The following is a 53,924-nucleotide window of genomic DNA, read 5'->3' on the forward strand; positions in this document are numbered from 1 at the left end:
CCGAAACTTACTACCAGCAAGCCAGTCTGGTGCTAGACCCGGCCCGCACTGAAATCCGCTACAACAGCGAATGGTGCGAACCCCTGGGGGCCAGCGGCATGATCCAGCTCGCAGCCAAATACACCGTGGCCCGCATGATGGAGCGTGATGATTTTCATAAGCGGTTCCATAGCGGCCAATCCATCAGCGTGCATGAATTTTTGTATCCACTGATGCAAGGTTACGATTCGGTGGCCCTCCAGTCTGATTTGGAACTGGGTGGCACCGACCAAAAGTTCAATCTGCTGATGGGGCGCCATTTGCAAGTGGAATATGGACAAGAGCCGCAGTGCGTGCTGACCATGCCACTGTTGGTGGGCTTGGATGGCGTGGACAAAATGTCCAAGTCCAAGAACAACTATATTGGTATCACTGAAGATGCCAACAGCATGTTTGCCAAGGTGCTGTCTATCTCAGACACCCTGATGTGGGACTGGTACACCCTGCTGTCGTTCAAGAGTTTGGCCGAGATTGCGGCACTCAAGGCAGAAGTGGCCGGGGGCCGCAACCCCAAAGAGGCCAAGGTCATGCTGGCCAAAGAGATTACGGCACGCTTTCACAGCGTGGCGGCCGCTGATGCGGCGGAGCAAGACTTTATCAACCGCAGCAAGGGCGGGGTGCCCGATGACATCCCGGAGATCAGCCTCTCTGGAGCGCCTCTGGGGATAGGCGCACTGCTCAAGCAGGCCAATCTGGCCCCATCCACCAGCGAGGCCAACCGCCTGATCGATGGCGGGGGCGTGCGTGTCGATGGCAGCGTGGTCAGTGATCGGGGCTTGAAGCTGGCCGCTGGCACCTATGTAGTGCAGGTAGGCAAACGCAAGTTTGCCCGGATTGCACTGGTCTGAGGCCCGTAGCCCCGACCCGGTGCAAGCGGCTGGAGTGGCTCAGGCCATCGTCAGGTGCCGGGTCTGGGCTTGATGGGCACGAAAGAAGGGCAGGTAAGAACGGTCCACATGGCAAATATGGTGGATCAGCCATTCTTTCAAAAAGCCCAAGGCTTCAAAGGTCACTTCTTCACCCTCTTCAAAGCGCATCAGCAAATCCATCGCCTTGCCGGTAAAACCGTCATGCTCGGCCTTGTGCGCAGGGGTTTCTGGATAGTCGTGGTGCTGAAACATCACCTCTTCCACAATAAAGTGGTTGTGGGTGTAGTCCACCAGTCCTTCCAGTACCTCGCCTACGGCTTCACGCCGAGGCAGGGGCTGCGACAGCTCATTGTGCAATCGGTTGGTCAGGTGTACCAGCCATTGGTGCTGGCCATCGATCTCCTCAAAACCCAATTCCAGTTCGGGGGTCCACGGCATGAAGCTCATCGGTGTTTCTCCTGTAGGTGCTTGGCAGGCCCATCCAGCAAAAACCTTGCCTGCCTTATCGTTAAAACCTTGTAGAGGATGTTTTCCGGTTCTTGCTTGACTCAGATCAGAAACTCAAGGAGGCGTAGGGCACAGTACGGGTTTTTGCGGAGTGGGCTTGGTCGTTGAAAATACGCCGCAGCAGGCTTATGTGCAAAGTCTTTTGCATCCTATCGATCCAACCACGACACTTTCATGACACCACTGGACATTCTCATCATGGCGGCAGGCAAGGGCACCCGTATGAAAAGCCGCCGCCCCAAGGTGCTGCACCGCTTGGCAGGCCGTGCCCTTTTGCAGCATGTGCTAGACACAGCAGCACTGTTGCAACCCCGCAGCGCCATCGTGATTACCGGACATGGTGCCGATGCCGTAGAACTGGCGCTGGCCCCTGTGGCCCAAGACCCCGCACCAGCCTTTGCCCTGAAATTTGCCCGCCAAGAACCACAATTGGGCACCGGTCATGCTGTGCAGCAGGCCTTGCCCTTGCTGGCCGGCGATGGCACGGTGCTGGTGCTATCGGGGGATGTGCCACTGACCCAATTCCAAACACTGCACGGGCTGATTGCGGCCTCAGAGGCCGTGGCAGGCGGTGCCTTGGCTTTGCTCACCGTGACCCTGCCCGACCCTAGCGGCTATGGCCGTATTGTGCGAACAGCCGATGGGGCGGTGCAAGGCATTGTGGAGCACAAGGATGCCAGCGAGGTACAGCGCACCATCCGAGAGGTGTATAGCGGCATCATGGCCGTGCCCGCACAGCGGCTGGCGGGCTGGTTGGCCCGATTGAACAACCACAATGCCCAAGGTGAGTATTACTTGACCGACATTGTGGCGATGGCCGTGCAAGAGGGTGTGCCAGTGGTAGGCCACTGCATTGAAGATGCCTTCCAAGTGGCGGGCATCAACAGCCCACTGCAATTGGCTGAACTGGAGCGGGCCCACCAATGGCGTCAGGCTCGTGCACTCATGGAGCAAGGGGTGCGGCTGGCCGACCCTGCCCGCTTTGATTTGCGCGACGATGTGCGTTCTGGTGCCAAGGCCGCACTGGTGTGCGGCCCAGATGTAGAGATTGATGTCGGCTGCATTTTTACCGGCCAAGTAGAGTTGGGCGAGGGTGTGCAGGTGGGTGCCCACTGTTGCATTGCCAATGCACGCATTGCGGCTGGGGCCGTTATCCACCCCTATACCCACATTGATGGCGAGACATTGGGGGCCAGCGTGGGCGAGGGCGCCCTGATTGGCCCATTTGCCCGCTTGCGCCCAGGTGCCGAACTGGGCCAAGAGGTGCATATTGGCAACTTTGTCGAGGTCAAAAACAGCACGCTGGCCGCTGGTGCCAAAGCCAACCATCTGGCCTACTTGGGCGATGCCACCGTGGGCGAACGCGTCAACTATGGTGCAGGCAGCATCACCGCCAATTACGATGGGGCCAACAAGCACCGCACAGTGATTGAGGCCGATGTGCATATTGGCAGCAATTGCGTACTGGTGGCCCCTGTCACTGTGGGGGCTGGTGGCACGGTGGGCGCGGGCACCACCCTGACCAAAGATGCTCCGCCCGGCAGTTTGAGTGTGGCCCGTGGCAAGCCAATCAGCGTTGCCCAATGGCAGCGCCCCACCAAACAACCCAAAGGCTGAATCCAGATGACGCTGCCCACGCCCAGCATTGAACAAGAAGTGGCACAACTGCGTGCGCTGCTGGCGCAACGCGAACACCAACTGGCCGAGATGGGCCAAGCCTATGAGGATTTTCTGCGCGCTGTGTCGCACGATTTGCGCGCCCCACTGCGCCACGTCACCTCTTATGGCACCTTGCTGGCAGAGGTGCTGCCAGAGGCGGGTCTGCAAGGCCCAGCCTGGGAGGAGGCCGAGGAGTTTTTGGGCACCATGAACCAATCGGCCCGGCGCATGGGGCAGATGCTCGATGGCTTGTTGGCCTTGTCGCGTATTGTGCGTGCGCCGCTACAACGCCAATCAGTGGCTTTGGCGGCCTTGCTGGCCGAGGTGCAAACCGAACTGGCGGGGCGCACTGCACAGCGCAGCATTGAGTGGCAAGCCCAGTTGCAAATCACCCATGTCGAGGCCGATGCTGCCTTGTTGCGCCAATTGCTACGACAACTGCTAGACAATGCGCTCAAGTTTACGCAGTCGCGTGTCCCGGCGCGCATTGCCATTGCTTGTTGGCGCAGCACCGAGGGGCAAGTGACTTTGCGCGTGCAAGACAATGGCGTGGGTTTTAACCCAGCGCAAGCCACAGGACTGTTTGGCTTGTTTCAACGCTTGCACAGAGAAAATGAGTTTGAGGGTGTGGGCACTGGTTTGGCAGCGGTGCGCACCATTGCCCAGCGCCACAGTGGTGATGCCCAAGCCAGCGCCTTGCCCGGCGAGGGCTGCACCGTCACCGTGACTTGGCCGGGTTAAGAGCGGCCAACACAACCCATAAAAATCAGGTTTGCGGTCGAGCTGAGGCGTAAGTCAGTGAGTAGGCAGCGCGCCTGGTGCGGCAAGGTGCAGCAGGCCGTATCGATAGTTGTGTTAGTGGCTTTAATTGCACTGCCAGACAGACCGCTGACCTTGTTTTTACCTCTAGCGATGGCTCAATCGGTTTGAGTATTACTCGGCCTCGATACCTGCCGCCTTGATCACCTTGCCCCACTTTCGGGTTTCGGCGGCTTGGAACTTGGCGAGTTCATCAGGTGAGGTCGTCCAAGCCTCAGAGCCGGCGTTGTCAAAGAAGCTCTTGGCCGCAGCGCTTTGGGTTGCGGCGGCCAGCAGTTCATTGAGGCGTGCTACTACCGGAGCGGGTGTGCCAACGGGAACGTAGGCTGCAAACCAGTAGCCCATGTCGTAGCCTTTCACGCCAGCTTCGTCCAGTGTGGGTACGTCGGGCAATTGCGCACTGCGTTTTTGGGTGGAGTAGCCCAAGGCCCGCAGCTTGCCCGCCTTGACCTGTGGCACGCCGGTGGAGGTGTCGGTGATCATCAGGTCGATCTGCCCGCCCAGCAGATCGGTGATAGCCAGCGGGTTGCTCTTGTAGGGCACGTGCAGGATGTCCACACCAGCCAGCTGCTTGAGCATTTCACCCGCCATGCGGCTCGATGAGCTACCGCTGCCAAAGCTCAGCTTGCTGGGGTTCTTCTTGGCAAAGGCCAGCAGCTCGCCCACGTTCTTGTACGGTGCGCTGGCGTTGACCACCAGCACCTGTCCGCCCTTGCCTAGGCCGGTGACAGGGGCGAAGTCTTTCACTGGGTCGTATGAGAGTTTTTTGTACAGGTGCTCGTTGGCCGCATGCGTAGTGTTGGTGGTGATGAGTACACTGTAGCCATTAGCCGCAGCCTTGGCTACGGCGGACGCAGCGATCATGCCGCTGGCACCAGCTTTGTTGTCGATGACCACGGGCTGCTTGGTCTCGGTGGTGATGGATTGGCCCAGCGCGCGTGCCAGCTGATCTGTGGCGCTGCCTGCAGCAAAAGGAACCACAAACGTGATGGCCTTGGCCGGGTAAACAGGAGCTTGCGCCAGTGCAACAGTGCCGTGCAATGCGCCCAACGCCAGCAGGGCAGAGGCCGTGGCATGACGGCGGCCCAAGTTGATCAGCGATTTTTTTTGGCTCATGTTGTCTCCTTGTGTATAGGTATGAAAGGCGGAAAAGGAATGGGGAACTGAGAAAAGAAAGACTGGCTACGACCGTGGGCCGCCGAAGTGCTGTACCAGCGCGGCGGGCACCTGCACGGGCAGGTCTAGCAGCAGATAGCTCAGTGCCTTGCCGTGGCTGTCGAGATTGAGCGCATCGTTGACGCCACTGTCGAGCACGTCATCGAGCACGATGTTCATGGCCTGCAACTGGGGCAACAGATAGCGCGTAACCTGGCGCGGTTGGCGCAGAGCGAACTGCCGGGCCACGGCGGATTCGGTGACCTGATCGACCAGCGTATCCCACAACGCGGGGTGCCAGGCGATGATGCTGATGTTGGAGCGGTTGCCCTTGTCGCCCGTGCGGCTGTGGGCCAGACGGTAGAGTGGAACCGTGATCGTGGGAGCAGTTGCGCAAGTCATGGTGGGTATTTCCTCAATCAACCATCTCAAAGCGCACGGCGACGGCCTCGCGCGGAACGAGGCACGACACCGTGCCCAGGCGCGGGCGCATGGCGGTGCGCACGCCACCGCCGCCTGCCGGTCCGCAGGTGTAGAGCGTGGTCACCTCGCGCAGCAGGCGCTGGGCGCTGGCGTGTTCACGGTGCTGCAGGGCTACACGCAGGCGCACGTCGCGGGCATCGTTGCTATCGTTTGCGGGTACATTGAGCCAGCGGCTGGTGTCGTCACCCAATACGCTGGTCACGCCGATGAGGTCGATGCGCAGTGGGCCCAGACCATGTAAACGCTCACGCAGCACCTCGCCCGCCAGACGCGCGCGGCCCTCGGCGCGTGGGCCTGCATAGGAGATTTCTCCCTCGGCAAACCAGCCGGATTCAAAGCACACGTTGACTTTGAGCGTGGCAGGCTGGGCGTGGCCCCGCACGCCGTCCAGCCGCACGGCGTCGGTGCCCACGGCCTGCACACGGGCCTGGGTGATGTCGGCCACCACATCGGGCGTGATGTAGGCAGCAGGGTCGTGCAGCTCATACAGCAGCTGCTCTTTGACGGTGCGCTCATCGATGCGCCCGCCTGTGCTGGGCGGTTTCGTGATGGTGCAGTGGCCGTCGGAGTCGATCTCGGCAATGGGATAACCGAGCGTGGCCAGACCGGGAACGTCCTTGTAGCCCGGATCGGCAAAGTAGCCGCCTGTGACCTGTGCGCCGCATTCGAGAAGATGCCCTGCCATGGTGGCGCGGGCTAGCCGGTCCCAGTCGTCTGACGCCCAACCGTAGTGCGCTAGGGCTGGGCCCAGCACCAGCGAGGGGTCGGCCACGCGACCGCAGACGACGATGTCTGCCCCGTTGCGCAAGGCATCGGCAATGGCCTGCGCACCGATGTAGGCGTTTGCACTCACTATGGGGGCGGTGGGCATGGCATCACCCAGTGCGCTTTCCAGCAGTGCGCGGTGTTCAGGACCGCTCAGGTCGTCGCCCTGCAGCACGGCAATGCGCGGGCGCTGCAAGCCCAACTCGGCTGCCAACGCGTGGATGCGGCGGGCAGCGCCGTGTGGGTTGGCGGCGCCAAAGTTGCTGACGATACGCACACCGTGGGTCAAGCACTGCGCAAGCACGGGGTGCAGCAAATCGACCAGCAAGGGTTCGTAGCCCGCATCGGGGTCGGTACGGCGGGCAAGCTGGGCCAAGGCCAGTGTGCGCTCGGCCAGGGTTTCGAAAATCAGCACCGAGGGCTTGCCACTGGCAATGAGTGCCTGCACCATCGGTAAAGCGGCATCAGTGCGGTCGCCCGAAAAGCCAGCGGCGCAGCCGACCAGTAGATTGGTGTTGTTTGCCATGGGTTCTTTGTCTCCTAGAACCACTGTAGAGAGATTGCAGTATTCTGTGAAATCGATTGTTATGATGAATCCATCTGTATTTCAGATGAATTGCTTGGCAGCCGATTTCCGATCCACAGCACAAGACATGAGCACCACCCATCTCTCCAGCCGCCAACTCGACGCCTTCATCGCGCTGGCCGAGCAGCGCAGCTTCACGCGCGCAGCGGCGCTGTGCCACCTGTCGCAGCCCGCATTCAGCGCCCTCATCCGGGCGCTGGAAGATGACCTGGGCCTGCGCCTGTTCGATCGCAGCACGCGCCATGTGGACCTGACGCCTGAGGGTCGGAAATTTTTGGAGTCGGCCCGCCGCATCCGTATCGAGATAACCAACGCACTGTCTGCCGTGCGCGATGCAGCCACGCTGCAGCGCGGCCGCGTGGCAGTGGCGCTGCTGCCTTCGTTGGCTGCTGGCTGGCTGCCGGACGTTCTGGCGCAGTACAGCGCTGCGCACCCTGGCATCGAGATCGACATCGCTGATGTGCTTTCAGAGCCCTGCATCGACCGCGTGGCCAGCGGCCATGCCGACTTCGCGCTCGCCGCCATCCGTGCCGACACTCCGGCGCTACAGGCCGAACCCTTTTGTACGGACAACTTTTACCTAGTGTGCCCCGCCGAGCACCCACTGTCCCGCTTGTCTCAAGCCATCACTACACAGGACCTAGCAGCCTGGCCGTTCATCCACCTTGCACGCACCAGCAGCGTGCGCCAGTACTTGGATGCTGCGCTGCACCCGCAGGCCATGCACACGCTGATGGAAGTCGAACAGTTGGCCACCGTGATGGGCATGGTGCGCGCAGGACTGGGTATCAGCGTGGTGCCTGCACTCACACAGTTTCATTTTGAGCAACCGGGCCTGGTCACGCGGCCGCTGTCGTTGCCAAGCCTCACACGGCAAATCTATCTGGTGCGGCGGCGGGACGAAAGTCTGTCGGTGGCGGCGCAGGCGCTGTATGCGCTGGTCATGAAGAAGCGGCCGTGAGCATCACCCAGTGCGCGGGCATCCCTACCGTGTCTTCTGACTCTCAACCACCAAACGGTGTCAACGGGGGTATTTTGGGAAAATCGTACGTTAAGAGCGGCTAACACAACCCATAACAATCAGGTTTGTGGTCGAGCTGAGGCGTAAGTCAGTGAGTGGGCAGCGCGCCTGGTGCGGCAAGGTGCAGCAGGCCGTGTCGATAGTGGTGTTAGCGAAGGCTCTAAGCTCTGGGGGCTGTGACCAACGCTTCGCCTTGCACCAGCACCACCCCAAGGCGCTCTAACAAAGCACCAAACTCGGGCGAGGCCAGATAGGCATATTCCACAGCACGTTGGGCACCAATGGCATCGCCCAACACGGGAGTGCTGGCCGGGTGGCACATCAGCAAAGTGCCATCGGTGGCTTGTGCCAGCCACTGCGCCATGCGTGTGCCATAGGCGGCAGGTGTGGCCGCATCAAAGCCATAAACCCCAGCAAACGCCGTGTGGTGGCGTACGCCCCATTGCACCAGAGAGCGGCGCAGACTCCAGCCCCCCAGCACGGCCAACAGGGTGGCCTTGTTGAGCTCTGGCCGAGCCGGTAGGGTAGAACGAACCCACGGTACGTTGCGGCCATAGCGGGCGTGCAGCACCTGCAATAACGCGGTGCGCACCCCCGGCAGTTGGTGGACGTGCTGATGACCATCTACAAAATCGGGGGGCGTCCCTAGTTGCTGCTCAAACGCATCCAACTGGCGGTGCAAAATCGGCGCCATCTGTGCCGGGCGCAACTGCCCGGCATAAGCCCGTGCCAGCACTTGCACCAGACTGGGGGCGGCGGTGTGACCATGCCCCTCGGTCAAATTAAAGTGCAGTCCAACCTGCAAAGCCGGGCGCAGTGGCGGCAAAAGCTGGGCGGCTTCGGGCCAGCGCGGCGCTGTTGTCATACAACTGGTGGCACTCAGGCGGCCCGCTTGGGCCAGTGCCACCACAGCCGAATCTACCGCCGGGTGCAAGGCAAAATCGTCGGCACACAGGGTAATTTGCTTCATGGTGGTGGTTGGGCAAATGCCCAAAGTTTGCTACTGACAAAGGTGCCTACCGCTACCGCCAGCAACACCAGAAACAAGCTAATCAGGTAATGCCACGGCAGCCAGCGCAAAGCGGCAAAGTAGAGCACCTCATTGACTACAAAAGCCGCACAGGCCACCACAAAAAAGCGCGGTAACGCCTGCCGATGTGCCACACCTGCCTGGACAAACGTCAAAAGAGCATGCCCACCGTAACTGACCCAAAATGCCAGCAAAAAGGCCAACACATTGGCCGTCAACGGCAGCCATTGCAGCCCCTGCACCAACAACGCTACCACCAGCAAATGTGTGCTGGCGGCTGCGCCACCCACCAAAACAAAACGCAAAGGCTGGGGCCAGCTGCGCAGCCACATCAACAAGGCTTTCATGGGCGAGGGGGCGCCAGCGGGCTGTGGTCTTCGTCCTGCGCCAACAAATACACCGGGCGCTGCTTCACTTCTTCGTAAATGCGGCCAATGTATTCACCCAAAATACCAATCGACAGCAATTGCACCCCAGAAAACAGCATCACGCTGGCAGCCAGCGTGGGCCACCCCCCCACTGGGTTGCCAAACAACAGGGTGCTCACTGTGATCCACAAACCGTAAGCTATAGCCAATAGCGAAATACACCCCCCAGCCACGCTCCAAAAGCGCAGGGGCAGTGTAGTAAAAGAGGTCAGCCCCAACAGTGCCAGCGCCCCCAAACGCCGCAGGCTAAAGCTGGATTGGCCGCTAAACCGCTCGGCGGGCACAAAGGGCAATGCCACGGTCGTGAAGCCCACCCAGGCATACAGCCCCTTCATGAAGCGGTTGCGCTCTGGCAAGGCTTTGAGGGCATCCACCACCTTGCGATCCATCAACCGAAAATCCCCTGCATTGCGAGGCATCTGGACGCTAGAGCCCCAGTTCATCAAGCGATAAAACACATTGGTGCCTAGGCGCTTGAGGCCACTCTCGGCGGCCCGGTCGGCAATGACGCCATAGACCATATCGTAGCCATTGCGCCAAAGATCGACCATGCGTGGCACCAGTTCCAGCGGGTGCTGAAAATCGGCATCGATCAACAGCACAACATTGCCCCGTGCGTGGTCAACCCCTGCCGACAACGCAGCCTCTTTGCCAAAATTGCGCGAAAACTCCAAGTACCGCACCCCCAGCGCCTGCGCTTGGGCCAGTGCCACCTCGCGCGTGGCATCGCGGCTACCATCGTTGATGACCAGAATCTCAAAATCGTTGGTCAGCGCCGCAGCACAGGTGTGCAAAGCTTGTAAAAATTCAGCCAGATGACCGGCTTCGTTGTAGGCAGGCACCACACAGCTCAAGCGCAGTGGCGGACGCGGATGCAGGGGTGTCATGAGTGGTGCAAAGGGACTCATGGCAGGCGGTGTGCCGGTGCAGGCTGTGGCAAAACATCAAACACGGCATAAACAAAGGTCTGGGGATGCGGAAAGCGCCATCCTTGACGCTGCACGGCCAACAATATGGGCTGTGCATTTTGCCCACGCTGCAACAGCCACTGTTGCGCTTGCTGGTCGCACAGCGTAGGCAGGGGCTGGCTGCCATCGGGCCGCACAGGGCCACGCGGACACAGCAGCATACCGGCCTGTTGGCTCCAGTTGGGATAGGGGTTGAAATGTGCTGGATAGGTGTCGGGCAAACCTGGCAAGGTTCGGGCGGTGGGCAACGCATAGAACGAGAGCAGAGCGTTTTCTGCCCAAGCTCCACCCACCCATGTCAAGGCGACTCCTGGGTGGCGCTGCGCCCAATCTTGGGCAATGGCCTGTGCAGCCTCGGCACTGGGGCGGTAATAACCCACCTGCCCCGTGCGCGCACTGCCTGTAGCCAATACCAGTGCTGCCAAGACAATGGTAGCCAATACCGGCCACACAGCCCGGTGCAACACCCGCAAGGCCGCCGCAGTGGCATGGGGCACAGCCATCTGTAGATTGCGCAACCACAACAATGAAAAGGCAAATCCAATCGGGATGGCCCACGGTGTGGACAATTCTGCTACACCAGCGATGCCAAAGGCCAAGGTCAAGGCCCAGGGTGCCACAGCCAACCAGAACAAGGCATCAGACCACCCTGTGGGCATCCAACTGCGCACCGCCAAACGCCACCATAGCGGCCAAAACGCTTGGGGCTGCACCTGCGCCTGTTGGTAACTGCACACCGCCACACAAGCGAGCCAGCCAGGCAACCAGTATAGGAGCGGCGCCAAAGCAAAGCGCAGCACATAGCCCCATTGGGTGTCTCCACTGCCCTGATCCATTGCATAGCCCAATGTGATCCAGCCATGCCCAGCCACCCAAGCAATATGGGGTGCCAACACCAAGCCAAACACGGCCAGCGCCACATAGGGGCGCGGTGTCAACAGCCACTGGCGCCCACTGGCAGTTAACAAGATGGGTAGCAGAAACCCAGCCAGAAACACACCACTGTAATACTTGCTCAACATGCTGGCCCCCGCCAGCACACCCAGTGCAACACTGTAGGCCAGACCGCGCCAACCACGCTCTTGCCAGCTGGCTAACAATAAGGCCGCTGTCCAAGGCCACAGCGATAACAATTGGCTGTTGGCATTGAATTTGGCCGCCAGCGTGGTGTAGGGCAGGCACCACATCAGCAACAAGACCGCCACGGGCGCTATATTGCGCAAGCCCAAACGCACCCCCAAGTGCCATACCCCCCACAAACCCACGGCTACATTGGCATAAGACAACAAGTGGTAGAACAGGTCGGTTTGCGGAAAAATGGCGAACCACACCCCCACCACCCAGGCAAAGAAGGGGGGATGCTTGTGCGTGCCCCACTCCCAAGCTTGTGCCCAAGCGTAGTTCTCCAACATATCGTGGTAGCCGTCCAGGTTGCCTCTGGCCAGCCACTGTGCCAACGCCCACAGCAGGCAAGAGACACCCGCAGCCACCACGCCCGAGGCGCTAGACCAGGAAGGAGCTGCCACAGCAGCCGACACAGAAGGCGGGGAAGTTTTCAAGGACAGACAGACCCAAAAAGACGGCCCGGAATTGTAGGTGGCTGCCGCACAATGGTTAGCATGAGCAAAAACACTCCTCTATCCATCGCATTTGAACCCGAATTTATCGCGGGCCTGAAAGACATCTTTGAGCAGCGCATCGTCTTTAACCAGCTCTTGGGGCTCAAGATCGTGAGCGTACAGCCCGAGCGTGTTGTGACGCGCATCGACATGAAGCCCGAGTTGGTAGGCCACTTTGCCTACCACCGGGTGCATGGTGGTGTCATCAGTGCCGGACTAGACGCTACGGGCGCATTGGCCGTCATGGCAGCCACGGGTGCCAAACACATGGACGAGCCGCCAGCGCAGCGCCTGCAACGCTTTGGCAAACTCGGCACGATTGACCTGCGCGTAGACTACCTGCGCCCCGGTATTGGCACGCATTTTGAGCTGCACGCCCAGGTGTTGCGTCTGGGCTCGCGGGTGGCCAGCACCCGAATGGAGTTTTTGGGGCCAGAAGGACAGTTGATGTCGGCAGGTTCGGCAGCCTACATCGTCTCCTGACAACCGCCCACAACGCTCAAGCCGCTGGCGTTTGGCAAGGCAATGGCTGTGGTAGGGGGCGCGGGCGGCCTTCGTGGTCAATAGCCACATAGGTGAGGCGGGCCTCTGTGACTTTGACGTAGCGCCCCTGTTCGGTAAAGCACTCGGCAAACACATCTACCTGCACGGTGATGGAGGTTGTGCCAATGCGAATCACCTTGGAATAAAACGACAGCAAATCGCCCACCCGCACCGGCTGTTTGAAGATGAACTCATTCACCGCCACCGTAGCCATACGGCCCCGCGCATAGCGGTTGGGCAAAATGGAGCCAGCAATATCCACCTGAGCCATGACCCAACCACCAAAGATGTCACCGTTGACATTGCAGTCGGCAGGCATGGGCACCACTTTGAGTACCAGCTCCATATCGGTGGGGAGCTGCACATTCGGTGAACGGGTGGGTGCAACAGTACAGGTGGAAGTCATGGGCACAATCTCGGTAAGAATAACTTGAAGCATTGTCCTCCATGCGCCACCACGGCCACATCGCCCCCCCTGCTGCACCCGATGCGCCCCCCCCAACGCGCTCTGATTGGGCCACCCTCTCGCGCCTGTTGCCTTACCTCTGGCAATACAAATGGCGGGTGCTCGCTGCCATCGTCTTCATGCTGGCGGCCAAAGTGGCCAATGTGGGGGTGCCCGTACTGCTAAAAAACTTGGTGGATGCCATGTCCATCCAACCCGGCCAGCCCACCGCTTTGCTGGTAGTGCCTGTGGGGCTGCTATTGGCTTATGGTGGCCTGCGGCTGTCTACCTCGTTTTTTACAGAATTGCGCGAACTGGTGTTTTCTAAAGCCACGCAAGGTGCTGCGCGTGCCATTGCGCTGCAAACCTTTGAGCACCTCCATGCTTTGAGCCTGCGCTTTCATTTGGAGCGCCAAACGGGGGGCATGACGCGCGACATCGAGCGCGGTGTGCGCGGCATTGAATCACTGATCTCGTTCTCATTGTTCAACATTGGTGCCACGCTGATCGAAGTGCTGCTGGTGTTGTCAGTGTTGGGGGTCAAGTTTGATCTCTGGTTTGCGGGCATTACCTTGACAGCGTTGGTTTGCTACATCGCCTTTACCGTCTGGGTGACGGAGTGGCGTACACAATTTCGGCGCCAAGCCAATGAGTTTGATTCTGCCGCGCACAGCAAGGCCATTGATTCGCTACTCAACTACGAAACCGTCAAATACTTCAATAACGAGCGTTTTGAAGCACAACGCTACGACCAAAGCCTGCAACGCCTGCGCACAGCCCGCCTCAAGGCGCAAACCACCCTGTCCATGCTCAATGCGGGGCAGCAAATCATCATTGCGGTCGGTTTAGTTGCCATGCTCTGGCGAGCCACCCAAGGCGTGGCCGAGGGCCGCATGACGCTGGGCGATTTGGTGATGGTGAATGCCTTCATGATCCAGCTCTACATTCCGCTCAACTTTTTGGGCGTGATGTACCGTGAAATCAAGCAAAGCCTGACTGATCTGGACAAAATGTTCACGCTGATGGATCGCGAACGCGAAGTGGCCGATGCCTCTGGTGCATCGGCGTTGGTGGTGCCACGCGAAGGGGCTGCCCTGCGTTTTGAGGCCGTGCATTTTGCCTACGACCCGGCACGTCCCATCCTCAAGGGCATCAGCTTTGAGGTGCCTGCGGGCAAGACGGTGGCAGTGGTGGGGCCGTCGGGTTCGGGCAAATCAACACTGGCACGGCTGCTGTTTCGCTTCTATGACATCCAACAGGGCCACATCACCATTGCCGGGCAAGAATTGCGCCGAGTCACACAAGCCAGCGTGCGCCAGTCTATTGGCATCGTGCCACAAGACACCGTGCTGTTCAACGACACGGTGGAATACAACATTGCCTATGGCCGCCCTGGTGCCAGCCGTGCCGAGGTAGAAGAAGCGGCCCGTGCGGCCCGAATCCACGATTTCATTGCCGCCACTCCCAAGGGGTATGACACGATGGTGGGTGAACGCGGCCTCAAACTCTCAGGCGGTGAAAAACAGCGTGTGGCTATTGCCCGCACCTTGCTCAAGAACCCCCCCATTTTGATTTTTGACGAGGCGACATCAGCGTTGGACTCGGCCAACGAGCGTGCCATCCAGACCGAGTTGAGCAATGTGGCACAAAACAAAACCACGTTGGTGATTGCACACCGGCTGTCCACCGTCGTAGATGCGCACGAGATTTTGGTCATGGAGGCAGGCCAGATCATTGAGCGGGGCACCCATACCCAACTGCTGGCCGCCAACGGCCGCTACGCCAACATGTGGGCCTTGCAGCAAAGCGGCGAGGCCGCCTAAGCTTGTGCTATACACCGCCTTTCACCGACAGCCCTATTTTTTGAGACAAATCCATGAGCGCACTCCAAGATTCCGTGGTCTATGGCACAGAAGATGTGCTGGTCAGCCTGTGCAACTCTGTTACTAGGGTGCTGAACGTAGCTACCCAGACCCAGATCAACTACTCCGGCATGGTGCAGCGCATCAGCAAAACCTGCCTCAAACCCGACATTGGTTGCTTTGTGTTGTTTGATGGGGGCTTTTCTGGGCTGGTGATCATCAATTTCTCTGGCGCAGCCGCCATGGAAATCTACGAGAGCTACATGCTCAGCATGGGCATGTCCAAAAGTGAGCTGGCCAACTCTTTCACTTCGGATGAAGTCAGCAACGTCATGGGCGAGCTCATGAACCAAGTGGTTGGAGACTTTACGGGCAAAGTGCGCCGTGAGCTGCAAACACACATCACGCAAAACCAGCCCAAAATGTTGGTGCTCAACAAAGAGGTGGTGCTCAATGTGGATGCCAACCTAGACCAGCCCGAAGCCCGCCGAGTCACTTTTTACACCAGCGCCAACAACATTTTCTATTTGGAGATGGCGATTGACCGCACTGAATTTATCAAACTCTACGAGTTTGAACCCCAGGCTGCGCCCGATCCTGACGCCCTCATGGCCCAGACCCGCGAAACCGCTGCGGCCCCCACCCCCGCGCCCCAAGCCCTGAGCGAAACCGACGAGCTGCTCAAGTCACTGGGGATGTGAAAACCGCCGGAGTCTCTCTTCTTTGGCGATAGGGCCAGCAGCACCCGCAGACGCGCTGGCCCTTGTCGTGCTCACTTCTTGCGGGCTGCAATGTCTTTCTCGGCTTGGGCTACCAGATCGGCACCGATCTGGCCCTTCCACTTATCTACTACCGGACGGGTGGCTTTGACAAAGGCGTCACGCTCGGCAGCCGTCAACTCGGTCACAGTGGCACCGTTGGCTACCAATTGCTTGACCAATGGTTTGTCCGCCTCTACCAGCCCCTTACGGGCAATGACGATCTGCTCTTTACCAGCGTCAATCGCGGCCTGCTTGACGATCTCGCGGTCTTCGGGTGTCCAAGAATTCCAGATGTCTTTGTTGACCACAAACACCAACGGATCATTCATGTAGCCCCACAAGGTCACATACTTTTGTGCCACAGTGTGCAGCTTGGCTGCCTGATAGACCGACAGGGGGTTCTCTTGACCATCCACCGCACCGCTGGCCATGGCGGGCTGGGCATCGGCCCAACTCATTTGCGTTGGGTTGGCCCCCAGCGCCGTGAAGGTGTCTAAGAACAGCGGAGAGCCGACCACGCGAATTTTCATGCCCTTGAGGTCTGCCGGAGACTTGATGGGCTTTTTGGAGTTGGTGATCTCACGATAACCGTTCTCCCCCCAAGCCAGTGGCACTACACCTGCTTTGTCCAGCGTCTGGAACAAGCTCTTGCCCACCGTGCCTTGGGTTAGCGCATCGGTGGCAGCATAGTCGGGCATCAAAAAAGGTAGCGAGAACAGGTTGAGCTGCTTGACTTGGGGCGACCAGTTGATGGTCGAGCCAATCGCCATGTCAATCACACCTTGGCGCAACGCCGAAAATTCACGGGTCTGGTCGCCCTGGATCAACGAGACGCCGGGATAGAGCTTGATATTGATACGGCCCTGGGTACGCTCACGCACTTTGTTGGCCCAAAGCTCGCCGCCCTTGCCCCAAGGAAAGGCCGTGCCCAACACCAACGACATGCGGTATTCACTCTTGTAAGCGGCCTGCTGTGCCATCACTGCGGGGGCTGTGAAAGCCAGCGTGGCAGCTGCAGCGACGGTGCTCATCAGAAAGGTACGCAGTTTCATTCATTTTCTCCTTGGAGATCAATAGCCCAAGCGGGCGGGGAGCCACAATGCCAGTGGCGGAAACGCAATCACCAGCACCATGACCAAGAACATGGCAAACAACATCCAGCCGACCCAACGCACGGTGGACTCCATGCGCACACCGGCAATGCGGCACGACACCATTAGATTGACAGCCAACGGCGGCGTAAATTGGCCCAGTGCCACCTTGAGCGTCAAGATCACACCAAACCATACTGGATCCCAGCCATAGTGCTGCATGATGGGCAACAACAAGGGCACGAAAATCAAAAAGATGGAAATGCCATCCAAAAACATGCCCACCGTCACCAGCAGCAAAATCAACAGCGCCAGCACGCCATACTCACCCAAGCCGGAGTTGACAATGGCTTTTGCTATGGGGTCAATCACTCCCAGGGTAGAGAGTGAATAGGCAAAAATCCCCGCCAGCGACACCACCAGCAAAATCACTGCGGACAACTCGCCCGACTCCCGCAAAATGGGAAACAGGTCGCGCACACTGATCGTGCGGTGAATCACCATGCCCACAAACAAGCCGTAAAACACAGCCACCACGGCAGCCTCGGTGGGTGTAAACCAACCTGCACGCATCCCACCCAAAATGAGAACGGGCGCGGCCAAGCCCCAGGCCGCCTCGCGCAGGCTTTGCCAAAACGGTGGGCGGGGCATATCGGCCTCCAGAGCGCCCATCTGGTGTTTGCGCGCCATCCACACTGCAGGCACGATCAAGGCCAACCCAGCCAGCACACCTGGCACCATACCGGCAGCAAACAGGGCAGGCACCGAAGCGCCTGGCACCAAGACCGAATAAATGATGAAAGCCACTGAAGGGGGAATCAGAATGTCGGTAGCCGCTGCAGCGCCCACCACGCTGGCCGAAAACGACGCGGGATAACCAGCGCGTGACATGGCCGCAATCATCACCCCGCCCACAGCCGCAGCATTGGCCGGGCCAGAGCCGGAAATGCCACCCAAGAACATGGCTACTGCAATGGCGACCAGTGGCAACATACCGGGGCCACGCCCCACAATGGCTACCGCAAAATTGACCAGTCGCAGGGCCACGCCCGAACGGTCAAAAATAGAGCCCACCAACACAAACATAGGGATTGCCAGCAGGGGGTATTTGCCCAGCCCGGCATAAAAGTTCTGTGGCACTGCCAACAGCCCCAACCATTGTGCGTCTTGGTTGGCTAGCGCAATAGCGGCGGCACCGGCCAAACCCAAGGCAGCGCCAATAGGCACGCCTATCAGCATCATCAACAGAAAAATAGCAAACAGCAGCGTGGCAATCATTGGGCATCCTCCAAGAACTCCACATCTGGCTGCTTGCCGCGCCGGATAAACAAACCTATGGCCCGCACCGTGATCAAAGCTGACAAGATGGGCAGCCAGATGGAATACCACCACTGCGGCACACCAATGCCGGGCGAGGTCTCTTCAAAACGATAGTCGTCCCAGACCACACGCACACTCAACACCGCAATGGCAGCAAACAGCAATGCCACCATCAAGGCACCAAAACGGGCCAGAAAGCGCCGCCGGGCACCCGAGCCACTCTCCGCAAAGTATTCGATGCGGATATGCCGATCACGGGCTACGGCAGCCGAACCTGCTACCAGTGCCAGAGCAATCATCAGAAAGACGGAAATCTCTTCTGTCCATGCAATCGAACTGTCGGTGAAGTAACGGGCCAGCACATTGGCCAAAGTGATCAAGGCCAAAGCTGCCATGATCAGCACGGTCAACCCGTCTTCGATATACAAGGAATGCGGTTCAGTGGCAGGGGACACAGAAGCAGCGGGGCCAGCAGCAGTGTCTGGGCCAGAATGGGGAGGGGAAGACATGACAGGGGAAATCGGGGGAGAGCAAAAACGACAGAGGGGCCGCTGCGTATTGGCGTTGTGTGCCATCAGCCCGACCAGAATGCGCTGTAGACGCAGTTCTCCTATTATGCGGCCCTCTGTGGCTACCCCGATGGCACCACCACCTGCGCCGATAATGCCCCTATGGAAACCAAGTGGCTTGAAGACTTTGTCAGTCTGGCAGAAACCCGCAGCTTCAGTAGATCGGCGCAATTGCGCCATGTCACACAGCCAGCATTTTCGCGGCGTATCCAAGCATTAGAAGCTTGGGCAGGAGCCGATCTGGTCGATCGTAGCTCCTACCCTACCCGGCTCACACCTGCAGGCAAAACCCTCTACAACCAAGCATTGGAGATGTTGCAGGCGCTGCAAAACACACGCACCACCCTGCGCGCGCATGGCTCCTCCAGCCAAGACATGATCGAGTTTGCCGTGCCACACACACTGGCATTCACTTTTTTCCCGGCTTGGGTATCAAGCTTGCGAGCCCAATTTGGGCCGTTTAAGAGCAGGCTGATTGCCCTCAATGTCCATGATGCCGTGATGCGGTTGGTGGAAGGCAGTTGCGATTTGCTCATCACCTACCACCATGCATCACAACCCTTGCAGATTGATGCCCAACGCCACGATATGGTGGTGTTGGGGCAGGAAGTGCTGGCACCCTACACCAAGCCCGATGCACGGGGTCAGCCATTGCATGCGCTGCCGGGACGGGTGGCCCAGCCGCTGCCCTACTTGGGCTACGCACCGGGTGCCTATCTGGGGGGGGTGACTGAAATGATCCTCAAACAATCACCTTCGCCCATTCATTTGGATCGTGTGTACGAAACCGACATGGCCGAGGGGCTCAAGGCCATGGCGCTGGAAGGGCATGGCGTTGCCTTTTTACCCTACAGCGCCGTGGCGCAAGATCTGGCACAAGGCCGACTGGTGCGTGCCGAAGCTGCGGGGCTGCCCCTGTTGGAGCTGACAATGGACATACGCGCCTGCCGCGACAAGCCCTCAGGCAAAGAAACCACCAAAAGTACCGCACAAGCCCTATGGACATTTTTGCAGTCCCACCATACCGTGCAAATGGAGACAAACAGCACCTGATCCCATAAAAACTCAGGTGTCATTCGCCACAATGGCGCAATCCGGGCAAGTATCTTGCTAAGGTAACAATCTGTGCGATACCACCGTTTTTGCATCTTTCATTCACCCACAAGGAGAGCACCATGAAACAACACCTGCTGGCCCTGGCCATCACTACCCTGGCCGCCACGGCTGCCGTGGCACAAACTGGCGACACTTTGGCAAAGATCAAATCCTCGGGCAGTGCCACGCTGGGGGTGCGTGAGTCCTCTGGCTTGGGCTATACCTTGGGCAATGGCAAATATGTCGGGTTTCATACTGAAATGGGTGAGCGGGTGCTGGCCGACATCCAAAAGCAGTTGGGCCTGTCCAAAATGGAAGTCAAATACCAGCCTGTGACTTCGCAAAACCGCATTCCTCTGGTCAGCAATGGCACCGTAGACCTAGAGTGCGGCTCCACCACCAATAACGCGGCCCGCCAAAAGGATGTTTCTTTTGCCGTGACCACCTATGTGGAGGAGGTGCGCATTGCTGTGAAGGCCAATTCGGGCATCCAAGCCATCAAAGACCTCAATGGCAAAAACGTGGCCGTCACCACCGGCACCACTTCAGTGCAGCACTTGCGCAAACATGAACGCGCGGGCGGCATTGACTTCAAGGAAGTCATGGGTAAAGACCATGCGGACAGTTTCTTGCTGCTCGAAACAGGCCGTGCCGACGCTTTTGTGATGGATGGCTCCATTTTGGCGGCCAACATCTCCAAGGCCAAGAACCCAGCCGACTTCAAGATTGTGGGCGAAGTGATCTCTGTCGAGCCGATTGCCTGCATGTTGCGCAAAGACGATCCCGCCTTCAAGAAGGCGGTGGACGACAGCATCAAGCGCCAGATTGCCGATGGCTCGCTGGCCAAGCTCTACGACAAATGGTTCATGCAGCCCGTGCCACCCACCAATACCAAGATTGGCCTGCCTCTGTCTGAGGCCACCAAGGCAGCTTGGGCCAACCCCAACGACAAACCTCTGGAAGACTACGCCAAGAAGTAAGCCTGCCCAGCCTTGCGCCCCTTCAAGCCGTGGCGTTTGAAGGGGTTTTTTTGTCCGTACAGGAAGGGAGCACACTATGGCTTGGGATTGGCAGGTGTTTTGCGAAGACACCATTGAACGCGCGCCCGTGCAGGGCTGTTTTGGCAAGGGTGGGGACATCACCTACTTGGATTGGATGCTGTCCGCTTGGGGCTGGACGATGTCGGTATCGTTGCTGGCCCTGCTGTTGGCCCTGTTGTTGGGCACCCTGATAGGTACTTTGCGTACTCTGCCCGACCGCCCCTACATCGTCAAACTGGGCAATGCTTGGGTCGAGCTGTTTCGCAACATACCACTGCTGGTACAAATTTTTCTTTGGTACCACGTGCTGCCCACCCTCATTCCAGCCTTGCAAGCTGTGCCGGGGTTTGTGCTGGTGGTGCTGGCGCTGGGTTTCTTTACCTCTGCACGGATTGCAGAGCAGGTGCGCTCCGGAATTGAGACGCTGCCACGCGGTCAGCGTTATGCGGCTATGGCAATGGGGTTTACCACCTTCCAGAGTTACCGCTATGTGTTGCTGCCTGCTGCTTTTCGCATCATCATTCCTCCGCTGACCAGTGAGACGATGAACATCTTCAAGAACTCCTCGGTGGCCTTTGCGGTCTCGGTGGCCGAACTGACGATGTTTGCCATGCAAGCCCAAGAAGAGACCGCACGCGGCATTGAGGTTTATCTGGCGGTCACGGCTTTGTATGTGCTGTCGGCCTTTGCCATCAACCGCATCATGGCTTTCATCGAAAAACGGGTACGCATCCCTGGCTTGCAAGCCTCGGGCGCAGGAGGGCACTGACATGCAGATTGATCTCTCCTTCTACAACTGGAACCTGATCAGCGATTTTGTGCTCAAGGGTTTGGGGTTTAGCCTGATGCTCACCGTGGTTGCGACTGTGGGCGGTGTCTTGCTGGGCACGGTGCTGGCATTGATGCGCCTGTCGGGACGCAAATGGTTGGACGTGCCTGCCACCATTTATGTCAACGGAATGCGCAGCATTCCTCTGGTCATGGTGATCTTGTGGGTCTTTCTGTTGGCTCCGATGCTGATTGGTCGCCCAATTGGTGCCGAGCTGTCGGCCATTGTGACCTTTGTGGCTTTTGAGGCCGCTTATTTCAGCGAAATCATGCGCGCGGGCATCCAAGCCATTCCACGCGGTCAAATTTTTGCCGGACAAGCCTTGGGCATGACCTATGGTCAGAACATGCGGCTGGTGGTGCTACCCCAAGCATTTCGCAACATGCTGCCGGTGCTGCTGACCCAGACCATCATCTTGTTCCAAGACACCTCGCTGGTGTATGCCATTGGTGCCTACGACATGCTCAAGGGCTTTGAAGTGGCAGGCAAAAATTTTGGTCGCCCGATTGAGGCCTACTTGGCGGCTGCCGTCTGTTACTTCATCATCTGTTACGCACTGTCGTGGGCGGTCAAGCGCCTGCACCGCAAGATTGCCATCATCCGCTAACGCGGCTTACCCGAGGACATGACCATGATTGAACTCAAAAACGTCTCCAAGTGGTACGGCAACTACCAAGTATTGACCGATTGCTCGGCCCGCATTGGCCGGGGCGAAGTGGTGGTGGTGTGCGGGCCGTCAGGCTCTGGCAAGTCCACCCTGATCAAAACCATCAATGCGCTGGAGCCGATCCAGTCGGGTGAAATCTGGGTCGACCGTGTGCCCTTGCACGACCCCCACACCAACTTGCCCAAATTGCGCGCCCATGTGGGAATGGTGTTTCAACACTTTGAGCTGTTTCCGCACCTGTCGGTGACGGAGAACCTGACCATTGCACAAATCAAGGTGCTGGGGCGCGCCCCCGATGAGGCCAAACAGCGCGGCCTCAAAATGCTAGACCGGGTGGGGCTGATGGCACACAAAGACAAGTTTCCAGGCCAACTCTCGGGCGGCCAGCAGCAGCGCGTAGCCATTGCCCGTGCCCTGAGCATGGATCCTATCGTGATGCTGTTTGACGAACCCACTTCGGCGCTCGACCCCGAAATGGTGGGCGAAGTGCTGGATGTGATGGTGGGCTTGGCCCAAGAAGGCATGACCATGATGTGCGTCACCCACGAAATGGGCTTTGCCCGCAAAGTAGCCAGCCGTGTGATTTTTATGGACGTGGGCGGCAAGATCTTGGAAGATTGCTCCAAGGATGACTTCTTCAACCACCCCGAGGCTCGCCAGCCCCGGACGAAAGAGTTCCTGAACAAAATCCTGCAACATTGAGTTTTTCCATGCTTTTGTAAGAAAGGAGATGTAATGCGTTCTTCCGTAATGGTTCGTAGTGGTCTTGGTCTGCTGGGGGCACTGGTCGTTGGTTGGGCTGGTGCCGTAGAGACGGCCAGTTTTGATCTCGGTGCTGGCACCTTGAATCTGCCATTGGTCAAGATTGATGGCAACGCCCAGTTCAGAGATGTTCGCCTGCGCTTGATCACCCTGGGACAACTCCAAGTGGACGATCCGGCAGTTGGCAGCCAGATTGAGTTCCTGTCCAACGGCAATGTGTTGCGTCTGCCCCAAGTCACTGTGGCAGGGGTTACCTATCCGCGCGTGAGCCTGACCAACCCTGGTTTCTCGTTGGAGAGCTACGGCTCTTTGGTGGTGGACTCTGGCGTGCAAGGCCAATACCGGCTGGAAGTCCAAGTCACGGCCCAAGGTTTTACAGTGCCCCCTGTCGTGATTGAGAACGTGCCTAAGCCCAACACGCAAGACGAGTTTTGTAATGATCCGCTTTTGCGCGAGACCATCACCCAAGCAACCAGCGGCATGACTGGCTCATGGAGCATGACCTCGTGCAGCTTTAATGGCACAGTGGGCAATATCGGTATGACGCTGACCACACCGTTTTTCACCATGCCTTACAGCGCAACCTACACCTACCGCTAAAGCAAAGGGGGCTGTGCAATGGGAAAATGGCGCTATGACCATCTCTACCACTGCCCCCAACCGTATCACCCTGACCCGCCCTGACGACTGGCATCTGCATGTGCGCGATGGCGCCGCCTTGCACACCGTAGTGCCACATACCGCAGCCCAATTTGGGCGGGCCGTCATCATGCCCAACCTGAAGCCGCCAGTGACCACGGCTGCACAGGCTGTGGCTTACAAAGAGCGTATTTTGGCCGCCGTGCCTGCAGGGGTGGCTTTTGAGCCGCTGATGACGTTGTACCTCACCGACAACCTGCCCCCCGAAGAAATTGCCTTGGCCCAGCAGGCAGGCGTTGTTGCCTGCAAGCTCTACCCCGCCGGTGCCACCACCAACAGCGATGCGGGTGTGACCGAGTTGCGCCACATTTACCCAACACTGGAAGCCATGCAGCGTGCAGGTATGCCCTTGCTGGTGCATGGTGAGGTGACCAGTGCCGATATTGACCTGTTTGACCGCGAAGCGGTGTTTATCGACACACAATTGATGCCATTGCGCCGCGATTTCCCAGAACTCAAAATCGTGATGGAGCACATCACCACCAAAGAGGCTGCGCAGTATGTGTCAGAGGCTGGCCCCCATACCGCAGCCACCATCACGGCACACCACCTGCTTTACAACCGCAATGCCATTTTTACCGGCGGTATTCGTCCACACTATTACTGCCTGCCGGTACTCAAGCGCGAAACCCACCGTGTGGCGCTGGTGCAAGCGGCCACCAGTGGTGCGCCTCAGTTCTTCCTCGGCACCGACAGTGCGCCACACCCAGCGCACTTGAAAGAGCACGCCAGTGGTTGCGCCGGTTGCTACACAGCCCATGCAGCGATGGAGCTGTATGCAGAGGCTTTTGACAATGCCGGTGCGCTAGACAAGCTCGAAGGCTTTGCCAGCTTTCATGGCCCAGCCTTTTACGGCTTGCCACACAATCAAGGCACCATCACTTTGCAACGTGAAAGCTGGACACCCCCCGAGAGCTTTGCCTTTGGCGAGGCTGAACTCAAGCCGCTGCGCGCAGGGGAGGCTTTGCCGTGGCGGCTGGTTGAAACTGTAAATTCACAGCAATAGTTCAAGAGTTTGCCGACTCAGCAAAGGCCACGATCAGTGATTAAACAGGACATCTGGTCGCGCTGCCGGGTTTGCAGTTTGAAACCCAAACACCCCATTTTGGGGCTTTCACAGTGGGCCAAGGTGTTTTAGAGGTGGTAGCTTTGGGCATTCTAGAAGGATCAAAATAGACCAAAAAGCGCCAGTAGGCCTAAGCCTCTGGCGCTGTGCTAGCGGGCGTAAGTGGCAGCTATTTACCTGCTGCGCCGCTGGTCAGACAGGCGCTGCACCACGGCCACCAGTCGGTCAATTTCTTCAAAGGTGTTGTAAAACGCCAAGGAGGGGCGCACCGTGGCTTCGACCCCCATGCGCCGCAAAATGGGTTGGGCGCAGTGGTGGCCGGTACGCACGGCAATCCCTTCTTCGTTCAGGGCTTGGCCGACCTCGGCGGTGGTGTAGTCCGCCAAGGTGAACGACATCACGCTGGCTTTGTCTGCTGCCGTGCCAATCAGGCGCAGGCCGCGCACATCGCCCAAGGCGCGCATTCCGTACACCAGCAAATCATGCTCGTAGCGGGCAATGTTCTCGATGCCCAGGCGGTTCACATAGTCGATGGCTGCACCCAAGCCCACAGCATCGGCAATGTTGCCGGTGCCCGCCTCAAACTTATTCGGAATTGGCTGGAACACGGTCTTCTCGAAGGTGACGTCGGCAATCATGTTGCCACCGCCTTGCCACGGCGGCATATCCTCCAACACTTCGCGCTTACCCCAGACCACGCCGATGCCGGTCGGGCCAAACACCTTGTGCCCAGAAAAAACAAAAAAGTCCGCGCCAATGTCTTGCACATCCACCCGCATGTGGGAGATGGACTGCGCCCCATCCACCAGCGCCCTGGCCCCAGCGCGGTGCGCCAACTCTACGATTTGCTTAACCGGCACTACCGTGCCCAAGGCGTTGGATACCTGCGTCACCGAGACCAGCTTGGTGCGGCTGTTGAGCAGTTTTTGGTACTCATCCAGCAACACTTGACCGGAATCATCCACCGGAATCACGCGCAGTTTGGCCCCTTTGGCGGCTGCCAGTTGTTGCCAAGGCACGATGTTGGCATGGTGTTCCAAGTTGGAAACGATGATTTCGTCGCCCTCGCCAATGTGCTGCCAGCCCCAACTTTTAGCCACCAAATTGATGGCCTCGGTGGTGCCGCGTACGAAGATAACCTCATTCACGTCCGGTGCGTTGATAAAGCGGCGCACCCGTTCCCGTGCGCCTTCGTAGGCATCGGTGGCGCGGGCGGCCAGTTCATGGGCAGCGCGGTGGATGTTGGAGTTCTCGTGCTGGTAAAAGTAAGCAATACGGTCGATGACCGATTGCGGCTTGTGCGTGGTGGCGGCGTTGTCTAGCCAAGCCAAAGGCCGACCATTAACGCGCTCTTGCAGCACCGGGAAATCGCGCCGCACGGCATGGACATCGAACGCCGGATGGGTACTGTGGCCTGCCTGTGGCACCGCACCTGTTTGCGCTGGGTGGGCCGGTGTGGTGTAACCACCCGGCAGCACCACGGCATCGACAAAGTAAAACTGGGGTTCTGCCGAGGGTGTGGTGCTGGGCACACCCGGGCCAGCCGTGGGTGTGCTGGCGCGTGGCACTTGGGGCACGGCAAAGGGCGCCTGTGCCAAAGTGTCCAGTGGGTCGGTGGCCGCAGGATGGCCTTGCCGGTCGGCCAGAAAGTAGAACGGCGAGGCGCTCGCTGCTGCCGGGCGGGCCGCCGTGGTGGCTTCGGGCACACCCAAGATGCCACTGCCCAAGCGTGGTTCGTAAGCGGGCAGGGCGCTGGCCACCGTATCGGGCACCCCATTGCCTGCGGGTGCATGGGGCCACAGCGCCGGAGCACGGTGCGCCAACGAGGCCAGCGGCGTGGGCGAGGCTGGCAGCAAATTAGCACCGGGCACGATGCCTTGCGGGAACGGCGTGCCCGGCACACTCGGGCCTAACCCGGCAGGGCTGGCCAGTGGAGAGCCGGGCGGTGCTACGTTGACCGGCGCTTGCACGCCGGGCGGCAGGGGTGATGCCTGCCCCACGCCCGGCACGGAGGCCGGGGGCGTGGCGGCAACATCACCCACAAAATCGGGCGTTTGTCCGGGCAGCGCCGTGAAGAATGCCGTAGCCATGCGCGCCAGCAGGTCTGGGCCGATGGGGGCTTCAGGAGCTACCGGCACGCCAGTAGGGGGGGATGAAAGGATAGTCACCACGCGGCCACTTTATTTGTAGGTGTCGGGGTAGTCGTGGTATTTGTTGATTTCCACATCGTCTAGTACGGCCAGTGCATCTGGCGTCAGCACGGCCAGCGAGCAATAGAGCGAAATCAAATAGGAGGCAATGGCATGGTTGTTGATGCCCATGAAGCGCACCGACAGGCCGGGGCTTTGCTCGCCGGGCAGGCCGGGCTGGTACAGGCCCACTACGCCTTGGCGCTTATCGCCCACGCGCAGCAGCAAAATTTTGCTCTTGCCATCGGCCACCGGCACTTTGTCGGATGGAATCAGCGGCACACCGCGCCAGGTGATGAACTGTGAGCCAAACAGGCTGACCGTAGGCGGTGGCGTGCCCCGGCGGGTGGCTTCGCGGCCAAAAGCAGCAATGGTGAGTGGGTGGGCCAAAAAGAAGGCCGGTTCTTTCCAGACCTTGGTCAGCAGCTCGTCCAAGTCATCGGGGGTGGGTGCGCCAGTCAACGGGAAAATGCGTTGTTCCTCCGTGACTTGGGCCAAGAGGCCATAGTCGGGGTTGTTAATCAGTTCGCTTTCTTGGTTTTCTTTGATGGTCTCGATGGTCAGGCGTAACTGCTCTTTGACTTGATCGTGCGGGCTGCTGTAGAGATCAGAAATGCGGGTATGCACATCCAACACGGTGCTCACGCCGTTCAAGAAAAACTCGCGCGGGTGCTCTTCGTATTCAACAAAGGTGCGGGGCAGTTGCTTGTTGTCTTTTTCTTTGGCGGTGCAAACCACCTTGATGTCTTCGGGGTTCTTGACGCGGTTGAGGCGAAAGATGCCGGCCTCTACGGGTGTCCATTGCAGCAAATGGGTTAGCCAACGGGGGGTGATGGTTGCCAGTTGTGGCGCTGTTTTGGTGGCATTGGCTAATTGCCGCGCTGCGTTATCGCCCAGTGCGGTAGTACCGCCTACGGTTGCCGACATAAAGAAACTCCCTCAAAAAACAACAGTGAAAAAATGCAAGGTGCAGTGTCAAATTTCTGTGGGGATGCTTCAACAGGCTATAGCCGCCAACTGCAAGCCCCGCACCAGATTGGCTTGGCGCAGGGCTTCGCCGCGCAGCACCAAGGCAGAGGGCGCCATGCCCAGCGACAACGCCAACTTTTCGACGGTTTGTAAAGAGGCAATGGCCCGGCCCCGTTCGATTTCGCCTACATAGGAGCGGTTGAGGTCGGCCTGCTCGGCCAGTTGTTCTTGTGACCAGCCCTGTGCCTCGCGCGATTGGCGCACGGCCACGCCAAAGCTTTGGATGAGATTGCTGCCGCCACTCATGGTTGCCCCTCGCGGGAGATGGCTTGGGTGATATGGCAGCCAGCGGGCACGTCGTGCGTGATCCAGACGTTGCCGCCAATCACTGCACCTTGCCCCAAGGTGACCCGCCCTAGGATGGTGGCACCGGCATAAATCACCACATCGTCTTCTACGATGGGGTGGCGAGGTAAGCCTTTTTGCGGATGGCCCTGACCATCTTTCGGGAAGCTCTTGGCACCCAGCGTCACGGCCTGGTAGATGCGCACGTTCTGACCAATGACAGCGGTTTCGCCAATCACTACGCCAGTGCCGTGGTCGATAAAGAAGCCTGCGCCAATTTGGGCGCCGGGGTGGATGTCAATGCCGGTTTGGCTGTGCGCCAATTCTGAGACGATGCGTGCCAGTAGTGGCAGCCCCAATTGGTATAGCCGATGCGCCAGTCGGTGGTGGATCATGGCCAGAATGCCGGGGTAGCACAGGAGCACCTCGTCAACTCCGCGCGCAGCAGGGTCGCCATAGTAGGCGGCCAATACATCGCTGTCGAGCAGGTGGCGGATGCCGGGCAAGGATTGGGCAAAACTGCGCGTGGCTGCCAAGGCATCGGTTTGCAAGTCGCTGCTGGTGTGCGGGCTGTGGCGGCGGCTATAGCGCAGCTCTAGCACCACTTGCCCCAGCAGGGCGTGCAATGCGGCATCGAGCCGATGGGCAACAAAAAAGTCTTCGCTTTCTTGGCGCAAGTCCAATGGCCCCAGACGCATTGGAAACAGAGACTCTTTGAGCTGATCAACGATTTTGACCAGTGCATGGCGCGATGGCAGCTCGCGCCCGCCTGGCTCTTGGGAGCGGTTTTGCGCTTCGCGCCATTCACGGCGTGCCGCATGCAATGCTTGGGCGATACCGGCAATATCAAAAGTGGACATGGTGCTGCGCCTTCTCAGTCTTGCACCCAGGGCAGTCCGTGGTGGCGCCAGCCGTCATCTTTGCCCCGTTGTTGTGTGGCATCGAGCTCGCCTTCAAAACCTTCTAAGACATTAAAGACATGGTTAAAACCCACGGCTGCCGCCGCTTCGGCGGCCAGCACCGAGCGTTTGCCGCTGCGGCACAGCAGCAGCACGATGGCCTCTTTGCCACCGTATGGGGCCAATTTGGCTTCCAGCTCGCGCACAAAGCGCGGGTTGCGGGTCAGAGAGGTGCCCGTCGCCCAAGCGACATGCAGGCTCTGGGGCACATGGCCCACAAACTTGCGCTCTTCGGTGGTGCGCACGTCTACCAACAGGGCTTGTCCGTTGTGTACCAGTTCCCATGCTGTGGTGGGCGAGACACCACCAGCGTACGACAAGCCCTGTGCTAGAGCGTTGGCGCGGGCTTGTTCTAGCGTGGCGGGAAGGGGGGTTTCTGCGATTTCGGCAGTCATGGGGAATGTTTCCTTGGGGTTCTCAAAGGGCTATGGCAGCCAATTTAGGAGAAAACATTCATTTCACAAAAGAATAAAAAACAGAGTTGAAATAACTTAAACATCTTTTTTGGGCTGCCACAACTTTGGCGTCACCCGGTGTGGAAGCGGGTGTCAAAGGTGGCTTGCACATCTAGCCGTTGTTTGAGCAGCCCAGCGGCCAGATAAAAATCGGCTGTGCGCTGCTGCTCGGCGATGAGGGGGGCATCGATGGCTTGCCACCGGGTGGCCCGGCGCTCAAACTGCAATTGCGCAGCGTTGGCCGGAATGCCAATGATGCGAGCCAAGGTGGTGCCGAATTCCTTGCTGTGCTGGTAAGACCAAGCCTGCGCCCGCTCGACCCGGTTTTTGAAGTCTTGCAGCACGGCCCGTTTGTCGGCCAACGCCTGTTCTGTGGCCGCCAAAAACCCCAAACCGCTCCACAGCCCCCGGCCATTGACCAGTACCTTGGCATGGCCTCCAGTTTCGGCCAGTGCGGTATAGGGCTCCCAAGTGGCCCAGGCATCTACCGAGCCTTGGGTCAAGGCCAGCTTGGCATCTGCGGGAGGAATAAAGCGCAGCTGCACATCGTCTGCCTTGAGGCCCACCGAGGCCAACGCCTTGAGGGTGACAAAGTGCCCAATAGAGCCTCGGTTGGTGGCAATACTTTTGCCTTGAAGGTCGGCTGCGGTTTTGAAAGGCGAGTCTGGCCTGACCAAAATGGCGGTGCCATAGGCATCAGAGCGGTTGGCCGCAAAGGCTTTGACCTTGCTGCCCGCTGCCAATGTGAACAGCAACGGCGCATCCCCAATAGTGCCAAAATCCACCGCGTTGGCGTGGAGCGCCTCGGCCAAGGGGGCGGCTGCGGGAAACTCGCTCCACTTGATGTCGTAGGGCAGCTCTTTGAGTTCTCCGGCGGCCTCCAGCAGGGCTTGCAGGCCGCCTTTTTGGTCACCGGCCCGCAACAACACGCGGGGCTGTGCGTGTACCAATACGGGTGAGAGAAAAGCCGCAGCAGTCACGGCGGAGGTTAGAAATTGGTGAAACTGGCGTCGTTGCATGGCACAGGCTCGCTCAAAAAAACGGTATTCAGGCCAGGGTGTGGCCAACCTTGAGCGTCACTTGCCAGTGCGCCACCTGACCGTCTTGCACTTGGCCGCGTGTTTCCACTACTTCAAACCATTTGATCTGGCGGCTGGCGTTGGTAGCTTTGGCAATGGCGTTTTGCACGGCTTCGTCTGACCCAACGGTCGAAGAGCCTGTGAATTCGAGAATCTGGTAGACATGGTTGCTCATGGTGAAATCCTTGGGTTGTGGTCAGCAGGGCTGCGCAATGCAGAACCTGACCGGAGATGTCCGGTCAGGTGATGATGGACACCCAGGGGGTTGCCGCCAACGAAGATTTGTGTGCAAGCAAACTCCCAAAATGACTTTGTGGCGGCATGGGCTGTCTGGCTGGTCTTCTAGTAGCCCCGTTGGGGGTCTACCTGATCCAGCAAGGGTTGGCCGTGCAGATAGCGGTGTAGGTTGACCACAAATTTTTCTGCGGTTGCGGCCACGGCGTTGCTGGCCGACCAAGAGATATGCGGCGTGAGCCGCACCCGTGGGTGGGTGTAGAGCAGATGCCCGGTGGGTAGGGGTTCTGGGTCGGTGACATCCAGCGTGGCACCGCTCAGGCGGCCAGCGTCCAAAGCGGCCAGCAGTGCGGTCTGATCCACCAGTGACCCACGGGCAATGTTGACCAGATGCAGCCCAGCGCGTGCATGCGCCAGGGTGTGGGCATTGATGATGTGGTATGTGGCGGCTGTGGCAGGCAGGGCCAGCACCAGATGGTCAGATAGCGCCAGCAGTTCGGGCAAGCTGCGCACCGTGCCCACACCTGCATCCCCCACAGGCGCAGCACTTTGGCGCAGGGCCAGCACATGCATGCCCAAGGCTTGCGCCCGAACCGCGATGGCCTGACCGATAGCGCCATAGCCCAGCAAACCCAAAGTTTGGCCCTGTAGCAGACCCAGGGGCGTGGTATGCACTTGGGCAAAGCCATCGTGCCATTGTTGTGGATCTGTCACCCGGCGCTGGCCCAACTCCTTGGTGTGTGCCAGCAGGGCGTGCAGTACAAATTCGGCAATAGGTGCGGCGGCCACACCGCGTGAGCAGCTGACCTGTGGCACATCTAACAACCAGCGGGGATAGAAGTCCACCCCCGCAGAGGCCGTATGTACCCAACGCAGGCGGCCCGGCCAGCCCGGTGGTGCTTGCTGCGGGGCTTCGCGCCAGCCATTGCGTGGTGCGGTCAGCAGTATCTCGGCATGGGCAGTTTGTTGCCAGGGGGATACGCAGGCATCGTCCAGCACTTGCACCTGCGCTCCCGAGGTGGCAATGGCGCGGGTGGTAGCCGTGCCAAGCTGGTTCAGGATGGTCAGGCGGGGGCGGCTCATACGCCCAAAGCACGCCGTCCGGCGGCAATATGCACGCTGTCGTCTTGTGGGGTGTGGATGCGTCCGCAGAGCACATCGCGCAGGTGGCGCTCCAGTGGGTTTTTGCGCGAGATACCGTGGTTGCTGCTCAAGGACAGGGCCGCTTGCACGGCTTGCACGGCGTTGTTGGTGGTGATGGATTTGATGAGGCCGCTCTCTACAGTGGGCACATCCAGCCCGGCATCTACATCGCGGGCCAGACTGGCGATCAGCCGGTGGTTGGTGAGCAACCAGCCCTCGATTTGGCCGATGATTTCTTGGGCGCGCGGCAGGGTCGAGAGTGTGGCCCCCAAGCTGGCGGGTTGGCGCTGGCGTAAAAAATCGATCACCCAGTGGCGGGCTGCGCGGGCCACGCCGGTATAGAGGGCTCCCATCAGCACCGTCATGTCTGCTTGTAGGCTGGGGTCGCCCCCGGCCCAGTCGTGGGGCTGGCGCAAATCTAGGGCATGGTCGTGGGCGATGAGCACGTTGTCCAGAATCACATCATGGCTACCACTGGCGCGCAAGCCCAGGTGGTCCCAGGTTTCGACAATGCGAATGCCGGGCAGGCCAGCAGGCACCAAGAACGTGCCTAAACGTGGTTCTGCCTCATCGGTGCGTGCCCAGACGGCATACCACTTCAGGATGGGCACGCCAGTGGAATACACCTTGTGCCCCGAGATGCGCCAGCCTTCGGTGGTTTGACGGGCCACGGTACCAGGCAATCCACCACGGGCGGGCGAGCCCAGTTCTGGCTCCACCCGCAGCGCATTGATCAATGAGACGCCTGCTACGGCCTCTTGTACCAGTTGGCGTGCCAAATGCTCGGGCCAAATTTTGCCGCGCTGGCCCATGCTGCGGTGCTGGATGTATTGCATGGTCAGCACCAGCGCGGTGGCTGGGTCGCCTTGGCCCACAGCACCAATCACCTCCCCCAGGTGGGCCAGCGAGGCTCCTTGCCCGCCCAAGGCGCGAGGGGCCGCCAGTGCCAACAGCCCCGCGCGGTGCAGGTCATGGAAGTTCTCAAACGGAAAGCTGGCTTCGCGGTCGTGCTGGGCGGCGCGGGCGGCAAACTCTACTGCCAGTGTTTGGGCGGTTTGGCCCCAGGTGAGTGGGGCATTCATTGCAATACCTCGGGTTGCTCTCGCACCAACCGTTCAAACAGTGCCTTGAAGGCAAATTCGGCACCTCCTGGCCCACCAATTTGCGCGTGGGTAAGCTGGGCTATGGCATGGGGAATGGGCTGGGGTTGGCCTGCGGCCTCGGCCAGCAGTTGGGCTTGGCTGGCGTTTTCTAGTGCCACATACCACCAAGCAGCGGCTTCTACTGAGGGGCCAGCGGTGAGGATGCCGTGGTTTTTGAGGATCACTGCTTTGCGCTGGCCCAGCGCCTTGCTAATGCGCAGGCCTTCCTCTTTTTCCAGCACCACGCCGGTGAAGTCGTCAAATAGTGCGTGGTCTTCGTAGAAGATGCATGAATCCTGCGTCAATGGCTCCAGCAGGCGGCCCAGTGCAGACCACGCCTTGCCGTACACCGAATGGGTATGGGCAGCGGCCACAATGTCGGGGCGGGCCTCGTGCAGTGCGGCATGGATGGCAAAGGCCGCCCGGTTGAGTGGCCCCTCGCCAATGACAATTTCGCCGTTGGAGTTGACCAGTAGCAGATCTGAAACCTTGATCTGCGAAAAATGCACCCCTAGCGGATTGACCCAAAAGTGGTCAGTCCATTGGGGGTCGCGGGCCGTGATGTGCCCGGCCAGCCCATAGTCAAAACCCCATTGGGCAAACAGCCTAAAGGCCACCGCCAGCCGCTCTTGGCGGTAGCGGCGTTCGGCCTCCAGGGTGGGGCGTGGTGGTGCGGGTTCAAACCAGTCTTTGCGTTCGGGTTGGGGGTTGAAGGCCAGCGTGCTGGTGCGTGGCAAGGAAGACAGAACAGCGGACATAGTGAATCAGTGATGGGGTCAAGAGAGGCTGTGGGCGGGGGCGCTGTGGCTTAGGCCGCCTTGAGCACCGGCTGGGCGGCGGCCAGGCGTTCGCGTTCGGCCACCTTGGCGCGCACCAGTGGCAGCAGGTCGCGGCCATACTGGATGGCATCGGGCAGTGGGTCAAAGCCCCGAATCAGGAAGGTGGTGATACCCAGGTCGTAGTACTTGAGCAGCGCATCGGCCACCTGCTCGGGGGTGCCGACCAGCGCCGTAGTGTTAGAGCGTCCCCCCGTTTCTCGGGCAATGGCTGTCCAGAGGCGTTCATCCACGCGGTCGCCTTGGGCCGCATCGCTGAGCAAGCGCCGTGCGCCTTCGCTTTGCTGTGCGCCCCCACGGGCGTAGCCTTGTTCGTTGCGCAAACGGCGGGTGTCTTGCAGAATGCGCTCGGCCTTGGCCCAGGCTTGCTCTTCGGTGGCTCCCAGAATGGGGCGGAAAGAAATGCTGAACGCAATACTGCGGCCATGCTGTGCGGCCTCAGCGCGTACGCGGCGCACCAAGTCGCCGGCTTGGGCCAGCGATTCGCCCCACAGCGCATAAACATCGGCATGTTTGCCTGCCACTTGCAGTGCCGGTGCCGAGGCACCACCAAAATAAATGGGCACATAGGGCTTTTGTAGCGGCTTGACTTCTGACCATGCACCTTGGATACGGTAATGTGCCCCTTGATGGTCAAAGGGGGCTTCTTCCGTCCAGACGCGGCGCAGCACGCTCAGGTATTCATCGGTGCGGGCATAACGCTGGTCGTGGTCAAGAAAATCACCATCACGCTGTTGGTCTTCGTCTGACCCGCCGGTGATGTAGTGGACGGCCACACGGCCCCCCAAATACTGGTCTAGCGTTGCCAACTGGCGCGCGGCAACGGTGGGCGCCGTCAGGCCGGGGCGGTGTGCCAACAAAAACGGAATTTTGCGTGTGGCCAGCGCCGCATAGGCCACGGTGAGCAGGTTGTCGGGGCTGGTGCCGTGGGCAGGCACCAGAATGCGGTCAAACCCAGCGTGTTCATGGGCCTGGGCAAAGACGCGAACGTAATCGGGATCGACAGCACTGCCTTTGCGGGCAAAGGTTTCAGACACTTCGTGTGGTTGGATCATGCCAATGAACTGGACACCCATAAGAACTCCTTGAAATCGGTCAGGAAGAAAGCAATCAATGGCCTTGACGATAGAAGCTGCATGGGTCTGCGCCAACGAAGGAAAACGGTCGTGCTCATGCAGAAACTGCATGACAGGCCGCGAGTGCAGCGCCTTAACTGCCGTGTGGAAAGCCCCCCCGTAGCAAGCGCACTGGCTCGGCATCCATGCGGCGGATCAGGCTCTCGAGTCCATCACTGCTGGGGCTGGCGCTGGTAGGTGCAGTAGCTGCCGTGGTGTTGGAGCGACAAACCAGATCGTTTTCTGACCATGCAGCTTGCCCTGGCTTGCCCCGCGCCCGCAGCCAACCTTGGCGATCGACCATCAGTTGGTAACCAACCACTTCAGGGGTGGGCACGCCCAGCACCAAGGCCAGCGCCTCGGTCATCTGTGTGCTGTGGCTGTGGCATTCGGGATCGGCTTGCGCCAGCGCGTCGTTGGATGGGCCTACCAGCACGGTGACCAGCCGGGGGTCTTCGGCCACGGTGGGGGCGGTGCCATCCGTGAGCACGATGCGCAGGCGTTGGCCAGTAAGGTGGCGCAGCGTGCTGTGGTGGCCCTGACGGCACCGCACGCTGGCGTTGGGCAGCCGTATGGGCGATTGCCAGACACCAGATTCTTTCAAGGTTTGGCCAGCTGCTTGGGCTTGTAGGAAGTCCAGCAGTTCCCAGATTTGGGTGTCATTCAATGAGGAGGCAAAGCCGGGCATGGTTGCTTGGCCGTGGCGGTTGTGCAGCCCGTGGCGTACACGCCAGAACAGTTCGCCCTCCAGTCGCTTCCAGAGCAAGGCACCACTGAAGTTAGGGGGCCACATCGGCAAATGCGGTGCATCTGGCCCTTCGCCCCGACCATCACTGCCGTGACACCGCAGGCAATGCTGTTGGTACAACGCTTGCCCACGCACGATGCCATCGGCGGTAAATTGGCTGGGGGACTGGTGCAAGCTGGTGTTGACTGCCGGTGCGAGCAGCAACCGGGCTTCGGGCCACGGGGTCAGCAGCAACAGCAGCGCCGTGAGCCCCCACAGCACTGCGCGTGCGCGCCGCCAGTGCCACGACAGACCCCACAGCAGTACCACGGTCAACCCCGATAGCAAGGCCAGCACCACACGGCGTGCATGGCCTGCTTCTTGCACTAACCGTTCGCCCGCTAGCCGTTGTGCAAACGGCCAAGCAGGTTGGCCATGCACTTCGGTGGATAAACCCAGTGCGTGCCACAGCGCCCGCAGGCCCATGTGGGCCTCGTGCAGCAGGCTGAGCAAGGCATTGAGTGCCTCGGGTGGCAAGTTCCAGTCCATGCCGAAGTGAATTGACCTTACCAGCTTGCATCCAGCCCGAGCAGGGCCAAGGCTTCGTGGCGCAGTTGGGCCAATCGGGGGTCTCCCCGGTGGCGTGGGTAGGGCAGGTCGTTGACTAAAATTTGCTTCACGGTGGCGGGGCGCTCAGAAAACACCACCACCCGTTGGGCCATGAACAAGGCTTCTTCTACATCGTGTGTCACCAGCAAGGCTGAAAACCCGGTGCGTTGCCACAGCTCGACCAACTCGGTCTGCATGGCAATGCGGGTCAGGGAGTCGAGCTTGCCCAGCGGCTCATCCAGCACCAGCAAACTGGGGTCGTTGACCAACGCGCGTGCCAAGGCCACACGCTGTGCCATGCCTCCAGAGAGCTGGTGCGGAAAGGCTTTGGCAAAACCCTCCAACCCCACCCGCTTGAGCGCATCGTCCACGCGGTGGCGCTGGGTTTTGAGGAGCCCACGCGCTTGCAGCCCCAAGGCCACGTTGTCCCACACGGTGCGCCAGGGAAACAGCGTGGGGTCTTGGAACACCACAATCCGCGAGGGATCGGGGTCTGTGATTGGTTGCTCATCGTGCAGCAACTGGCCTGTGGTGGCAGGTTCTAGCCCGGCCACCAATCGCAGAAAAGTGGACTTGCCGCAGCCGCTGGGGCCGAGCAGGGCAACAAATTCGCCGGGCGCTACCGCAAGGTTCAAATCATTGATGACTTGCAAAGCCCCGCTGGGCAGATGGAACCAATGGCTGACATTGTGTGCTTCAATGCGGGCGCCTTGGCCTTGGCCTTGGCCTTGCGGGGCGGCGGTGGTGGGGTGGGCCGATGTGGCCTTGGGGGGCAAAACGGTGCTCACCATTTGACCATCCCCTTTTGCCACGACAGCACCCGATCGCGGGCCAAAAACAAGAGCGAGATCACGCCAGAAAACAACAGGGCCATCACCAGCAGCGCACCGTACATATTGGGGTAGCTGGCCCAGCCTTGGGCCCAGGTCAGATACCAGCCCAGCCCAGACTTGACGCCCAACATCTCGGCCACTACCAGCGTCGAAAACGCAGCGCCCAGCCCCATGAACAACCCGACAAACACTTGCGGCAGTGCCGCCGGAATGGCTACCCGCAGCACCAAAAACCAAGGCGAAGCCCCCATTGTGCGGGCCACGTCATAGTAGTTCTTGTTCACGCTGGAAACCCCCGACCAAGTCAGGATAGCCACTGGAAAGGCCGTGCCCAGCGCAATCAGAAACACAGCGGTAGACCAGCTCGACGGGAAGAAGTAGAACGAGATGGGCAGCAATGCCGTGGTGGGCAAGGGCCCCAGCACGCGCAACACGGGATGAATCCAATAATTCGCCTGCCGAGACCAGCCAATCAGCACCCCCACCACAAAGCCCGTTCCTCCGCCAAAACCAATACCGATCAGCAGCAGCTTGATCGAATTGGCCGCGCAATCGATCAGCCGTTCTCCATCTGAGATAAAGACCTCGGCCAAACTTTGTGGCGGCGCAAAGAAGGGGGTGGGCAAGGTGCCCAGCTTGGCGGTGAACAGCTCCCACAGTGCCAAGCCCAATGCAGAGGCCACCAGCCACGGCCCTGCCAAGCGCAAGCGTGGCAGCAAGGCACCTGCCAATGCAGGGGCCAAACCGATGGTTGCCAGCACCACGGCCACCGCGAAGGCCACCCAAGCAAACTCAGTGGTGTAGGCCCAGTCGCTAAAGCCCACTTCTTTGTTGGGCCAAGCGTAGGTCAGGCTGCCCAGCACACCCCAGGCCAACGCGGCGATTAAGCCGCCCCACCAAGGTGAGAGGCGTTCTGCATGGGCGCTGGCCGGTGTGTGCGCTGTGGGGCGGCGCAAGGCAGCTGCCACTGGGATAGGAGGGGGAAACAGTTTGTCGGCGGTAGTGCTCATGTTCAGGCTCCTAGGGGCTTAGCCCAATACGTCTACGGTGACGTGCTTGGCTAGCCGTGCGGGGTCGGTGCCGGGCTTGAGCACATTGACCAGTTTGAAATCGCGGGCATAGAACTCGACTTCTTTTTGCAAAGCTGCACCGTGTGGATGGCTGCGGTGGGTCAGCGTGCCCAGCACAGCACGCAAGTCTTCTAGCGAGGCTTTGGAGTAGGGCTTGTAGAGCTTGGCGGCCTCATTGGGATAGTCGGCCACAAATTCCGAGGCTTCATTGATGGCACGCACCAGCGATGCCACCACTGGGCGCTCAGCCTGTACCAGCTTGGTGCCTACCCCCACCACACAGCAGGTTTTGGCGGCATATTCGCCCGACAGGTTGGTGGCCAGATCGACCAATCCTTTGGTGCGGCGCTGGATCAGTGCCAAGTTGGGGTCACTGTCGGCTATGGCATGGGCTTCGCCCTTTTCGACAGCCAGCCCCAGCATGTCGGCCGGAAACTGGCGCCAAGTCACGTCCTTGTCGGGGTTCAGACCGGCCTTGACCAGCAACACCGAAAAGAAATTTTTGCCCGGACTGTTGAGGTCAGAGACCGCAATCGTCTTGCCTTTGAGTTGGGCCAGTGTGGTGGCCCCGGCAGGTTCATAACCCACCAGCCGCACGCAGCCGCCGTGGCTGCTGCCCACCAGCTTCACATCCAGCCCAGACTCTAGCGGCTTGATCCAGCGGTGGATCATGCCCAGCGCGGCATCGGCCTTTTGCGTGGCAATGGTTTCGAGCAGTTGGTCAGTGGAGCCAGCAAAGTTGATGAGCTCTACCTGCAGCCCATGTTTCTCAAACAGTCCGCGCTCCAGGGCCACTGGGGCCGCGGCCAAGCACGGGGCATTGGCATTCCAAGCCAGCTTGAACTGGCGCAGCTTGCCGGTCGTGCCTTGGGCCAACACATGGCTGGCCGCCATGCCAGTGGCGCCCACGATCCCCGCTGCCCCGACAGCGCGCAGCCATTGGCGGCGTGACCCGATGAAATCTTGTGTTGCGACCATAAAAACCCCCTCTTCCTGAAATGACAGCTGCACGCACCAGCGTTTTGTGCTGTGTTCGCGTGCCCGAAAAGTCTGCATTGCATCCCAGTGCGTGGCTTGGGGGAACGAAGAAAAACGGCCATCTATATGCAAAAGAATCAGCACCGCAAATGCGGGCGATGCGATGCAATGCCAACCCTTGCTTCTCTCTTGCACCCGTCTATCTATGCGTTTGCACCCTTCATCCCATCGTCTGCGCCACTTTGTGCAGCAGCTGGCAGCCCTGCTGGAGCGCCAGCCCGCCGAGCCAGAGATCCTGACCCAGGGCAGCGCCCTGTTGGCCGATTTGGTCGCCCATGACGACTGGTTGCCCAATGACTACGCCCAGCCGCAACCGCAGTATTACCAACAAAATTTGCTCCACGCCGATGCGCTGGGGCGTTTTTCTGTGGTCAGCTTTGTGTGGGGGCCGGGGCAGTCCACGCCCATCCACGATCACACCGTGTGGGGGCTGATTGGCCTGTTGCGCGGCGCAGAGGTGTCGCAGGGTTATGCGCAAGATGCACTGGGCCGCTGGGTGCCCAGTGGCGCACCCGTGGTGTTGCGGCCTGGTCAGGTGGAGGCGGTCTCGCCCACCGTGGGTGATGTGCACCGTGTGAGCAATGCGCTGGCCGACCAGCCCTCTATCAGCATCCATGTGTACGGTGCCAATATTGGCGCGGTAGAGCGGTCAGTGTTTTTGGAGGATGGCAGCCGCAAGCCCTTTGTCTCGGGTTACAGCAACACCGCCTTGCCCAATATCTGGGATTTGTCTACCGAGAAGAACGCCGCCTTGCAGGCGGCGGCGGTTGTTGTTTGAGTCTGCCTGTCTTTTTTGCTTTTCTGAACCACACTATGACCCATCCCTTGCCTTTCAAAACCTTTCAGGATGTGCGCCAGGCGCTGCTGGCGCAGCAAGAAATTGCACTGATCGATGTGCGCGAAGAAGCCCCTTTTGCCCAAGGCCATCCGTTGTTTGCCGCCAACTTTCCCGCAGGCCGTCTGGAGCTGGATGCTTGGAGCCGTATTCCTCGGCGCGATACCGCCATCGTGGTCTATGACAATGGTGAGGGGCTGGCCGCACCGGCAGCACGTACCTTGCAACAACTGGGCTATACCGATGTGGCCTTGCTCCACGGCGGGCTGCAAGGCTGGAAGGATGCGGGCGGTGAAATCTTCATCGATGTGAATGTGCCCAGCAAATCTTTTGGTGAGCTGGTGGAATCGGTGCGTCACACCCCCTCGCTGGCCGCCGAAGAGGTGCATACCTTGCTCAAACAACATGCCGATGTGGTGGTGCTCGATGCCCGCCGCTTGGATGAATACCAGACCATGAGCATTCCTGGGGGCATCAGCGTGCCGGGGGCCGAGTTGGTGCTGCGCGCCCAAGCCCTCGCCCCCAATCCAGCCACACAGATCATTGTCAATTGTGCTGGGCGTACGCGCAGCCTGATTGGTGCCCAGTCGCTGGTGAATGCGGGCATCCCCAACCCGGTAGCGGCTTTGCGCAATGGCACCATTGGCTGGACGCTGGCTGGCCAAACCTTGGAGCATGGTGCCGACCGTCGTTTTGGCCCCGTCTCGCCAGAGCAACAGGCCCAAGCGGCCCGCCAAGCCCGTGCGGTGGCCGACCGTGCCGGGGTGCGCCACGCCCAGCTCGCAGATGTGGCACATTTTGTGGCCCAAGCAGGGCGTACCACCTACCTGTTGGATGTTCGCACCCCCGAAGAATACGCGGCAGGCCATTTGCCGGGCTTTCGCAGTGCCCCCGGCGGCCAATTGGTGCAAGAGACCGACCACTGCGCCCCCGTACGCGGCGCACGCATTGTGCTGGCAGATACCGATGGGGTGCGCGCCCACATGACCGCTTCTTGGTTGGCGCAAATGAACTGGGAGGTTTGGGTGTTGGACGGTGTGCCTGCCAGTGCCTTTGTTGAGGTGGCTGCCCCCGCCCCCAGTTACCCAGAGCCACAAGGCCCATTGAACTTGGTGCAACCGGTTGAGTTGGCCAGTTGGCTGCAAACGGGGGCTGCTGCTGAAACAGTGGTGATCGACACCACCACCAGCGCCAACTATGTCAAGCGCCATATTCCGGGGGCTTGGTTTGTGTTGCGTTCCCAACTGGCTGAGGCTGTGGCCCATCTGCCAAAAGCCCGCCGTTATGTGCTGACCTGCGGTAGCAGCCTGCTCGCCCGTTATGCCGCCGCTGATGTGGCACGTCTGACCGGGGCAGAGGTGTATGTGCTGCAAGGCGGCACTACCGCTTGGATAGAGGCGGGATTGCCACTGGAGCACGGTGCCACCCATCTGGCCTCGCCCTGCATTGACCGCTATCGCCGACCTTATGAAGGCACCGACAACGCCCGCGAGGCCATGCAAGCTTATCTGGACTGGGAGTTTGGCTTGGTTGAGCAATTGGGCCGTGATGGCACACATGGCTTTCGGGTGATTTGAGCCGCAACGCGGCCCGCACAATGGCTGCCCGTACAGGGCAGCCATTGCCATTGGTCATGTGGCCAGTGGCTCCCGAGCGTAACGATTGATGGGAAATGGCAGCCCCAGATTGCCCCGGAAGGTGCTGGCGGGGTATTCGGTGCGTAGCAGCCCACGCTGTTGCAACAGTGGTACAGCCCATTCGACAAAATCCTTGAGCGAGGTATTGGGCAGCGCCTCAAAGAAGTTGAAGCCATCGGCAGCACCCCCCTCAAACCAACGCTGGATTTCATCTACCACCTGTTCTGCTGTGCCCACAAAAGTGCGTTTGGGCCGGGCGTACCACTGTGCTGCTTCGCGCAGCGTCAGGTGGTGGGTCTTGGCATATTGCTTGATTTTGTCGCTGGCTGCCTGTTGGCTGTTGCGCCCCAGGTCGCCCAGCTCTGGGAAAGGGGCATCCAGTGGGTATTGCGAAAAATCATGGTCGTTGAACGGCCGCGCCAGTGCCGCAATGGCGTTGTCTATCGGCACCAGTGCCGCCAACGCTTCGTATTTGCGTTCTGCCTCTTCGGCAGTGCGCCCCACAATCGGGCGAAAACCGGGCAGCAAAAACACTTGGTCGGGGTTGCGGCCCGCGGCAGCGACACGCTCTTTCACCTCTTGGTAGTAGGCGCGGGCTTCTTCAAAGCTGTCGGCATGGAAGAAGATGGCATCGGCCCGTTGGGCAGCAAAGTTTTTGCCATTCTCTGAGGCACCAGCCTGGAAAATCACCGGCTGGCCTTGTGGTGAACGGCTGATGTTGAGCGGCCCTTCCACCGAGAAGAACTCGCCTTGATGGTCTAAGCGGTGCAGCTTCTGTGCATCGAAGAACTGGCCGGTTTCTTGGTTGCGCACCAGTGCATCGTCTTCCCAAGAGTCCCACAGTCCTTGCACCACGTCCAAGTGTTCGTTGGCTAGGCGGTAGCGCACGTCGTGGGCATAGTGTTGGTGGCGGCCATAGTTGCGGGCGCTGCCATCGAGCCAAGAAGTCACCACATTCCAGGCAGCCCGCCCACCGCTGAGATGGTCTAGCGAGGCCAATTGTCGGGCCACGGTAAATGGCTCGCTGTAGCTGGCAGTGATGGTGGCTACCAGCCCGATGTGGCGGGTCACGCTGGCCAATGCCGACAGAATTGTTACAGGCTCAAAGCGGTTGAGGTAGTGCGGGCTGGAGCGTGGGGTGATGTGGACGCTATCGGCCACAAACAAAAAGTCGAATCGGGCTTGTTCGGCCAGTTGGGCTTGGGATTGGTAAAAACGAAAGTTGGTGCTGGCATCCGTCACAGCCTCTGGGTGGCGCCAGTCGCCCCAGCCAGCCCCCACGCCATGCAGAACAAAACCCAGTTTGAGGGTGCGGGGCGCTGGGGCCGTTGCGGTAGTCATGAATTTTCCTTGTGGGCAGAGTGGATAAAAGCCACAGCGTAGGCCGTCGTCTGTGGCCGACCAACCAAGAAAAACAACTATCGGTATGCGCAGAAAACAGCCCGCTTCCTGACCAAACACCTGCTATGCCGTGCGGCGGCCTTTGGTAGGTGGGGCCACGCCCGTAGCCTCTGTGGTATGGCCCGGCAACAAGCGCAGCAGGCCCAAGCCCACTTGGGCCGCCTCAACACGAGAGCCAACATTGAGCTTTTCAAAAATATTCTTCAAGTGCCATTTGACGGTCTCGGGGGCCACTTGCAAAGCACGGGCAATTTCTTTGTTGGACAGCCCTTGGGCAATATGCCCTAGCACTTCAATTTCGCGTCCACTCAGCAGTGGTGAGGCCGTGCCGGTATGGGGCTGGACAGCAGGGGTCAGCGCGGTATCTGGCCGGTGGTTGGTATCCAGCAGCTCTAGCAATTGCCCGACGATGGAGCCTACAGGCTCCAAAGGCCGGGCGGTGTAGCTCTGGCGTGCGCGCAGCAGGCCAACCATCACGGCCCCTTCATCAATAAAGCTTCCCACCATGCCTTGGGCTTGGGCATAGGCCAGCGCCTGATCCAAGGCGCTAAAAGCCTCGGTTTGGCTGCCGCGCTGGTCGAGGGCCAGTGCCAGCAGCATGGAGGCAATGGCATGCAGGTAGGCCATGCCTGCGGCGTGTAGGCGGCTCTGCACTTCCGTCAGCCGTTCAACCGCCTGCCCGGCCCGGCCTTGGGCCATGGCCAGCCGGGCTTGGGCAAAGGCATGGCTAGCGTAGGTTTCTAAAAAGCTGCCTATGGGCGAAGGCTCAGTCGTGGGCATGGCGGCGCTGAGTTCGTCTACCACCCTTTGGGCTTGCTCTAGGTCTCCGTGCAACAGGTGTAGACGCACGGCCTCGGCATCACAACTGGCCCGCAGTCGCAACCACTGCCGCACCCCGGCCAACTCTCTGCCTTCATCCAGAATGGTCAATGCCCAGGCCAAGTCACCCCGCCGGGCAAACCAGCGGGCGCAGGTGCGACAGTACCGCTGTAGTGACCCCAGAGCGCAGGCCTGTATGGCTATGGCTGTGCGCCCTGCAATCACTTGCTCCACCCGCACCATGTCGTTGCGCTCGTAGTAAATCTGGGCCAGATAGCCTGCGGGCAGCACAGCGGCAGCGGCGTAGCGGCCCACCATGCCTTCGGCCTTGCTCAGGGCTGCTTCAAAGATGGCTGCCGCCTCGTCAATTTCCCCTTGTACCAGCGCACTCAGGCCAAACATGCTGGTGCAGTAAACGTCGGCATACAGCGAGACTTCGCTGTCGAGGTCGCGTCTTTCCGTCTGGCGCAACTGCCGTACTTCGTCAAATCGTCCAGCGTAGGGCAGCCCAAATGCCAATGCTGCCTCGGCAAAGCGCCGCACCCATCCGGGTGCCGTAGAGGACGCTTGTGCCTGTGCGTGTGCCAAACGGCCCAGTTCCATCGATGTGTGCGAATCGTCCATGAGCCCGGCATTGAGGGCTCTGGCTGCATTGATTTCGGCCAACAGTGACGTGTCGGCAGCCGAGGTGTGGCCCAAGGCTTGTTGTTGTGTCACCTCCTGCGCTAGTAGGGCCGCTGCTTCGGTGGTTTCGCGGCCCCGCAAAGACAACAATTGCGCCCAAATCCGTGCCAGCCGCAAGCGGCGGCGCTCCTGCACGATTTCTGGGGGCAATTTAGCCAGCCAGCCCAGCACGGTGCGCACATCGCTGCGGCCAATCAGTGCCATTGCTGCGGCCTCCACCCAACCTGCGGCCTGTGCCATGTCGCCACAGGCCAGTGCATGGCGCACAGCCTCGGGCCAGAGTTGCTGTTCGGCAAACCAAGCGCCCGCCCGCCGGTGCAGTTGGGGTAGCTCGGTGGCCAAGCTGCGTTCGGCCCGTCGGCGCAGTGCAGCCGCCATCAGGGCATGGTAGCGGTACCAGCGCCGTTCTTCGTCCAGCGCGCGCAAAAACAGGTTGTGCTGCTCCAGCCATTCGAGTTTTTCCCAGCTACTGCCGTGCTCGGCCATGACGGCATCGCACACCTCAGGCCCAAGGCGCTCCAGAATGGAGGTGCGCAAGGCAAACTGCTTCATGGCCGGAGGCATTTGTGCCAACACCGTGCTTTCGAGGTAGGCGTCAATGCCGTACCGATTGCTGGTAATGTCGTGGGCCACTTGGGCTGCATCCACAGATTGTTCCAGCGCCAACGAGGCCAGTTGCAGGCCAACCACCCAGCCTTCGGTAGCATCGTGCAGCATTTGCACACTAGAGGGGTCTAGTGCCACCCCCCGTGTTTGGCACAGAAAACGGCGTGCATCCTCTACCGTAAAGCGTAGCTCGTCAACGCCGATGTTGAGCAACTGGTCTTGTGCCCGCAGTTCGCCCAGATTCAGGCCTTGGTCGTGCCGTACCCCCATCAGCAGATGAAAATTGGCTGGGGCGTAGCGCAGCAGCCGCAGCACTAGGGCACGGATGGTCTGTGAAGTCAGTCGGTCAAAATCATCTAACACCAGAAACACTTGCCGCGGGTCGGCAGCAATTTCGTTGAGCAGCACCGACACAATGGCGTTGACGGGGGTCATGGGGTCGTCACGCAGCAGTGCTTCGGCTTGTCCGCCCACACCACCCAGGCGCAGGCAGCCCAACAGGTAGGCACCAAACTGCTGTAGATCGTTGTCTTCGGTGTCTACACTCAGCCAGCCCACCACATGCTGGCGTGCGCGCAACTCCTCACACCATTGGCGCAGCAAGGTGGTTTTGCCAAAACCCGCCGGGGCCGTGACCACTGTCACGCGGCGCTCTAGGGCTTGTTCTAGGCGTTGGCACAGGGCCAACCGCGCCACCTGCCTGCGGGGGGGGCTGGGGGGCGTCATTTTGGTCTGGATCAGCGTCAGGTGCCAGACGGGACTGGAGAGGGGGACAGGCCCAGACATACAAACAAGGTGCAAACAGATGGAAATTCCGGCCTGCCATGCCGGGCAACGGATGGCCGCAAAGGATAGAGCCGGACTCTGAGAGTCTGGGTCGAGCCCCAAACTGAATCACCTTGGCAGTGTCAAAAATTTTAGCATTGGGGCTGCTTCCAGCATCAGATGGGCCACACAGGGTTTGCCCTGCCAGCCCGTCTTGGGCAAGGGCGGTGGCCTGATTCAGGTGGGGTGATCAGGGTTTACCACTATGGCCTCCCCCCCCATCGCCAATGGCAGCGCCTCCCCTTTGCGGGGGGATGCTTTCAGGGGTGGTCGCCCTATGCTTTCTCTATGGCGGCGTGCGGGGTTGCACAAGCCGCAGCACCAGGAGACACAGGCATGGATGCCCTTCCGTTGATTGACCGTACCCCTTCAGCCTACGCTTACCCGCTGCTGATCAAGCAATTGTTGACCACCCCCTTGGCCGTCAATCCAGACCAAGAGATCGTCTACCGCGACCAGTCCCGCTACAGCTACCGCCAGTTTCGCCAACGCATTGGTCAGTTGGCCAGCAGCCTGCGCAGTGCAGGCGTTCAGCCCGGCGACACCGTGGCTGTGATGGACTGGGATAGCCACCGCTATCTCGAAGCTTACTTTGCTGTACCGATGATGGGCGCGGTGCTGATGACGACCAATGTGCGCCTGTCACCTGACCAGATCACCTACACCCTCAACCACTCGGGCGCTAAGGCATTGCTGGTGCACGCCGACTTTTTGCCGGTGTTGCAGGAAATACGCCCCCGTTTAGAGACGGTGCAGACCTTCATCTTGATTGCCGACGGCCAGACGCTGGCGTTGCCCGAAGGCTTTGGGGGCGAATACGAAACCTTGTTGGGTCTGGCCAGTGCGGATTACCCGTTCCCAGATTTTGACGAAAACACCCGCGCCACTACTTTCTACACCACCGGCACCACCGGCCTGCCTAAGGGGGTTTACTTTAGCCACCGCCAACTGGTGTTACACACGCTGGCAACGATGGGGGCATTGACCAGTGCGGTCGATCAAGGGCGCATCCACCGCGATGACGTCTATATGCCCATGACACCGATGTTCCATGTCCATGCGTGGGGGTTGCCGTATATCGCTACGCTGATGGGCCTGAAACAGGTTTACCCAGGCCGCTACATACCCGACACCCTGTTGGCGCTGATTGCCAAAGAGAAAGTGACCTTCTCGCATGGGGTGCCTACGCTGCTGCACATGGTCTTGAACCATCCCGCTGCCGCACAGACAGATCTGCGCGGCTGGAAGATGATCATTGGCGGATCGGCCCTGTCGCAAGGGCTGGCCCAAACCGCCGTAGAGCGTGGCATTGATGTGTTTACGGGCTATGGCATGTCAGAAACCTGCCCGATCCTGACACTGGCCCAAATCAAGACACCGTTGCAGGGCAATGCCGAGCGTGAATTGCAGGTGCGCACCACCACGGGGTTGCCCATTCCGCTGGTAGACCTGCGCATTGTGGACACCAATATGCAGGATGTGCCCCACAACGGTACGGCCTCTGGTGAGATCGTGGTGCGTGCGCCTTGGCTCACACAGGGCTACTTCCAAGATGCCCCCAACTCCGAAGTGCTGTGGGAGGGGGGGTATCTGCACACCAATGACATTGGTGTGATTGATGCGCATGGCTACCTGCGCGTGACCGACCGTATCAAAGACGTGATCAAGACTGGCGGGGAGTGGATTTCCTCGCTAGAGCTGGAAGACCTGATTTCACGCCACCCGGCAGTGTCTGAAGCCGCAGTGATTGCCGTCAATGATGCCCGCTGGGGCGAGCGCCCTATGGCCTTGGTGGTGTTGCGCCAAGGTTGCACGGCCTCGGCACAAGACATTCGCGAGCACCTGACCCATTTTGCCAATCAGGGCCATATCTCCAAATTTGCTGTGCCCGAACAGGTGCAGTTTGTGGAGTCGATTGCCCGCACCAGCGTGGGCAAGCTCAACAAGCGGCAATTGCGCCAAACCTACCAGAGTGCCCAAGCCCCTGCACCCACAGCCCAGTAAGCCGTTTCCTCTTCTATTCAACCCATAAAAAAGTCCCCTATGAGCTACGCCGCCCCCGTCAAAGATTTGATGTTCAACGTACAGCACTTGGCCCAGTTGGAGCAGATGGCTGTCCAAGTGCCCGCTTTTGAAGACGCTGGTTTGGAAACCGCCCAAGCTGTCTTGGATGAATGTGCCCGTTTTCATGAGGGGGTTGTGGCCCCACTCAACCGTGCGGGCGACCTTAATCCCTCGTATTTTGAGGATGGCAAGGTAGTCACCACCCCTGGCTTTAAGGAAGCCTTTCAGCAATTTGGCGAAGGAGGCTGGCAGGGCTTGCAGCATCCAGCACAGTTTGGTGGTCAGGGGCTGCCCAAAACTATTGGTGCTGCCGTCATCGAGATTCTGAACCAGTCTAGCCTGAGCTTTGCGCTGTGCCCCTTGCTCACGGATGGGGCTATTGAGGCGTTGCTGACCGCCGGTTCGCCCGAGCAGCAGACCACCTACATCCCCCCGATGGTGGCTGGCACCTGGACTGGCACCATGAACCTGACCGAGCCCCAGGCAGGCTCTGACTTGGCCTTGGTGCGCACCCGTGCCGAGCGCCAACAGGATGGCAGCTACAAAATCTTTGGCACCAAGATTTTCATCACGTATGGCGAGCATGACATGGCCGAAAACATCGTCCACCTCGTGCTGGCCCGTGCGCAGGGTGCGCCCGAGGGCGTCAAGGGCATTAGCCTGTTTATTGTGCCCAAGGTGTTGGTCAATGCCGATGGCTCTTTGGGTGAGCGCAACGATGTGCATTGCGTCAGCATTGAGCACAAGCTGGGCATCAAGGCCAGCCCTACGGCCGTCTTGCAGTTTGGCGACCACGGCGGCGCTATTGGCTATTTGGTGGGCGAAGAAAACCGCGGCTTGGAATACATGTTCATCATGATGAATGCTGCCCGCTTTGCCGTGGGGGTGCAAGGGGTGGCGGTGGCCGAACGCGCTTACCAGCAAGCGGTGCAATATGCCCGCGACCGTGTGCAAAGCCGCCCAGTAGACGCCAGTGCCTCTGGCGCGGTGGCCATCATCCAGCATCCCGATGTGCAGCGCATGCTGTTGACCATGCGTGCCTTGACCGAAGGCTGCCGGGCTATGGCCAGCGTGACAGCAGCTGCCTACGATTTGGCCCACCACCATCCTGATGAGGCCACCCGTCGGCACAACCAAGCGTTGTATGAGTGGCTGGTGCCGTTGGTCAAGGGCTACAGCACCGAGATGAGCCAAGAGGTCACGACACTGGGTGTGCAAGTGCATGGCGGCATGGGCTTTATTGAGGAAACGGGGGCGGCCCAGCACCTGCGCGATGCCCGCATCCTGACCATTTACGAGGGCACCACGGCCATCCAAGCCAATGACTTGGTGGGCCGCAAGACCGCCCGCGATGGGGGGCAGATGGCCTTGGCATTGGCCGAGCAAATTGCGGCCACCGAGGCGGCCTTGGCCCAAGGCAGTGACCACGCCCGCGCCGTGGCAGCGCGGCTACAGGCGGCCCGTGCAGCCTTTGTTGGTGCGGTGCAGTGCATTGCCTCTCAGGCCAAGTCTCAACCCAATGCGGTCTATGCCGCCAGCGTGCCTTATTTGATGCTCGCAGGCAACTTGGTGGCAGGTTGGCAATTGGCCCGCTCTCTGGAGGTGGCCGAGCGTGAGCTGGCGGCAGGCCGTGATGCAGAGTTCATGCAGGCCAAGATTGCCACCGTGCGTTTCTATGCCGACCACATCTTGCCCCGCACAGGAGCGTTGCGTGACAGCATCGTCAATGGCTACCAAGGCATGGCTGCCATGCCCCTGAGCGCGTTCTGAGTACCCCACGTCCTACAACCATTCCAGGAGACCGTTATGCAACGTGAAGTCGTCGTCGTCAGCGCAGTCCGTACCGCCATTGGCACTTTTGGTGGCAGCCTCAAAGATGTGCCTCCCACCCAATTGGGGGCGCTGGTGGTCAAAGAGTCTTTGGCCCGCACCCAAACAGAAGGCAAGGATGTAGGCCATGTGGTGTTTGGCCATGTGGTCAATACCGAGCCACGCGATATGTACCTGTCGCGCGTGGCGGCCATTGAAGGGGGCTGTGCCGAAGGCACGCCTGCGTTCAACGTCAACCGCCTGTGTGGTTCGGGTCTGCAGGCGATAGTCTCAGCCAGCCAGAGTATTTTGTTGGGTGACACCGACATTGCCATTGGTGGGGGGGCTGAGTGCATGAGCCGTGCTCCCTATGCCAGCCTCAATACCCGTTGGGGTGCCCGCATGGGAGACACCCAGATGGTGGACATGATGGTCAGTGCCTTGCACGACCCTTTTCACAAAATCCACATGGGTGTGACAGCCGAGAACATTGCAAGCAAGTGGGGCATCACGCGCCAAGAGCAAGACCATTTGGCTATGCAAAGCCACCAGCGCGCCCAACACGCTACGCAGGCGGGTTATTTCAAGGATCAAATTGTTCCCGTCATGCTCAAGAGCCGCAAGGGCGAGGTGGCCTATGCCACAGATGAGCATTTTCGCCCCGATGCCACGCTGGAAGACTTTGCCAAACTCAAGCCAGTGTTTGTGAAAGAAAACGGCACTGTTACTGCGGGCAATGCTTCGGGTATCAATGACGCTGCGGCTGCGGTGCTGCTGATGGAGGCGCAAACCGCACAGGCCCGTGGTCTTCAGCCCTTGGCCCGTTTGGTGGCCTATGCCCACGCTGGGGTAGATCCCAAATACATGGGCATTGGCCCCGTGCCTGCCACGCAACTGGCCCTCAAAAAAGCGGGCCTGACAGTGCAAGACTTGGATGTGATTGAGGCCAACGAAGCCTTTGCAGCACAAGCCTGTGCTGTGGCCCGGGACTTGGGCTTGGACCCTGCCAAAGTTAACCCTAATGGCTCGGGCATCTCGTTGGGTCATCCCATCGGTGCCACTGGGGCATTGATTACGGTCAAGGCTGTACACGAGTTGCAGCGTATCCAAGGCCGTTATGCGTTGGTGACGATGTGCATTGGCGGAGGCCAAGGCATTGCGGCTATTTTTGAGCGAATCTAAACCCCATGAGCAGCAGGACATTGAACATGTTTGAAGGAAAAAACCTGCGACTGGTGCCCTTGGATGATGGGTTGGTGGAGCTGTGTTTTGACGGCACCGGTGAGGCCGTCAACAAGCTCAACCAGTCCACAATGGCAGAATTTCGGCAGGCGTTGGCCTTGCTGCAACAGACTCCAGCGGTGCGGGGGTTGTTGTTGAGCAGCGGCAAAGACAGTTTTATTGTGGGTGCCGACATTTTCGAGTTTCGGGCGTTGTTGGAGCGTTCGCAGGCCGAGATAGAAGCCGCTGTGGTGCAGGGCAGTGCCACCCTGACTGCGCTGGCCCAGTTGCCTTTTCCGACAGTGGCTGCCATCAACGGAGCGGCTTTGGGGGGCGGCTTGGAGGTGGCTTTGGCCTGTGACCACCGTGTCATGGCCGAAGGGGCCGTGGTGGGTTTGCCAGAGGTCAGTCTGGGCATCATCCCCGGTTATGGTGGTTCTACCCGGCTGCCGCGCATTGCCGGGAGTGCGGTGGCGTTGCAGTGGATCACGAGCGGCACCTCCCACAAGGCGGCTGCGGCCCTACAGGCGGGCGCGGTGGATGCCATCGCAACGCCCGACGCTCTGCGCAGTACGGCACTGGCTTGGCTGACCCAAGCGGCCCACGGCCAGCAGGATTGGCAAGCGTATCGGGCGCGCGTCCATGCCGGTGTGGCACTGGATGCTGCGGTGCTGGAGCAGGCCCGTGTCAGCACAGCCAAAACGGCTGCCCACTACCCCGCAGCCTCGGCCTTTGTGCAGTTGTTGGCAGACACAGCCTCCCAAGAGGCTCCCGCCGCTTTGCAACAGGAGGCGCAGGTGGCTGCCCGCCTGTTCAAGACAGAAACAGCCGCCTCACTGGTGCGCCTGTTTGTCAACGACCAGTTTCTGAAAAAGAAGGCCAAGGCCTATGCCCGGCAGGCTCGGCCCGTCAAACAAGCGGCGGTGTTGGGCGCGGGCATCATGGGAGGGGGCATTGCCTACACCAGCGCCGTGCGCGGCGTTGCTGTGCGCATGAAAGACATTGCCCAGCCTGCACTGGATTTGGGGCTGGCCGAGGCCGACAAGCTGCTGGCCAAGCAAGTGGCTTCGGGCCGCATGCCACCCGAAAAAGCCCAGCAGGTGCGGGCATCCATCCACGCACAACTCGATTTTGCAGGCTTTGAGCAGTCCGACATCGTGATTGAAGCCATTGTCGAGAACCTGGGCATCAAGAAAAAAGTGCTGGCCGAGGTGGAGGCGTTGGTAGGCCCAGAAGCCATCATTGCCTCCAATACCTCGTCACTGTCCATTGCCGACATGGCCAGCGCCTTGCAGCGGCCACAAAACTTTGTTGGCATGCACTTTTTCAACCCTGTGCCACAAATGCCACTGGTAGAAGTGATTCAAGGCCCGGCCACCGATGCGGTGGCAGCCGCCTCCACCGCTGGCTATGCGGTGGCCATGGGCAAGACACCCATTGTGGTACAGGACTGCCCCGGCTTTTTGGTCAACCGCATTCTGGTGCCATACTGCCTGGCCTTTTTGCGGCTGGTGCATGATGGGGCCGACTACCAGCAGGTGGATCGGGTCATGGAAGCCTTTGGCTGGCCGATGGGGCCCGCTTATCTGGCCGATGTGATCGGGATGGACACACTCGAGCATGTGTTGCACATCATTGCCGATGGCTACGGCCCTCGGATGCAGCCCGATTTTCCGTTGGCCGTAGAGCTGCTGGTGCAGTCGCAGCGGTTGGGGCAAAAGTCTGGTGCAGGGTTCTTCCGCTACGAAACCGATGCCAAGGGCAAGCCCAAGCGGCTGGTAGATGAGGGCGTTTCGGCCCTGCTGGCTGCTGTGCAGCCCCGTGGCCCGCGCAGCTTCACAGACGCAGAGATCATAGACCGCATGATGCTACCGATGGTGCTAGAGGCCGCACGTTGCCTAGACGACAACATTGTGGGTTCAGCCGTGGAGGTGGACATGGGGTTGATTCTGGGGCTGGGCTTTCCGCGCCATTTGGGCGGCATCCTGCACTGGGCCGACCGCATCGGTTTGGCCGAGATGGTGCGCCGTTGCCAAAGCTACCAATCCATTTCACCACTGTATGCACCAGCACCCGCCGTGGTGCAGCGTGCGGCAGCGGGTCGTTATTTCCATGATTGAGAGATTGAAACTATGAAAATTCTCGTACCGGTCAAGCGCGTGGTGGACTACAACGTGAAAGTGCGTGTCAAATCCGATGGCACCGGCGTGGACATCGCCAACGTCAAAATGAGCATGAACCCCTTTGACGAAATTGCCGTCGAAGAAGCCGTGCGCCTGAAAGAAAAAGGCTTGGTCACTGAGGTGATCGCCGTCTCCTGCGGCACCGCCCAGTGCCAGGAAACCCTGCGCACGGCCATGGCGATTGGTGCCGACCGCGCCATCTTGGTCGAAACCGAGGCCGAACTGCAACCGCTGGCCGTGGCCAAGCTGCTCAAGGCGCTGGTGGACAAAGAGCAACCCGGCCTCATCATTTTGGGCAAGCAAGCCATCGACGACGATGCCAACCAAACCGGCCAAATGCTGGCCGCCTTGGCCGGACTGCCCCAGGCCACCTTTGCCAGCAAAGTGGAGCTGGCCGATG

50 protein-coding genes (1 of these 50 cut by a window edge) are annotated in these 53,924 nt (G+C 59.8%); 21 read left to right on the plus strand and 29 right to left on the minus strand.

The features are described 5' to 3' along the window. A protein-coding gene (gene tyrS, locus ACFO6X_RS10355) for a tyrosine--tRNA ligase (protein WP_382432701.1) crosses the window boundary here: on the plus strand, positions 1-887 show its 3' portion. Its footprint begins 346 nt before the window's first position; the window shows 887 of its 1,233 coding nt (coding positions 347-1,233); its start codon lies beyond the left edge, outside the window; its stop codon occupies positions 885-887. 39 nt (positions 888-926) lie between these two features. Here tyrS and ACFO6X_RS10360 read toward each other — a convergent pair whose 3' ends face one another. Further along, positions 927-1,355 carry a bacteriohemerythrin gene (locus ACFO6X_RS10360; RefSeq protein WP_382432703.1) on the minus strand — a complete coding sequence of 143 codons (429 nt, stop codon included), beginning with the start codon at positions 1,353-1,355 and terminating at the stop codon, positions 927-929. 234 nt (positions 1,356-1,589) lie between these two features. Here ACFO6X_RS10360 and glmU point away from each other — a divergent pair, with 234 nt between their 5' ends. Together glmU and ACFO6X_RS10370 are read left to right on the plus strand one after the other, a co-directional pair. Continuing rightward, positions 1,590-3,032 (plus strand): bifunctional UDP-N-acetylglucosamine diphosphorylase/glucosamine-1-phosphate N-acetyltransferase GlmU, encoded by a 1,443-nt coding sequence (gene glmU, locus ACFO6X_RS10365; RefSeq protein ID WP_382432705.1) that lies wholly within the window; start codon positions 1,590-1,592, stop codon positions 3,030-3,032. 6 nt (positions 3,033-3,038) lie between these two features. Then, positions 3,039-3,815 (plus strand): sensor histidine kinase, encoded by a 777-nt coding sequence (locus ACFO6X_RS10370; RefSeq protein WP_382432707.1) that lies wholly within the window; start codon positions 3,039-3,041, stop codon positions 3,813-3,815. 192 nt (positions 3,816-4,007) lie between these two features. Here ACFO6X_RS10370 and ACFO6X_RS10375 read toward each other — a convergent pair whose 3' ends face one another. From ACFO6X_RS10375 to ACFO6X_RS10385, 3 genes are all read right to left on the minus strand, one after another. Next, positions 4,008-5,009: a Bug family tripartite tricarboxylate transporter substrate binding protein gene (locus ACFO6X_RS10375; protein ID WP_382432709.1), complete on the minus strand. Its 1,002-nt coding sequence runs from the start codon at positions 5,007-5,009 to the stop codon at positions 4,008-4,010. A 66-nt stretch (positions 5,010-5,075) separates the two neighbouring features. Further along, the gene (locus ACFO6X_RS10380) at positions 5,076-5,450 is read right to left on the minus strand and encodes an AtuA-related protein (protein WP_382432711.1); all 375 of its coding nucleotides are present in this window, start codon (positions 5,448-5,450) and stop codon (positions 5,076-5,078) included. A 13-nt stretch (positions 5,451-5,463) separates the two neighbouring features. Continuing rightward, positions 5,464-6,822 (minus strand): acyclic terpene utilization AtuA family protein, encoded by a 1,359-nt coding sequence (locus ACFO6X_RS10385; RefSeq protein ID WP_382432713.1) that lies wholly within the window; start codon positions 6,820-6,822, stop codon positions 5,464-5,466. A gap of 127 nt (positions 6,823-6,949) precedes the next feature. Here ACFO6X_RS10385 and ACFO6X_RS10390 point away from each other — a divergent pair, with 127 nt between their 5' ends. Then, positions 6,950-7,843, plus strand: a complete 894-nt coding sequence (locus ACFO6X_RS10390; RefSeq protein WP_382432715.1) for a LysR family transcriptional regulator — start codon at positions 6,950-6,952, stop codon at positions 7,841-7,843. A 220-nt stretch (positions 7,844-8,063) separates the two neighbouring features. Here the strand turns inward: ACFO6X_RS10390 and ACFO6X_RS10395 are convergent, their stop codons facing one another. From ACFO6X_RS10395 to ACFO6X_RS10410, 4 genes are read right to left on the minus strand one after another with little or no spacing between them, the layout of a single operon-like run. Then, the gene (locus tag ACFO6X_RS10395; protein WP_382432717.1) at positions 8,064-8,873 is read right to left on the minus strand and encodes a ChbG/HpnK family deacetylase; all 810 of its coding nucleotides are present in this window, start codon (positions 8,871-8,873) and stop codon (positions 8,064-8,066) included. After that, positions 8,870-9,280 (minus strand): GtrA family protein, encoded by a 411-nt coding sequence (locus ACFO6X_RS10400; RefSeq protein WP_382432719.1) that lies wholly within the window; start codon positions 9,278-9,280, stop codon positions 8,870-8,872. The genes ACFO6X_RS10395 and ACFO6X_RS10400 overlap by 4 nt, the downstream gene beginning before the upstream one ends. Next, on the minus strand, positions 9,277-10,269 hold the full coding sequence (locus ACFO6X_RS10405) for a glycosyltransferase family 2 protein (protein ID WP_382432720.1): 993 nt from the start codon (positions 10,267-10,269) through the stop codon (positions 9,277-9,279). The genes ACFO6X_RS10400 and ACFO6X_RS10405 overlap by 4 nt, the downstream gene beginning before the upstream one ends. After that, on the minus strand, positions 10,266-11,855 hold the full coding sequence (locus ACFO6X_RS10410) for a glycosyltransferase family 39 protein (RefSeq protein ID WP_382432722.1): 1,590 nt from the start codon (positions 11,853-11,855) through the stop codon (positions 10,266-10,268). The genes ACFO6X_RS10405 and ACFO6X_RS10410 overlap by 4 nt, the downstream gene beginning before the upstream one ends. Before the next feature lie 93 nt (positions 11,856-11,948). Between ACFO6X_RS10410 and ACFO6X_RS10415 the strand changes: the two genes are divergently transcribed. Next, positions 11,949-12,431, plus strand: a complete 483-nt coding sequence (locus ACFO6X_RS10415) for a thioesterase family protein (RefSeq protein ID WP_382432724.1) — start codon at positions 11,949-11,951, stop codon at positions 12,429-12,431. A 16-nt stretch (positions 12,432-12,447) separates the two neighbouring features. Here the strand turns inward: ACFO6X_RS10415 and ACFO6X_RS10420 are convergent, their stop codons facing one another. Further along, on the minus strand, positions 12,448-12,897 hold the full coding sequence (locus tag ACFO6X_RS10420) for an acyl-CoA thioesterase (RefSeq protein WP_382432726.1): 450 nt from the start codon (positions 12,895-12,897) through the stop codon (positions 12,448-12,450). A gap of 41 nt (positions 12,898-12,938) precedes the next feature. On the opposite strand from ACFO6X_RS10420, the gene ACFO6X_RS10425 reads away from it, so the two are divergent. Beyond that, a complete protein-coding gene (locus tag ACFO6X_RS10425) occupies positions 12,939-14,759 on the plus strand; it encodes an ABCB family ABC transporter ATP-binding protein/permease (RefSeq protein WP_382432728.1) in 1,821 nt (606 codons plus the stop codon). 53 nt (positions 14,760-14,812) lie between these two features. Further along, positions 14,813-15,499 carry a DUF3334 family protein gene (locus ACFO6X_RS10430; protein WP_382432730.1) on the plus strand — a complete coding sequence of 229 codons (687 nt, stop codon included), beginning with the start codon at positions 14,813-14,815 and terminating at the stop codon, positions 15,497-15,499. Between the two features lie 71 nt (positions 15,500-15,570). On the opposite strand, the gene ACFO6X_RS10435 is transcribed toward ACFO6X_RS10430, so the two are convergent. From ACFO6X_RS10435 to ACFO6X_RS10445, 3 genes are read right to left on the minus strand one after another with little or no spacing between them, the layout of a single operon-like run. After that, entirely contained in the window at positions 15,571-16,611 is a 1,041-nt protein-coding gene (locus ACFO6X_RS10435) for a DctP family TRAP transporter solute-binding subunit (RefSeq protein WP_382432732.1), read from the minus strand. Positions 16,612-16,629: 18 nt separating this feature from the next. Next, positions 16,630-17,928 (minus strand): TRAP transporter large permease, encoded by a 1,299-nt coding sequence (locus tag ACFO6X_RS10440; protein WP_382432734.1) that lies wholly within the window; start codon positions 17,926-17,928, stop codon positions 16,630-16,632. After that, the gene (locus tag ACFO6X_RS10445) at positions 17,925-18,479 is read right to left on the minus strand and encodes a TRAP transporter small permease (protein ID WP_382432736.1); all 555 of its coding nucleotides are present in this window, start codon (positions 18,477-18,479) and stop codon (positions 17,925-17,927) included. The genes ACFO6X_RS10440 and ACFO6X_RS10445 overlap by 4 nt, the downstream gene beginning before the upstream one ends. A 162-nt stretch (positions 18,480-18,641) precedes the next feature. Between ACFO6X_RS10445 and ACFO6X_RS10450 the strand changes: the two genes are divergently transcribed. The 7 genes from ACFO6X_RS10450 to pyrC all read left to right on the plus strand — a co-directional run bounded on the left by ACFO6X_RS10450 (position 18,642) and on the right by pyrC (position 24,637). After that, complete coding sequence (locus ACFO6X_RS10450) at positions 18,642-19,592, plus strand: LysR substrate-binding domain-containing protein (RefSeq protein ID WP_382432738.1); 951 nt, start codon at positions 18,642-18,644, stop codon at positions 19,590-19,592. A gap of 122 nt (positions 19,593-19,714) precedes the next feature. Further along, positions 19,715-20,614, plus strand: a complete 900-nt coding sequence (locus ACFO6X_RS10455) for an amino acid ABC transporter substrate-binding protein (RefSeq protein ID WP_382432740.1) — start codon at positions 19,715-19,717, stop codon at positions 20,612-20,614. Between the two features lie 76 nt (positions 20,615-20,690). Then, on the plus strand, positions 20,691-21,443 hold the full coding sequence (locus ACFO6X_RS10460; RefSeq protein WP_382432742.1) for an amino acid ABC transporter permease: 753 nt from the start codon (positions 20,691-20,693) through the stop codon (positions 21,441-21,443). Between the two features lies 1 nt (position 21,444). Next, positions 21,445-22,110, plus strand: coding sequence for an amino acid ABC transporter permease (locus ACFO6X_RS10465; protein ID WP_382432744.1), 666 nt, complete (start codon positions 21,445-21,447; stop codon positions 22,108-22,110). A 24-nt stretch (positions 22,111-22,134) separates the two neighbouring features. Next, entirely contained in the window at positions 22,135-22,872 is a 738-nt protein-coding gene (locus ACFO6X_RS10470; RefSeq protein ID WP_382432746.1) for an amino acid ABC transporter ATP-binding protein, read from the plus strand. A gap of 33 nt (positions 22,873-22,905) precedes the next feature. Beyond that, positions 22,906-23,532 carry a hypothetical protein gene (locus ACFO6X_RS10475; RefSeq protein WP_382432748.1) on the plus strand — a complete coding sequence of 209 codons (627 nt, stop codon included), beginning with the start codon at positions 22,906-22,908 and terminating at the stop codon, positions 23,530-23,532. A gap of 34 nt (positions 23,533-23,566) precedes the next feature. Continuing rightward, positions 23,567-24,637, plus strand: a complete 1,071-nt coding sequence (gene pyrC, locus ACFO6X_RS10480; protein WP_382432750.1) for a dihydroorotase — start codon at positions 23,567-23,569, stop codon at positions 24,635-24,637. 233 nt (positions 24,638-24,870) lie between these two features. Here pyrC and ACFO6X_RS10485 read toward each other — a convergent pair whose 3' ends face one another. The 15 genes from ACFO6X_RS10485 to ACFO6X_RS10555 form a co-directional block, all read right to left on the minus strand. Beyond that, positions 24,871-26,787: a family 2A encapsulin nanocompartment cargo protein cysteine desulfurase gene (locus tag ACFO6X_RS10485; protein WP_382432801.1), complete on the minus strand. Its 1,917-nt coding sequence runs from the start codon at positions 26,785-26,787 to the stop codon at positions 24,871-24,873. Positions 26,788-26,877: 90 nt separating this feature from the next. Beyond that, positions 26,878-27,813: a family 2A encapsulin nanocompartment shell protein gene (locus tag ACFO6X_RS10490; protein WP_382432752.1), complete on the minus strand. Its 936-nt coding sequence runs from the start codon at positions 27,811-27,813 to the stop codon at positions 26,878-26,880. 69 nt (positions 27,814-27,882) lie between these two features. Beyond that, entirely contained in the window at positions 27,883-28,161 is a 279-nt protein-coding gene (locus ACFO6X_RS10495) for a helix-turn-helix domain-containing protein (RefSeq protein ID WP_382432753.1), read from the minus strand. Then, positions 28,158-29,060, minus strand: coding sequence for a serine O-acetyltransferase EpsC (gene epsC / locus ACFO6X_RS10500; protein WP_382432755.1), 903 nt, complete (start codon positions 29,058-29,060; stop codon positions 28,158-28,160). The genes ACFO6X_RS10495 and epsC overlap by 4 nt, the downstream gene beginning before the upstream one ends. Positions 29,061-29,074: 14 nt before the next feature. Next, positions 29,075-29,554: a rhodanese-like domain-containing protein gene (locus ACFO6X_RS10505; RefSeq protein WP_382432757.1), complete on the minus strand. Its 480-nt coding sequence runs from the start codon at positions 29,552-29,554 to the stop codon at positions 29,075-29,077. 131 nt (positions 29,555-29,685) lie between these two features. Further along, the gene (locus ACFO6X_RS10510; RefSeq protein ID WP_382432759.1) at positions 29,686-30,633 is read right to left on the minus strand and encodes an ABC transporter substrate-binding protein; all 948 of its coding nucleotides are present in this window, start codon (positions 30,631-30,633) and stop codon (positions 29,686-29,688) included. Between the two features lie 28 nt (positions 30,634-30,661). Continuing rightward, positions 30,662-30,868: a dodecin gene (locus ACFO6X_RS10515; protein ID WP_382432761.1), complete on the minus strand. Its 207-nt coding sequence runs from the start codon at positions 30,866-30,868 to the stop codon at positions 30,662-30,664. A gap of 167 nt (positions 30,869-31,035) precedes the next feature. Beyond that, entirely contained in the window at positions 31,036-32,010 is a 975-nt protein-coding gene (locus tag ACFO6X_RS10520; RefSeq protein WP_382432763.1) for an NAD(P)-dependent oxidoreductase, read from the minus strand. Continuing rightward, the gene (locus ACFO6X_RS10525) at positions 32,007-33,152 is read right to left on the minus strand and encodes an acyl-CoA dehydrogenase family protein (RefSeq protein WP_382432765.1); all 1,146 of its coding nucleotides are present in this window, start codon (positions 33,150-33,152) and stop codon (positions 32,007-32,009) included. The genes ACFO6X_RS10520 and ACFO6X_RS10525 overlap by 4 nt, the downstream gene beginning before the upstream one ends. Next, positions 33,149-33,970 (minus strand): class II aldolase/adducin family protein, encoded by an 822-nt coding sequence (locus ACFO6X_RS10530; protein ID WP_382432767.1) that lies wholly within the window; start codon positions 33,968-33,970, stop codon positions 33,149-33,151. Before ACFO6X_RS10530 ends, ACFO6X_RS10525 begins: the two co-directional genes overlap by 4 nt. A gap of 50 nt (positions 33,971-34,020) precedes the next feature. Next, entirely contained in the window at positions 34,021-35,124 is a 1,104-nt protein-coding gene (locus ACFO6X_RS10535) for an LLM class flavin-dependent oxidoreductase (protein ID WP_382432803.1), read from the minus strand. 133 nt (positions 35,125-35,257) lie between these two features. Continuing rightward, entirely contained in the window at positions 35,258-36,439 is a 1,182-nt protein-coding gene (locus ACFO6X_RS10540) for a c-type cytochrome (RefSeq protein ID WP_382432769.1), read from the minus strand. 17 nt (positions 36,440-36,456) lie between these two features. After that, positions 36,457-37,290 carry an ABC transporter ATP-binding protein gene (locus ACFO6X_RS10545; RefSeq protein WP_382432771.1) on the minus strand — a complete coding sequence of 278 codons (834 nt, stop codon included), beginning with the start codon at positions 37,288-37,290 and terminating at the stop codon, positions 36,457-36,459. Next, positions 37,284-38,342 (minus strand): ABC transporter permease, encoded by a 1,059-nt coding sequence (locus ACFO6X_RS10550; protein ID WP_382432773.1) that lies wholly within the window; start codon positions 38,340-38,342, stop codon positions 37,284-37,286. The genes ACFO6X_RS10545 and ACFO6X_RS10550 overlap by 7 nt, the downstream gene beginning before the upstream one ends. Positions 38,343-38,360: 18 nt before the next feature. Continuing rightward, the gene (locus ACFO6X_RS10555) at positions 38,361-39,380 is read right to left on the minus strand and encodes an ABC transporter substrate-binding protein (protein WP_382432775.1); all 1,020 of its coding nucleotides are present in this window, start codon (positions 39,378-39,380) and stop codon (positions 38,361-38,363) included. Between the two features lie 205 nt (positions 39,381-39,585). Between ACFO6X_RS10555 and ACFO6X_RS10560 the strand changes: the two genes are divergently transcribed. Next, positions 39,586-40,218: a cysteine dioxygenase family protein gene (locus ACFO6X_RS10560; RefSeq protein ID WP_382432777.1), complete on the plus strand. Its 633-nt coding sequence runs from the start codon at positions 39,586-39,588 to the stop codon at positions 40,216-40,218. Positions 40,219-40,253: 35 nt separating this feature from the next. After that, the gene (locus tag ACFO6X_RS10565; RefSeq protein WP_382432779.1) at positions 40,254-41,852 is read left to right on the plus strand and encodes a rhodanese-related sulfurtransferase; all 1,599 of its coding nucleotides are present in this window, start codon (positions 40,254-40,256) and stop codon (positions 41,850-41,852) included. A gap of 54 nt (positions 41,853-41,906) precedes the next feature. On the opposite strand, the gene ACFO6X_RS10570 is transcribed toward ACFO6X_RS10565, so the two are convergent. Both ACFO6X_RS10570 and ACFO6X_RS10575 read right to left on the minus strand, forming a co-directional pair. After that, positions 41,907-43,253 carry an LLM class flavin-dependent oxidoreductase gene (locus ACFO6X_RS10570; RefSeq protein ID WP_382432781.1) on the minus strand — a complete coding sequence of 449 codons (1,347 nt, stop codon included), beginning with the start codon at positions 43,251-43,253 and terminating at the stop codon, positions 41,907-41,909. Positions 43,254-43,376: 123 nt separating this feature from the next. Further along, positions 43,377-46,208, minus strand: a complete 2,832-nt coding sequence (locus ACFO6X_RS10575; protein WP_382432783.1) for a winged helix-turn-helix domain-containing protein — start codon at positions 46,206-46,208, stop codon at positions 43,377-43,379. 375 nt (positions 46,209-46,583) lie between these two features. On the opposite strand from ACFO6X_RS10575, the gene ACFO6X_RS10580 reads away from it, so the two are divergent. The 5 genes from ACFO6X_RS10580 to ACFO6X_RS10600 form a co-directional block, all read left to right on the plus strand. Further along, entirely contained in the window at positions 46,584-48,251 is a 1,668-nt protein-coding gene (locus ACFO6X_RS10580) for a fatty acid--CoA ligase (protein ID WP_382432785.1), read from the plus strand. A gap of 39 nt (positions 48,252-48,290) precedes the next feature. After that, a complete protein-coding gene (locus ACFO6X_RS10585) occupies positions 48,291-50,081 on the plus strand; it encodes an acyl-CoA dehydrogenase (RefSeq protein ID WP_382432787.1) in 1,791 nt (596 codons plus the stop codon). A gap of 36 nt (positions 50,082-50,117) precedes the next feature. Continuing rightward, positions 50,118-51,302, plus strand: a complete 1,185-nt coding sequence (bktB, locus tag ACFO6X_RS10590; protein WP_382432789.1) for a beta-ketothiolase BktB — start codon at positions 50,118-50,120, stop codon at positions 51,300-51,302. A gap of 26 nt (positions 51,303-51,328) precedes the next feature. Next, a complete protein-coding gene (gene fadB / locus ACFO6X_RS10595; RefSeq protein ID WP_382432791.1) occupies positions 51,329-53,461 on the plus strand; it encodes a fatty acid oxidation complex subunit alpha FadB in 2,133 nt (710 codons plus the stop codon). A 12-nt stretch (positions 53,462-53,473) separates the two neighbouring features. After that, the coding region (locus tag ACFO6X_RS10600) for an electron transfer flavoprotein subunit beta/FixA family protein (protein WP_382432793.1) at positions 53,474-53,924 on the plus strand (451 nt) is incomplete at its 3' end.

The organism is Giesbergeria sinuosa, from assembly GCF_042652905.1.
Taxonomy (GTDB): Bacteria; Pseudomonadota; Gammaproteobacteria; order Burkholderiales; family Burkholderiaceae_C; genus Simplicispira; species Simplicispira sinuosa.

Excerpts from the sequence above, each read along its gene's own strand:
- ACFO6X_RS10360 (WP_382432703.1), bottom strand. The coding sequence starts at position 1,355 with ATGAGCTTCATGCCGTGGACCCCCGAACTGGAATTGGGTTTTGAGGAG.
- glmU (WP_382432705.1), top strand. The coding sequence starts at position 1,590 with ATGACACCACTGGACATTCTCATCATGGCGGCAGGCAAGGGCACCCGT.
- ACFO6X_RS10370 (WP_382432707.1), top strand. The coding sequence starts at position 3,039 with ATGACGCTGCCCACGCCCAGCATTGAACAAGAAGTGGCACAACTGCGT.
- ACFO6X_RS10375 (WP_382432709.1), bottom strand. The coding sequence starts at position 5,009 with ATGAGCCAAAAAAAATCGCTGATCAACTTGGGCCGCCGTCATGCCACG.
- ACFO6X_RS10380 (WP_382432711.1), bottom strand. The coding sequence starts at position 5,450 with ATGACTTGCGCAACTGCTCCCACGATCACGGTTCCACTCTACCGTCTG.
- ACFO6X_RS10385 (WP_382432713.1), bottom strand. The coding sequence starts at position 6,822 with ATGGCAAACAACACCAATCTACTGGTCGGCTGCGCCGCTGGCTTTTCG.
- ACFO6X_RS10390 (WP_382432715.1), top strand. The coding sequence starts at position 6,950 with ATGAGCACCACCCATCTCTCCAGCCGCCAACTCGACGCCTTCATCGCG.
- ACFO6X_RS10395 (WP_382432717.1), bottom strand. The coding sequence starts at position 8,873 with ATGAAGCAAATTACCCTGTGTGCCGACGATTTTGCCTTGCACCCGGCG.
- ACFO6X_RS10400 (WP_382432719.1), bottom strand. The coding sequence starts at position 9,280 with ATGAAAGCCTTGTTGATGTGGCTGCGCAGCTGGCCCCAGCCTTTGCGT.
- ACFO6X_RS10405 (WP_382432720.1), bottom strand. The coding sequence starts at position 10,269 with ATGAGTCCCTTTGCACCACTCATGACACCCCTGCATCCGCGTCCGCCA.
- ACFO6X_RS10415 (WP_382432724.1), top strand. The coding sequence starts at position 11,949 with ATGAGCAAAAACACTCCTCTATCCATCGCATTTGAACCCGAATTTATC.
- ACFO6X_RS10420 (WP_382432726.1), bottom strand. The coding sequence starts at position 12,897 with ATGACTTCCACCTGTACTGTTGCACCCACCCGTTCACCGAATGTGCAG.
- ACFO6X_RS10425 (WP_382432728.1), top strand. The coding sequence starts at position 12,939 with ATGCGCCACCACGGCCACATCGCCCCCCCTGCTGCACCCGATGCGCCC.
- ACFO6X_RS10430 (WP_382432730.1), top strand. The coding sequence starts at position 14,813 with ATGAGCGCACTCCAAGATTCCGTGGTCTATGGCACAGAAGATGTGCTG.
- ACFO6X_RS10435 (WP_382432732.1), bottom strand. The coding sequence starts at position 16,611 with ATGAAACTGCGTACCTTTCTGATGAGCACCGTCGCTGCAGCTGCCACG.
- ACFO6X_RS10440 (WP_382432734.1), bottom strand. The coding sequence starts at position 17,928 with ATGATTGCCACGCTGCTGTTTGCTATTTTTCTGTTGATGATGCTGATA.
- ACFO6X_RS10445 (WP_382432736.1), bottom strand. The coding sequence starts at position 18,479 with ATGTCTTCCCCTCCCCATTCTGGCCCAGACACTGCTGCTGGCCCCGCT.
- ACFO6X_RS10450 (WP_382432738.1), top strand. The coding sequence starts at position 18,642 with ATGGAAACCAAGTGGCTTGAAGACTTTGTCAGTCTGGCAGAAACCCGC.
- ACFO6X_RS10455 (WP_382432740.1), top strand. The coding sequence starts at position 19,715 with ATGAAACAACACCTGCTGGCCCTGGCCATCACTACCCTGGCCGCCACG.
- ACFO6X_RS10460 (WP_382432742.1), top strand. The coding sequence starts at position 20,691 with ATGGCTTGGGATTGGCAGGTGTTTTGCGAAGACACCATTGAACGCGCG.
- ACFO6X_RS10465 (WP_382432744.1), top strand. The coding sequence starts at position 21,445 with ATGCAGATTGATCTCTCCTTCTACAACTGGAACCTGATCAGCGATTTT.
- ACFO6X_RS10470 (WP_382432746.1), top strand. The coding sequence starts at position 22,135 with ATGATTGAACTCAAAAACGTCTCCAAGTGGTACGGCAACTACCAAGTA.
- ACFO6X_RS10475 (WP_382432748.1), top strand. The coding sequence starts at position 22,906 with ATGCGTTCTTCCGTAATGGTTCGTAGTGGTCTTGGTCTGCTGGGGGCA.
- pyrC (WP_382432750.1), top strand. The coding sequence starts at position 23,567 with ATGACCATCTCTACCACTGCCCCCAACCGTATCACCCTGACCCGCCCT.
- ACFO6X_RS10485 (WP_382432801.1), bottom strand. The coding sequence starts at position 26,787 with ATGGCTACGGCATTCTTCACGGCGCTGCCCGGACAAACGCCCGATTTT.
- ACFO6X_RS10490 (WP_382432752.1), bottom strand. The coding sequence starts at position 27,813 with ATGTCGGCAACCGTAGGCGGTACTACCGCACTGGGCGATAACGCAGCG.
- ACFO6X_RS10495 (WP_382432753.1), bottom strand. The coding sequence starts at position 28,161 with ATGAGTGGCGGCAGCAATCTCATCCAAAGCTTTGGCGTGGCCGTGCGC.
- epsC (WP_382432755.1), bottom strand. The coding sequence starts at position 29,060 with ATGTCCACTTTTGATATTGCCGGTATCGCCCAAGCATTGCATGCGGCA.
- ACFO6X_RS10505 (WP_382432757.1), bottom strand. The coding sequence starts at position 29,554 with ATGACTGCCGAAATCGCAGAAACCCCCCTTCCCGCCACGCTAGAACAA.
- ACFO6X_RS10510 (WP_382432759.1), bottom strand. The coding sequence starts at position 30,633 with ATGCAACGACGCCAGTTTCACCAATTTCTAACCTCCGCCGTGACTGCT.
- ACFO6X_RS10515 (WP_382432761.1), bottom strand. The coding sequence starts at position 30,868 with ATGAGCAACCATGTCTACCAGATTCTCGAATTCACAGGCTCTTCGACC.
- ACFO6X_RS10520 (WP_382432763.1), bottom strand. The coding sequence starts at position 32,010 with ATGAGCCGCCCCCGCCTGACCATCCTGAACCAGCTTGGCACGGCTACC.
- ACFO6X_RS10525 (WP_382432765.1), bottom strand. The coding sequence starts at position 33,152 with ATGAATGCCCCACTCACCTGGGGCCAAACCGCCCAAACACTGGCAGTA.
- ACFO6X_RS10530 (WP_382432767.1), bottom strand. The coding sequence starts at position 33,970 with ATGTCCGCTGTTCTGTCTTCCTTGCCACGCACCAGCACGCTGGCCTTC.
- ACFO6X_RS10535 (WP_382432803.1), bottom strand. The coding sequence starts at position 35,124 with ATGGGTGTCCAGTTCATTGGCATGATCCAACCACACGAAGTGTCTGAA.
- ACFO6X_RS10540 (WP_382432769.1), bottom strand. The coding sequence starts at position 36,439 with ATGGACTGGAACTTGCCACCCGAGGCACTCAATGCCTTGCTCAGCCTG.
- ACFO6X_RS10545 (WP_382432771.1), bottom strand. The coding sequence starts at position 37,290 with ATGGTGAGCACCGTTTTGCCCCCCAAGGCCACATCGGCCCACCCCACC.
- ACFO6X_RS10550 (WP_382432773.1), bottom strand. The coding sequence starts at position 38,342 with ATGAGCACTACCGCCGACAAACTGTTTCCCCCTCCTATCCCAGTGGCA.
- ACFO6X_RS10555 (WP_382432775.1), bottom strand. The coding sequence starts at position 39,380 with ATGGTCGCAACACAAGATTTCATCGGGTCACGCCGCCAATGGCTGCGC.
- ACFO6X_RS10560 (WP_382432777.1), top strand. The coding sequence starts at position 39,586 with ATGCGTTTGCACCCTTCATCCCATCGTCTGCGCCACTTTGTGCAGCAG.
- ACFO6X_RS10565 (WP_382432779.1), top strand. The coding sequence starts at position 40,254 with ATGACCCATCCCTTGCCTTTCAAAACCTTTCAGGATGTGCGCCAGGCG.
- ACFO6X_RS10570 (WP_382432781.1), bottom strand. The coding sequence starts at position 43,253 with ATGACTACCGCAACGGCCCCAGCGCCCCGCACCCTCAAACTGGGTTTT.
- ACFO6X_RS10575 (WP_382432783.1), bottom strand. The coding sequence starts at position 46,208 with ATGTCTGGGCCTGTCCCCCTCTCCAGTCCCGTCTGGCACCTGACGCTG.
- ACFO6X_RS10580 (WP_382432785.1), top strand. The coding sequence starts at position 46,584 with ATGGATGCCCTTCCGTTGATTGACCGTACCCCTTCAGCCTACGCTTAC.
- ACFO6X_RS10585 (WP_382432787.1), top strand. The coding sequence starts at position 48,291 with ATGAGCTACGCCGCCCCCGTCAAAGATTTGATGTTCAACGTACAGCAC.
- bktB (WP_382432789.1), top strand. The coding sequence starts at position 50,118 with ATGCAACGTGAAGTCGTCGTCGTCAGCGCAGTCCGTACCGCCATTGGC.
- fadB (WP_382432791.1), top strand. The coding sequence starts at position 51,329 with ATGTTTGAAGGAAAAAACCTGCGACTGGTGCCCTTGGATGATGGGTTG.